Origin of the sequence: Falsiphaeobacter marinintestinus, assembly GCF_007923355.1 — a bacterium.
GTDB classification, from domain to species: Bacteria; Pseudomonadota; Alphaproteobacteria; order Rhodobacterales; family Rhodobacteraceae; genus Phaeobacter_A; species Phaeobacter_A marinintestinus.
Genome location: NZ_VOGO01000002.1, coordinates 113,017 through 168,188, shown reverse-complemented (window position 1 = coordinate 168,188; position 55,172 = coordinate 113,017). Strand labels below are relative to the sequence as shown.

General features: G+C 59.6%; 58 protein-coding genes and 1 other RNA gene (2 of these 59 only partly in view). 19 read left to right on the top strand and 40 right to left on the bottom strand.

The features are described 5' to 3' along the window. Positions 1–1,452: the 5' portion of a methylmalonyl-CoA mutase gene (gene scpA, locus FOY56_RS05085; protein ID WP_146344739.1), read on the bottom strand. Its footprint begins 678 nt before the window's first position; 1,452 of the gene's 2,130 nt are visible here — the first part of the coding sequence; the start codon lies at positions 1,450–1,452; the stop codon falls past the left edge of the window. Next, positions 1,415–2,344 carry a hypothetical protein gene (locus FOY56_RS05080; RefSeq protein ID WP_186766243.1) on the bottom strand — a complete coding sequence of 310 codons (930 nt, stop codon included), beginning with the start codon at positions 2,342–2,344 and terminating at the stop codon, positions 1,415–1,417. The genes scpA and FOY56_RS05080 overlap by 38 nt, the downstream gene beginning before the upstream one ends. A 177-nt stretch (positions 2,345–2,521) precedes the next feature. Here FOY56_RS05080 and FOY56_RS05075 point away from each other — a divergent pair, with 177 nt between their 5' ends. Next, positions 2,522–2,965 carry a DUF4174 domain-containing protein gene (locus tag FOY56_RS05075; protein ID WP_146344737.1) on the top strand — a complete coding sequence of 148 codons (444 nt, stop codon included), beginning with the start codon at positions 2,522–2,524 and terminating at the stop codon, positions 2,963–2,965. Between the two features lie 4 nt (positions 2,966–2,969). Here FOY56_RS05075 and FOY56_RS05070 read toward each other — a convergent pair whose 3' ends face one another. The 9 genes from FOY56_RS05070 to FOY56_RS05030 form a co-directional block, all read right to left on the bottom strand. Beyond that, positions 2,970–3,485 (bottom strand): hypothetical protein, encoded by a 516-nt coding sequence (locus FOY56_RS05070; protein WP_146344736.1) that lies wholly within the window; start codon positions 3,483–3,485, stop codon positions 2,970–2,972. A gap of 10 nt (positions 3,486–3,495) precedes the next feature. Then, entirely contained in the window at positions 3,496–5,541 is a 2,046-nt protein-coding gene (locus FOY56_RS05065) for an acetyl-CoA carboxylase biotin carboxylase subunit (RefSeq protein ID WP_146344735.1), read from the bottom strand. 736 nt (positions 5,542–6,277) lie between these two features. Beyond that, positions 6,278–6,625, bottom strand: a complete 348-nt coding sequence (locus FOY56_RS05055; RefSeq protein WP_146344733.1) for a hypothetical protein — start codon at positions 6,623–6,625, stop codon at positions 6,278–6,280. Between the two features lie 81 nt (positions 6,626–6,706). Next, positions 6,707–6,850, bottom strand: coding sequence for a hypothetical protein (locus FOY56_RS23480; protein WP_186766241.1), 144 nt, complete (start codon positions 6,848–6,850; stop codon positions 6,707–6,709). 214 nt (positions 6,851–7,064) lie between these two features. Next, positions 7,065–7,445: a DUF6497 family protein gene (locus tag FOY56_RS05050; protein ID WP_246139419.1), complete on the bottom strand. Its 381-nt coding sequence runs from the start codon at positions 7,443–7,445 to the stop codon at positions 7,065–7,067. A gap of 104 nt (positions 7,446–7,549) precedes the next feature. Next, the gene (locus tag FOY56_RS05045; RefSeq protein ID WP_146344731.1) at positions 7,550–7,948 is read right to left on the bottom strand and encodes a cupin domain-containing protein; all 399 of its coding nucleotides are present in this window, start codon (positions 7,946–7,948) and stop codon (positions 7,550–7,552) included. Beyond that, a complete protein-coding gene (locus tag FOY56_RS05040) occupies positions 7,945–8,295 on the bottom strand; it encodes a hypothetical protein (RefSeq protein WP_146344730.1) in 351 nt (116 codons plus the stop codon). The genes FOY56_RS05045 and FOY56_RS05040 overlap by 4 nt, the downstream gene beginning before the upstream one ends. Continuing rightward, a complete protein-coding gene (locus FOY56_RS05035) occupies positions 8,292–8,690 on the bottom strand; it encodes a RidA family protein (protein WP_222434960.1) in 399 nt (132 codons plus the stop codon). The genes FOY56_RS05040 and FOY56_RS05035 overlap by 4 nt, the downstream gene beginning before the upstream one ends. A 39-nt stretch (positions 8,691–8,729) precedes the next feature. Next, positions 8,730–10,262: an acyl-CoA carboxylase subunit beta gene (locus FOY56_RS05030; protein WP_146344729.1), complete on the bottom strand. Its 1,533-nt coding sequence runs from the start codon at positions 10,260–10,262 to the stop codon at positions 8,730–8,732. 193 nt (positions 10,263–10,455) lie between these two features. Between FOY56_RS05030 and FOY56_RS05025 the strand changes: the two genes are divergently transcribed. Together FOY56_RS05025 and FOY56_RS05020 are read left to right on the top strand one after the other, a co-directional pair. After that, positions 10,456–11,670, top strand: coding sequence for a multidrug effflux MFS transporter (locus tag FOY56_RS05025; protein ID WP_146344728.1), 1,215 nt, complete (start codon positions 10,456–10,458; stop codon positions 11,668–11,670). A 63-nt stretch (positions 11,671–11,733) separates the two neighbouring features. Beyond that, positions 11,734–13,134 carry a helix-turn-helix domain-containing protein gene (locus FOY56_RS05020; RefSeq protein ID WP_146344727.1) on the top strand — a complete coding sequence of 467 codons (1,401 nt, stop codon included), beginning with the start codon at positions 11,734–11,736 and terminating at the stop codon, positions 13,132–13,134. A 54-nt stretch (positions 13,135–13,188) separates the two neighbouring features. Here FOY56_RS05020 and FOY56_RS05015 read toward each other — a convergent pair whose 3' ends face one another. The 7 genes from FOY56_RS05015 to FOY56_RS04985 all read right to left on the bottom strand — a co-directional run bounded on the left by FOY56_RS05015 (position 13,189) and on the right by FOY56_RS04985 (position 20,062). Beyond that, positions 13,189–13,428: an HP1242/YdcH family protein gene (locus tag FOY56_RS05015; RefSeq protein ID WP_146344726.1), complete on the bottom strand. Its 240-nt coding sequence runs from the start codon at positions 13,426–13,428 to the stop codon at positions 13,189–13,191. 133 nt (positions 13,429–13,561) lie between these two features. Then, on the bottom strand, positions 13,562–15,220 hold the full coding sequence (gene betA / locus FOY56_RS05010; protein WP_146345140.1) for a choline dehydrogenase: 1,659 nt from the start codon (positions 15,218–15,220) through the stop codon (positions 13,562–13,564). Between the two features lie 70 nt (positions 15,221–15,290). Then, a complete protein-coding gene (gene betC / locus FOY56_RS05005; protein ID WP_146344725.1) occupies positions 15,291–16,799 on the bottom strand; it encodes a choline-sulfatase in 1,509 nt (502 codons plus the stop codon). Continuing rightward, positions 16,796–17,368 (bottom strand): choline-binding transcriptional repressor BetI, encoded by a 573-nt coding sequence (gene betI, locus FOY56_RS05000; RefSeq protein WP_146344724.1) that lies wholly within the window; start codon positions 17,366–17,368, stop codon positions 16,796–16,798. The genes betC and betI overlap by 4 nt, the downstream gene beginning before the upstream one ends. A gap of 64 nt (positions 17,369–17,432) precedes the next feature. Next, a complete protein-coding gene (locus tag FOY56_RS04995) occupies positions 17,433–18,449 on the bottom strand; it encodes a DUF1036 domain-containing protein (protein WP_246139418.1) in 1,017 nt (338 codons plus the stop codon). A 62-nt stretch (positions 18,450–18,511) separates the two neighbouring features. After that, positions 18,512–19,423, bottom strand: a complete 912-nt coding sequence (locus FOY56_RS04990; RefSeq protein WP_246139417.1) for a DMT family transporter — start codon at positions 19,421–19,423, stop codon at positions 18,512–18,514. 39 nt (positions 19,424–19,462) lie between these two features. Further along, positions 19,463–20,062 carry a LysE/ArgO family amino acid transporter gene (locus tag FOY56_RS04985; protein ID WP_146344723.1) on the bottom strand — a complete coding sequence of 200 codons (600 nt, stop codon included), beginning with the start codon at positions 20,060–20,062 and terminating at the stop codon, positions 19,463–19,465. 91 nt (positions 20,063–20,153) lie between these two features. Between FOY56_RS04985 and FOY56_RS04980 the strand changes: the two genes are divergently transcribed. Beyond that, positions 20,154–21,041, top strand: coding sequence for a LysR family transcriptional regulator ArgP (locus FOY56_RS04980; protein ID WP_146344722.1), 888 nt, complete (start codon positions 20,154–20,156; stop codon positions 21,039–21,041). 26 nt (positions 21,042–21,067) lie between these two features. Here FOY56_RS04980 and FOY56_RS04975 read toward each other — a convergent pair whose 3' ends face one another. Then, positions 21,068–21,808, bottom strand: coding sequence for a YebC/PmpR family DNA-binding transcriptional regulator (locus tag FOY56_RS04975; RefSeq protein WP_146344721.1), 741 nt, complete (start codon positions 21,806–21,808; stop codon positions 21,068–21,070). A gap of 106 nt (positions 21,809–21,914) precedes the next feature. Between FOY56_RS04975 and FOY56_RS04970 the strand changes: the two genes are divergently transcribed. From FOY56_RS04970 to FOY56_RS04955, 4 genes are all read left to right on the top strand, one after another. Beyond that, positions 21,915–23,687, top strand: a complete 1,773-nt coding sequence (locus FOY56_RS04970; RefSeq protein WP_146344720.1) for an SLC13 family permease — start codon at positions 21,915–21,917, stop codon at positions 23,685–23,687. 118 nt (positions 23,688–23,805) lie between these two features. Beyond that, positions 23,806–24,540: a glutamine amidotransferase gene (locus tag FOY56_RS04965; protein WP_146344719.1), complete on the top strand. Its 735-nt coding sequence runs from the start codon at positions 23,806–23,808 to the stop codon at positions 24,538–24,540. A 90-nt stretch (positions 24,541–24,630) separates the two neighbouring features. Beyond that, the gene (locus FOY56_RS04960; RefSeq protein WP_146344718.1) at positions 24,631–25,515 is read left to right on the top strand and encodes a bile acid:sodium symporter family protein; all 885 of its coding nucleotides are present in this window, start codon (positions 24,631–24,633) and stop codon (positions 25,513–25,515) included. Next, positions 25,512–27,167: an FAD-binding dehydrogenase gene (locus FOY56_RS04955; protein ID WP_146344717.1), complete on the top strand. Its 1,656-nt coding sequence runs from the start codon at positions 25,512–25,514 to the stop codon at positions 27,165–27,167. Before FOY56_RS04960 ends, FOY56_RS04955 begins: the two co-directional genes overlap by 4 nt. A gap of 24 nt (positions 27,168–27,191) precedes the next feature. Here FOY56_RS04955 and FOY56_RS04950 read toward each other — a convergent pair whose 3' ends face one another. The 4 genes from FOY56_RS04950 to FOY56_RS04935 all read right to left on the bottom strand — a co-directional run bounded on the left by FOY56_RS04950 (position 27,192) and on the right by FOY56_RS04935 (position 31,554). After that, the gene (locus tag FOY56_RS04950) at positions 27,192–27,908 is read right to left on the bottom strand and encodes a YbaY family lipoprotein (RefSeq protein ID WP_146344716.1); all 717 of its coding nucleotides are present in this window, start codon (positions 27,906–27,908) and stop codon (positions 27,192–27,194) included. A gap of 104 nt (positions 27,909–28,012) precedes the next feature. Further along, positions 28,013–29,794, bottom strand: coding sequence for an SLC13 family permease (locus FOY56_RS04945; protein ID WP_146344715.1), 1,782 nt, complete (start codon positions 29,792–29,794; stop codon positions 28,013–28,015). 45 nt (positions 29,795–29,839) lie between these two features. Further along, complete coding sequence (locus FOY56_RS04940) at positions 29,840–30,745, bottom strand: DMT family transporter (protein WP_146344714.1); 906 nt, start codon at positions 30,743–30,745, stop codon at positions 29,840–29,842. Then, positions 30,742–31,554: a TIGR00282 family metallophosphoesterase gene (locus FOY56_RS04935; protein WP_146344713.1), complete on the bottom strand. Its 813-nt coding sequence runs from the start codon at positions 31,552–31,554 to the stop codon at positions 30,742–30,744. Before FOY56_RS04935 ends, FOY56_RS04940 begins: the two co-directional genes overlap by 4 nt. 232 nt (positions 31,555–31,786) lie before the next feature. Here FOY56_RS04935 and FOY56_RS04930 point away from each other — a divergent pair, with 232 nt between their 5' ends. Continuing rightward, positions 31,787–32,626, top strand: a complete 840-nt coding sequence (locus tag FOY56_RS04930; protein WP_146344712.1) for a 2OG-Fe(II) oxygenase — start codon at positions 31,787–31,789, stop codon at positions 32,624–32,626. A gap of 11 nt (positions 32,627–32,637) precedes the next feature. Here the strand turns inward: FOY56_RS04930 and FOY56_RS04925 are convergent, their stop codons facing one another. After that, entirely contained in the window at positions 32,638–33,198 is a 561-nt protein-coding gene (locus FOY56_RS04925) for a 5-formyltetrahydrofolate cyclo-ligase (protein WP_146344711.1), read from the bottom strand. Continuing rightward, the gene (gene mgtE, locus FOY56_RS04920; protein WP_146344710.1) at positions 33,195–34,589 is read right to left on the bottom strand and encodes a magnesium transporter; all 1,395 of its coding nucleotides are present in this window, start codon (positions 34,587–34,589) and stop codon (positions 33,195–33,197) included. The genes FOY56_RS04925 and mgtE overlap by 4 nt, the downstream gene beginning before the upstream one ends. Before the next feature lie 135 nt (positions 34,590–34,724). Here mgtE and guaD point away from each other — a divergent pair, with 135 nt between their 5' ends. Continuing rightward, positions 34,725–36,014, top strand: coding sequence for a guanine deaminase (gene guaD, locus FOY56_RS04915; RefSeq protein WP_146344709.1), 1,290 nt, complete (start codon positions 34,725–34,727; stop codon positions 36,012–36,014). A 69-nt stretch (positions 36,015–36,083) separates the two neighbouring features. Then, on the top strand, positions 36,084–37,274 hold the full coding sequence (locus FOY56_RS04910) for a hypothetical protein (RefSeq protein ID WP_146344708.1): 1,191 nt from the start codon (positions 36,084–36,086) through the stop codon (positions 37,272–37,274). Between the two features lie 6 nt (positions 37,275–37,280). Here FOY56_RS04910 and FOY56_RS04905 read toward each other — a convergent pair whose 3' ends face one another. From FOY56_RS04905 to FOY56_RS04895, 3 genes are all read right to left on the bottom strand, one after another. After that, positions 37,281–38,618, bottom strand: a complete 1,338-nt coding sequence (locus FOY56_RS04905) for an 8-oxoguanine deaminase (protein WP_146344707.1) — start codon at positions 38,616–38,618, stop codon at positions 37,281–37,283. A 112-nt stretch (positions 38,619–38,730) separates the two neighbouring features. Continuing rightward, a complete protein-coding gene (gene hisN / locus FOY56_RS04900; protein WP_146344706.1) occupies positions 38,731–39,525 on the bottom strand; it encodes a histidinol-phosphatase in 795 nt (264 codons plus the stop codon). 52 nt (positions 39,526–39,577) lie between these two features. Further along, positions 39,578–39,949: a helix-turn-helix domain-containing protein gene (locus FOY56_RS04895; RefSeq protein ID WP_146344705.1), complete on the bottom strand. Its 372-nt coding sequence runs from the start codon at positions 39,947–39,949 to the stop codon at positions 39,578–39,580. Between the two features lie 326 nt (positions 39,950–40,275). Between FOY56_RS04895 and FOY56_RS04890 the strand changes: the two genes are divergently transcribed. Further along, positions 40,276–41,232, top strand: coding sequence for an NADPH:quinone oxidoreductase family protein (locus FOY56_RS04890; protein WP_146344704.1), 957 nt, complete (start codon positions 40,276–40,278; stop codon positions 41,230–41,232). A gap of 1 nt (position 41,233) precedes the next feature. Here FOY56_RS04890 and FOY56_RS04885 read toward each other — a convergent pair whose 3' ends face one another. After that, entirely contained in the window at positions 41,234–42,106 is an 873-nt protein-coding gene (locus FOY56_RS04885) for a LysR family transcriptional regulator (protein WP_186766240.1), read from the bottom strand. Between the two features lie 127 nt (positions 42,107–42,233). Between FOY56_RS04885 and FOY56_RS04880 the strand changes: the two genes are divergently transcribed. Next, the gene (locus tag FOY56_RS04880; RefSeq protein WP_146344703.1) at positions 42,234–42,446 is read left to right on the top strand and encodes a YjiS-like domain-containing protein; all 213 of its coding nucleotides are present in this window, start codon (positions 42,234–42,236) and stop codon (positions 42,444–42,446) included. 188 nt (positions 42,447–42,634) lie between these two features. Then, complete coding sequence (locus FOY56_RS04875) at positions 42,635–43,411, top strand: Bax inhibitor-1/YccA family protein (protein ID WP_146344702.1); 777 nt, start codon at positions 42,635–42,637, stop codon at positions 43,409–43,411. A gap of 76 nt (positions 43,412–43,487) precedes the next feature. Here the strand turns inward: FOY56_RS04875 and FOY56_RS04870 are convergent, their stop codons facing one another. The 9 genes from FOY56_RS04870 to FOY56_RS04830 form a co-directional block, all read right to left on the bottom strand. Further along, positions 43,488–43,997 (bottom strand): hypothetical protein, encoded by a 510-nt coding sequence (locus tag FOY56_RS04870; RefSeq protein ID WP_146344701.1) that lies wholly within the window; start codon positions 43,995–43,997, stop codon positions 43,488–43,490. Positions 43,998–44,129: 132 nt separating this feature from the next. Then, positions 44,130–44,297, bottom strand: coding sequence for a 50S ribosomal protein L33 (gene rpmG / locus FOY56_RS04865; protein ID WP_012179442.1), 168 nt, complete (start codon positions 44,295–44,297; stop codon positions 44,130–44,132). A 199-nt stretch (positions 44,298–44,496) separates the two neighbouring features. Then, complete coding sequence (locus FOY56_RS04860; protein ID WP_146344700.1) at positions 44,497–45,210, bottom strand: DUF533 domain-containing protein; 714 nt, start codon at positions 45,208–45,210, stop codon at positions 44,497–44,499. A 78-nt stretch (positions 45,211–45,288) separates the two neighbouring features. Beyond that, positions 45,289–45,686, bottom strand: an RNA gene (gene rnpB, locus FOY56_RS04855) — RNase P RNA component class A. Between the two features lie 142 nt (positions 45,687–45,828). Further along, on the bottom strand, positions 45,829–46,494 hold the full coding sequence (locus FOY56_RS04850; protein WP_146344699.1) for an N-acetylmuramoyl-L-alanine amidase: 666 nt from the start codon (positions 46,492–46,494) through the stop codon (positions 45,829–45,831). Between the two features lie 5 nt (positions 46,495–46,499). Beyond that, positions 46,500–47,303, bottom strand: coding sequence for a RodZ family helix-turn-helix domain-containing protein (locus tag FOY56_RS04845; protein ID WP_146344698.1), 804 nt, complete (start codon positions 47,301–47,303; stop codon positions 46,500–46,502). 40 nt (positions 47,304–47,343) lie between these two features. Further along, positions 47,344–48,831 carry an Asp-tRNA(Asn)/Glu-tRNA(Gln) amidotransferase subunit GatA gene (gene gatA / locus FOY56_RS04840; protein ID WP_146344697.1) on the bottom strand — a complete coding sequence of 496 codons (1,488 nt, stop codon included), beginning with the start codon at positions 48,829–48,831 and terminating at the stop codon, positions 47,344–47,346. Beyond that, positions 48,831–49,118, bottom strand: coding sequence for an Asp-tRNA(Asn)/Glu-tRNA(Gln) amidotransferase subunit GatC (gene gatC, locus FOY56_RS04835; protein WP_146344696.1), 288 nt, complete (start codon positions 49,116–49,118; stop codon positions 48,831–48,833). The genes gatA and gatC overlap by 1 nt, the downstream gene beginning before the upstream one ends. A 107-nt stretch (positions 49,119–49,225) precedes the next feature. After that, entirely contained in the window at positions 49,226–49,750 is a 525-nt protein-coding gene (locus FOY56_RS04830) for a hypothetical protein (protein WP_146344695.1), read from the bottom strand. 174 nt (positions 49,751–49,924) lie between these two features. On the opposite strand from FOY56_RS04830, the gene FOY56_RS04825 reads away from it, so the two are divergent. After that, the gene (locus FOY56_RS04825; protein ID WP_146344694.1) at positions 49,925–50,329 is read left to right on the top strand and encodes a VOC family protein; all 405 of its coding nucleotides are present in this window, start codon (positions 49,925–49,927) and stop codon (positions 50,327–50,329) included. A gap of 15 nt (positions 50,330–50,344) precedes the next feature. On the opposite strand, the gene FOY56_RS04820 is transcribed toward FOY56_RS04825, so the two are convergent. Both FOY56_RS04820 and FOY56_RS04815 read right to left on the bottom strand, forming a co-directional pair. Beyond that, positions 50,345–51,520, bottom strand: coding sequence for an MFS transporter (locus FOY56_RS04820; RefSeq protein WP_146344693.1), 1,176 nt, complete (start codon positions 51,518–51,520; stop codon positions 50,345–50,347). Positions 51,521–51,574: 54 nt separating this feature from the next. Continuing rightward, a complete protein-coding gene (locus tag FOY56_RS04815; protein ID WP_146344692.1) occupies positions 51,575–52,222 on the bottom strand; it encodes a ceramidase domain-containing protein in 648 nt (215 codons plus the stop codon). A gap of 53 nt (positions 52,223–52,275) precedes the next feature. Here FOY56_RS04815 and FOY56_RS04810 point away from each other — a divergent pair, with 53 nt between their 5' ends. The 4 genes from FOY56_RS04810 to FOY56_RS04795 all read left to right on the top strand — a co-directional run. Next, positions 52,276–52,968: a metal-dependent hydrolase gene (locus tag FOY56_RS04810; RefSeq protein WP_146344691.1), complete on the top strand. Its 693-nt coding sequence runs from the start codon at positions 52,276–52,278 to the stop codon at positions 52,966–52,968. Positions 52,969–53,142: 174 nt separating this feature from the next. After that, on the top strand, positions 53,143–54,210 hold the full coding sequence (locus FOY56_RS04805) for an AI-2E family transporter (protein WP_146344690.1): 1,068 nt from the start codon (positions 53,143–53,145) through the stop codon (positions 54,208–54,210). Between the two features lies 1 nt (position 54,211). Continuing rightward, positions 54,212–54,880 (top strand): P-loop NTPase family protein, encoded by a 669-nt coding sequence (locus tag FOY56_RS04800; RefSeq protein WP_146344689.1) that lies wholly within the window; start codon positions 54,212–54,214, stop codon positions 54,878–54,880. 87 nt (positions 54,881–54,967) lie between these two features. Then, a protein-coding gene (locus tag FOY56_RS04795) for a Ppx/GppA family phosphatase (RefSeq protein ID WP_146344688.1) crosses the window boundary here: on the top strand, positions 54,968–55,172 show its start. It continues 1,340 nt past the right edge of the window; the window shows 205 of its 1,545 coding nt (coding positions 1–205); its start codon is at positions 54,968–54,970; the stop codon falls past the right edge of the window.

The following is a 55,172-nucleotide window of genomic DNA, read 5'->3' as shown; positions in this document are numbered from 1 at the left end:
AAGACGCGCGATCTGGCTTTCCCGGACGGCGACATTGTCGACGTCCAGAATGTCGATCGGGTCTTCCTTGTCCTTGCGGTACTTGTTGACGCCGACGATGACTTCCTGACCGCGGTCGATCATCGCCTGACGGCGGGCAGCAGATTCCTCGATCCGCAGTTTTGGCATGCCGCTGGCAACAGCCTTGGTCATGCCACCCATCTCTTCGACCTCTTCGATCAGCGCCCAGGCCTGGTCGATCAGGTCGTTGGTCAGGCTTTCGACATAGTAGGATCCCGCCAGCGGATCGACCACATTGGTCACGCCGGTTTCTTCCTGCAGCACCAGCTGCGTGTTGCGCGCAATCCGGGCCGAAAATTCGGTGGGCAGCGCGATGGCTTCGTCCAGCGCGTTGGTGTGCAACGACTGGGTACCACCCAGAACCGCGCTCATCGCCTCATACGCGGTGCGGACCACGTTGTTATACGGGTCTTGTTCCTGCAGCGATACGCCCGAAGTCTGGCAATGCGTGCGCAGCATTTTTGAGCGTTCGGATTTGGCCCCGAACTCGGTCATGATGCGATGCCACAGGGTCCGCGCGGCGCGCAGCTTGGCGATTTCCATGAAAAAGTTCATGCCGATTGCAAAGAAGAACGACAGACGGCCGGCGAATTTATCGACATCCATCCCTGCGTCCATGGCGGCGCGCACGTATTCGCGGCCATCGGCCAGGGTATAGGCAAGCTCTTGCACAAGGTTCGCGCCAGCCTCTTGCATGTGATAGCCCGAAATCGAGATCGAGTTGAATTTCGGCATCTCGTTGCTGGTGTATTCGATAATGTCCGCAATGATGCGCATCGACGGTTCAGGCGGATAGATATAGGTGTTGCGGACCATGAATTCTTTCAGAATGTCGTTCTGAATGGTGCCCGCCAGAAGACTTTTGTCATGGCCCTGCTCTTCGCCTGCGACGATGAAATTGGCAAGGATCGGGATCACCGCGCCGTTCATGGTCATCGAGACCGACACTTTGTCGAGCGGGATGCCGTCAAACAGCACTTTCATGTCTTCGACGCTGTCAATGGCCACGCCGGCCTTGCCAACATCTCCGACTACGCGCGGATGGTCGCTGTCGTAGCCCCGGTGCGTGGCCAGATCAAAGGCCACCGACACGCCCTGCTGACCGGCGGCAAGGTTGCGGCGATAGAAGGCGTTGGATTCCTCAGCCGTCGAAAACCCGGCATATTGCCGGATGGTCCACGGGCGGCCTGCATACATCGTTGCCTTTACGCCGCGCGTAAACGGGCCGAAACCGGGCATCGTATCCATATGCGGTAAGTCTGCGGTGTCGTCGGCGGTGTACAGCGGCTTGACCTCGATCCCTTCCAGCGTCTGCCAGTTGAGATCGTCCAGTGGCTTGCCGCGCAGCTCTTTTTCAGCCAGCGCCCGCCAGTCGTCGTTGTTCTGCGTCATAGCGTCTTCCTCTTGTCATATTTTGGAACGGCAGGGTTGGCCCCGCCTGTTTCTTGTCGGGATCAGTGGCCAGTTGCGCCAGGCCATCGGCCCCCGCGGTCAGCCACATCAAATCGTCTTCATACGCCTCGCGCAGGGTCGCCGCCTCGGACCTGTCAAACGGCAGCCAACGGCCATCGCCCATCGGCAGGTCCGAGGTATCGCCCAGCCACGCGCGCATCTCTGGCAGGCGTGGCGCGGCGTTCAGCCATTCGCGCGCGTGCTCTTTTGGGCCGGGTTGGCCAGTCATGGCGAACAACTGCGCCTCGGGCCGCCCGGCGAATGTTTCAAAAGGCAGGACCTGAAGCCGCACACCCGGTGCCGCGCAGGCGACATCAGTAATCACATCCCGCCAACTTCGGGCGCGGCTTACGATCCGGGCAATGGCCAGCCGGTTGGGCAGGCCCGCCCTGCGTGTCACGCTATAGGCCAGCGCCGAGGCCCAATACATCTCCAGCGACCGGATATTCAGCGTCACGCTACTCAGATACCCATCAAAAGCGGCCGCAAAGCGCGCGACACGTTCACCGACCCCGCAATACAGATCGCACAGGCGCAGGTTTTCGCGGACCGAGCCCATCATGTTTTCGTCCGTCACAATCAGGCGCGGAACACCGGCTTGTGCACTGCGGGCAAGGTTCATCTGTACCCGCCCCGTGGCCCGTCGCTGAGGATTGCGCCCGGTCGCGGCCCGTGGGCCGGGCGTCAATCCGCTGAACAGGCCCGCTCGGGTGCGACGTGGGCCCCAGAACCCGAGTCCGGTTGTCGTCAGGCGCTCGCCGTTCATGCGCAGATAGTGCTGAAAAGTCGTCGTCGCACAGCGATGCGCGCCGATATGCAGGGTTACGTCCATGGCTTTGCCCGTCCTTGGGGTTAGGGCCGCCCCAACCGGCCGGTATGCGGGGAATGGACTGACAGTCATGCCAAACCCCTCACAAAGCGCTTAACGTTAGAATTTTCGTGCCCCCACACCGATTGTTCATTCGCAATCGTCTGGTACATGCCTATATTCATGCAGACAGGAGACCGCATGACCCGCATCCTAGCCCTTGTTCTGACTGCATTTCTTCCGGTAACGGCACTGGCCACCGGATTGTCCGAAACATCGCCAGATCCGCTGATCCGCCCGGCGGGTGACAGCGATTTGAGCGAATTTTTATGGATAAATCGCCCGGTGGTCATCTTCGCGGACTCGCCCGCAGACCCCAGATTCAAACAACAGATCCAGTTTTTGATGGATGGCAAAGACATGCTTCTGGATCGTGATGTGGTCGTGCTGACCGACACGGACCCGGCCGCGCAATCGCCAATTCGCCAGAAACTGCGCCCCCGTGGGTTCATGATGGTGCTGATTGGCAAGGATGGCGGTGTGAAGTTGCGCAAACCGCTGCCGTGGACCGTGCGCGAAATTTCACGCAGCATCGACAAGATGCCAATGCGGTTGCAAGAGGTCGAAGACCGGCGCGTCCCGTAGGCCATCACACATCGCCCCGCGCAAAAAACACCTGCCCCTGCTGCACGTCCAGAACGGCCAGTGCATTGGTGGACGGCGCATAGATCATGATTGAATTGTCTGACGTCAAAGCCGTCAGATAGGCCCGCTGAACCGTGTCGCTCATACAGTTTTTGCCGGATATACCCGACGATACAAGGCCCAGACCGTTGGGCAGATCCGCACTCATCACCTGCTGCGAGATCGCGTTGGGGCTTTGCGCTGGCAGATCGAACCCGACCGTTTCACCAGCACTGATCAACCGCAGACCGTCCGGCAGGGTCCGGACCATGCTCACCGATGCCCGCGCTGTTGTGCTGCGGGTTTTGAACAGTGCCGCCGTACAGTCCATGCGCGATTCAAAATAGACGGTTTCGCCCAGATTGACCCACGCCCCCAGCTGGGTGCGGACCTTGGCTTCGCTGTCCATGGCGCATCCGGCCAGCGTGGCGATGGCTGCAATAGCCAAGGCCACGCGCGGCATGCAATGGGGATGCGCCACGGGCATTGTCTTATTCGAACTCCATGATCACTTCGTCGACCGCAAGGCTGTCGCCCGGGCCGGCGTTGATCTTGGCCACCACGCCCTTTTTCTCGGCGCGAAGGATGTTTTCCATCTTCATCGCCTCGACCGAGCACAGCGCCTGACCGTCCTGGATTTCATCCCCGACTTCGACATTGATCTTCACGATCAGGCCGGGCATCGGGCAAAGCAGCAGCTTGGAGGTATCGGGCGGCAGTTTTTCCGGCATCAGCTTGGCCAGTTCAGCCTGACGCTGGCTGCGCACATGCACTTTCAGATCTGCGCCGCGTGTCCGCATGCGGAACCCGCCCGAGATTTTACCAACCTTCAGGACCAGCGGGCTGCCGTCGACATCCAGCTTGGCCAGTTGGTCGCCTGGGGTCCAGTCGGACGCCACGCGCATTTTGGGGCCATCGCTGAACGTAACGGTTGATCCGTCATGATCCGCATCAATATGCACATTGTAGTCGGTACCCTGCACCGACACGACCCAATCAGTGCCCACGCGACGTTCATGATTGTCCATCCGGCCCGACACACGAGTGCGGCGGATTTCGGCGACCCGATGCATGGCAGACGCAGCGGCCGCAACGCGCCGCAGATCGCCTTCGCCAAGTTCGACGCCTTCGAAGCCATCCGGGTACTGCTCTTCGATGAAAGCGGTGGTCATGTCGCCCGCGATGAAGATCGGGTGATCCATTACAGCGCTCAGGAACGGCAAGTTGTGGCCGATACCTTCGACCTCGAAGCTGTCCAGCGCCACGCGCATCGCCTCAATCGCCGCCTCGCGGGTCGGGGCCCATGTGCACAGCTTGGCGATCATCGGGTCGTAGTACATGCTGATCTCGCCGCCCTCATAGACGCCGGTATCATTGCGCACAGCGGCCTCGCCAGACGGCGCATCACCCTGCCACTTGTCGTTGACCAACAGCGGGCCAGCGGCCACCTCGGCCGGGGGGCGATATGTGGTCAGGCGGCCAATCGACGGCAGAAACCCACGATACGGATCTTCTGCGTAAAGCCGATTTTCAATCGCCCAGCCCGTCAGCGTGACGTCGTCCTGCGTGATGCTCAGCGGTTCGCCCGCCGCAACGCGGATCATCTGCTCAACCAGATCGACACCGGTGATCAATTCGGTCACCGGGTGTTCAACCTGCAGACGGGTGTTCATTTCGAGGAAATAGAAGTTCTTGTCGCCATCGACGATGAATTCCACGGTCCCCGCACTGGCATAGCCAACAGCCTTGGCCAACGCGACAGCCTGTTCGCCCATCGCCTTGCGGGTCGCTTCGTCCAGGAAGGGCGACGGCGCTTCTTCGACGACCTTTTGGTTACGGCGCTGGATCGAACATTCACGTTCGCCCAGATAGATGCCGTTGCCATGGGTGTCGCACAGCACCTGAATTTCGATATGACGCGGTTGCGTCACAAACTTTTCGATAAAGATCCGGTCATCGCCAAACGAGTTCGCCGCTTCGTTCTTGGATGACTCAAACCCTTCGCGGGCTTCCTGGTCGTTCCAGGCAATTCGCATGCCCTTGCCGCCGCCGCCCGCGCTGGCCTTGATCATCACCGGATAACCAACCTCGTTCGAGATTTTAACAGCGTCTTCAGCATCTTCGATCAGGCCCATATAGCCGGGCACGGTCGACACTTTGGCTTCTTGGGCGATCTTCTTGGACGTAATCTTGTCGCCCATGCTTTCAATTGCGCCCACAGGAGGGCCAACAAATGCGACGCCTTCGGCGGCCAGCGCCTCGGCAAATTTGGAATTCTCGGACAAGAAACCATACCCGGGATGCACCGCCTGAGCGCCTGTCTGGCGGATTGCGTCCATCACCTTGTCGATGACGATATAGGACTGGTTCGCGGGCGGCGGGCCGATGTGAACAGCCTCATCCGCCATTTTCACGTGCAGGGCCTGCTTGTCTGCGTCCGAATAAATCGCGACGGTCGGAATCCCCATCTTGCGGGCCGTCTTGATGACACGGCAGGCGATCTCGCCCCGGTTGGCGATCAGGATCTTGTTGAACATCTGTTGTCCTTCGTCTTGGGTTGTGTCGAACGCAAAACACCGCCCCGGGCAGACTGGCCCGACGCGGTGTTTTGCATGTCTGAAGTGAGCCCGGATATAACCCGGGTCGTCGAATTTCTGTGTGCGGCCGACCCCGCAGCGTGCAGACGGCGCCGGTCAACCGGCCCCGTCCTGACTGGACTGCTTAGCTGATCAGCACCGTTCCGGGAACTGCTGGCAAAAAAGCACATTTCCCGCTGCGCCAGCCGCAACCCCCAAGAGCGGGTTGGCATTGACCGCCAGCGCAGTGACGGCGCCTGCACCGCTGCCGATAAGCGCTTGCTCACCGATCGTGTCGCCACAGGCTGCAAGCCCTGAACACACTGCAATAACTGCAAAAACCCGTAGTTTAAGCATCCTGCATCTCCCTTTTTCTGCTCTTCTTTTTGTGCGGCCACAAAAGCTGCAGGCCGTTCCAAGAGCAAGAAAAAAGCCAGAAACACCATGCAATGGGCGAAACCGCGCCGAATCGGTTCGGCGCGAAAAAATACGGGCAGGGTCGCATTAGGGATGCGCGCCTGCCCGCCTGAGGAAGGGGTACGGAATAGATGCGTCGGCACAGTGGCAGGGTGTGTCACGATGCCGACAAGAGGGACGTTGCCGCCATTTCCGACCAGCGCCAAGCCCGTAGGAAACCCGCCCGCCAATTGGGCCGGAACCTGCCGGTTTCGCGCTAGGATATGCGAAATCCCGCCGATCATCTGTCGACCTCATCCGGGAAAGAAACACGCGCCGCCGTCAGATCAAGGACCAGCAAGGCTTCATAGCTGGCAGGATCAAAGGGATCTTCTGCGGGCAACACTTCGCGCCCGAAAAGCCAGCTCAGCCGACCGGCATCCAGATTGCCACGTTCAAAGGGCTGGTCGCCAAAGTTTTCCCACAATGCCCGAAAAAAGGCGGCGTCCGCGCGCCGATCAGCCGGCTTGCGGTCGGCAAATCGTTCGCGCCGCGTGATCGGCGTGACACCGCGCGGATTGGCGCGGCGTAGGGTGAACTGGAAGTCGGTGCCGGGAAGACGGCCAGGGAAACCGCGATGCTTCAGCATGAGCACACCTCCGGCTGAGGGCGCCATGAAGCAGATGGGGGCGCAGACGGGACCGACCGCAAGGCCGGTCCCGCGCTGATCTTACTTGTACTTGCCGGTGTACGTCGGCTCAGTCGAGATCGGTTCGGGTGTGACCACGACAAACTCTTCTTTCGGAGAGTTGTCACAGGCTGCAACAGCGCCGACAAAGGCGACCATTGCGATGAATTTGATGCTCTTCGACATCTGTTTCTCCAGTATGATTTCATGAAACCAACAGGGCCCAAAAGCCCTGCCTGCCTCAACCTCAAGGTATCGGCCACGCGTACGTAGCCGCTGTGCACCATAGCGGAAAACAGGTCGCAAATATATCCGGATCGGGTCAAGACGATGGCCTGTGACTCCAAAGCCTCAAAAGCTGAGCGGTGTGAGCTTTGCGCCGCAAGATATTGTAGCATCGTTAAAATTCCTCCCAGATACAGCGGGCGTCTTCTGGCCGATAAGCTTCGAAAAACTGGGTGACTGCGGGATCGGACACGCCAAATTCGATCTTCTCGTCAGACAGCGAAATCACCACCCGCACCGCGTCCAGCCCATGCCGGGCAAGGTATGGCAGGGCAAAGGCTTCGCATAAATGATCCATGTCAGGGGCGCTGACGTCATATCCGATATCGCCCGCATTGCGCCCGATCTGCGGCGCCAGAAACCGGAACCTGATCCAGGTTTCCCCCAGCGCGTCATCAACCAGAACTTCGGTAAATTGGATCTTCTGGCCGGACGGCACATCCACCAGATTGCTATCCGCAGACGCTATGGCCCCGTGGCCCAGCGTCAGAGACAAGAAAAGGCCGCAACCCCGACCCCGCCATTTCTGGTGAGCTCCTCCTGTCGGGGTTGCGGGCGCGACGCCAGCGGCGTGCGCTGTTCTTGTTCGGATCGCGCGGATCATGGGACCGATTCGTCCTGTGTGTCAAACTTTGCCGGAGAAATGATCTCAATTAGTTCCATATCGTCCGAATGCCGGACCTCGCGGTGCTTGATGCCCGGAGGTTGCAGCACGCAGGACCCGGCGCGCAAAAGCTGTTCGCCCTGTCCTTCGTAATCGAACACCACCCAGCCTTTAGTCACGTAAACCATCTGGAACTCCAGATCGTGGCTATGCCAGCTTCCGGGGCTTTCCATGCCCGGCACGGCACGAATGACGTGCGCCCCGAATTTGCCTTTCGTGCCATCCTGAATACCCAGATCGCGGTACTCAAAAAACGCCCGCAACCCCTGCCCGACAAACGGACTGTCATCGGCATGGCTGATGCTGAACGCCTGATCGTTCCAAAACTGTGTCATGTCTGCCCTCCCCTCAGACGTGCATGGCGCAGCCAACGGGCGCGGTTGCCGGGGTTCTCCAGTACCTCGGCGATCCCTTCGGCTGCATTTGTGGGGACGCGCCCCTCAACGCGTCCCCCTGCGGTGATTTTCACATCTTCGGCCCGTGTCTCCACCCGCACGACCGGCGAAAATCCCCGCATGTTCTGGAGTGCCCGCCACATATCCTGCCGGATCTGATGCGCCAGCCTTAGCGGATCGGCCTTGGCCAGAACTGTCTCAGCCTGCACGTCAAAGCGCGGCGGCAGGTGCCGGGCCAACGTCAGCCCGTCCGTTTCCTGCAAGATATGCCAGCCACGCTGTGTCATGGCCGTCGCGCCAGACAGTCCACTTCGACCAAAGCCCCAACCGCCAAAGCTGTCACTCCGATCGTTGTGCGCGCAGGGCGGCGATCAGCCGGGAAATAGCTTTGGTACGTGGTGTTGAAGGTCGCATAATCTCGTTCGAACTCGGTCAGATAGCAACGACACTGCAGGACATGACTATAGTCTAACCCAACGCCCCGCAGAACAAGACCAAGATTGTCCATGACCCGGCGGGTCTGCGCCTCGATCCCGTCGGGCAGCGGCGCATCCGGCGCGGCGGGATCAGTTGGCATCTGCCCAGTCAGCATGACCCAGCCATCCGTCTCGACCGCGTGCGAAAACGGGGCAACCGGGCGGGGGCCGCCCGAAATCATGTGAAAGATGGGATCACAAGCCATGTCTTGCTCCTGAGGGGAGGGGCTTACCGCCCCTCGCCGTCACAACGGAATGTTGTCGTGCTTTTTCCACGGGTTTTGCAGCTTCTTGTTACGAAGCGAGGCAAAGGCCCGGGCCACCCGTTTGCGGGTTGATTTCGGCTGGATCACCTCATCAATAAAACCACGCTCGGCGGCCACGAAGGGGTTAGCAAAGCGATCTTCGTAATCGGCGGCATGGGCCGCGATCTTGTCGGCATCGCCCAGATCGGCGCGATGGATAATCTCGGTCGCGCCTTTGGCACCCATCACCGCGATTTCGGCGGTCGGCCACGCATAGTTGAAATCACCGCGCAGATGCTTGGACGCCATCACGTCATAGGCCCCACCATAGGCTTTGCGGGTAATTACGGTGACCTTAGGCACGGTGGCTTCGCCATAAGCAAACAGCAGCTTCGCACCATGCTTGATAACGCCGCCATATTCTTGACTGGTGCCTGGCAGGAAGCCGGGCACGTCGACCAACGTCAGGATCGGGATTTCGAAAGCGTCGCAGAACCGCACAAACCGGGCCGCCTTGCGCGAGCTGTCGATATCCAGACATCCTGCCAGCACCATCGGTTGGTTGGCGACGACGCCAACGGTCTGCCCCTCCATCCGGATGAAACCCGTGATGATGTTGGCTGCAAAATCGGCCTGAATTTCGTAAAAATCTCCTTCATCCGCGACCTTCACGATCAGCTCTTTCATGTCATAGGGCTGGTTCGGGTTTTCGGGGATCAGCGTATCAAGCGAGCTTTCGACCCGACCCGGTTCATCAAAGAACGGGCGCACGGGCGGCTTTTCGCGGTTGTTGAGCGGCAGGAAGTCGACCAGACGGCGCACTTCGGCCATCGCTTCGACGTCGTTTTCAAACGCACCATCCGCAACCGAGGATTTCTTGGTGTGGGTCGATGCCCCGCCCAGCTCTTCGGCCGTCACCACTTCGTTGGTCACGGTCTTGACCACGTCAGGGCCGGTCACGAACATGTAAGAGGTGTCTTTGACCATGAAGATAAAGTCGGTCATCGCGGGCGAATACACCGCACCACCGGCGCACGGGCCCATGATCACGCTGATCTGCGGCACCACGCCGCTGGCCATGATGTTGCGCTGGAACACGTCCGCATAGCCCGCAAGCGATGCCACGCCTTCCTGGATTCGCGCCCCGCCCGAGTCGTTCAGGCCGATGACAGGGGCACCATTCTGCACCGCCATATCCATGATCTTGCAGATCTTCTGGGCGTGTGTTTCTGAAAGGGAGCCGCCGAACACGGTGAAATCCTGACTGAACACATAGACCATCCGGCCATTGACCGTGCCCCAGCCCGTAACCACGCCATCACCGGCAGGCCTTTGTTCTTCCATGCCAAAATCGGTGCAGCGATGCGCGACGAACATGTCGAACTCTTCAAAGCTGTCCTCGTCGAGCAGCAGTTCAATCCGCTCGCGTGCCGTCAGCTTGCCACGCGCATGCTGCGCGTCGATCCGGCGCTGACCGCCGCCCAAACGTGCTTCGTTACGGCGGTCGCTGAGCTCGGAAAGAATATCCTTCATGGTGCGTATCCCCTCTTGAATTTCGGCGAACCATATAGGCACTGCTATCCCGGCTAAAGCAAAATTCGGCAAATTTGCAAATTGTCGTGAAACGATGACTAGCTAAATGCAAATTTGCTAACCACCTCATAATCCCCTCTGCGGAATTCTTTTCCGATGGACACTGGCGCGGCACGGGAATACCAGATTGGGCATGAGTGCTTCCCCATCTGCCGGATCTTCGGACCACCGCAGCCCCCCTCATATCGCCACGCTGATCCTGCTTTCCGGACTGTCGGCTTTGGCAATGAATATCTTCCTGCCCAGCCTGCCCCGCATGGCTGAGTATTTTCAGGCAGACTATTCGGTGCTGCAATTGTCGGTGTCACTGTATCTTGGCGTGAACGCTTTTACCCAGATCCTGATCGGCCCGATTTCAGACAAGGTTGGGCGCCGCCCTGTGATCTTGTGGGGGCTGGTTGTATTTGCGCTCGCCACATTGGGCTGCATCTTTGCACAATCCGCCTGGGTCTTCCTTGTCTTTCGCATGGCGCAATCTGCCGTGGTTGTGGCGATGGTCATCAGCCGCGCCTCCGTGCGCGACCGATATGACGCAGATCAGGCCGCCAGCATGATCGGCTATGTCACCATGGGCATGGCTGTCGTTCCGATGATCGGCCCCGCGGTCGGCGGTGTTCTGGACGAATTGTTTGGGTGGACGGCGAACTTTTGGTTGCTGTTCGTCACCGCGCTGATGGCGGCTGCCCTTGCGTATTACGACTTCGGCGAAACCAAGATGAAAAGCGGTCTGACCCTGGGCCAGCAATTCCGGGAATACCCCGAACTTTTGCGATCGCCACGCTTCTGGGGCTACGCTTTGGCCTGTGGCCTGACATCTGGCTCGTTCTTTTCCTATCTGGGCGGCGCGCCCTTTGTCGGCACCGTGATTTTCGGCATGACGCCTGCCACGTTGGGCTTTTACTTTGGGGCACCGGCCATCGGTTATGTCATCGGCAACTTTCTGTCGGGGCGCTATTCAATGCGATACGGCATCAACCGGATGGTGTTCTGGGGCTGCCTTGTCTGTTTGGCCGGAGTCCTGCCCAATGTCCTGATCATGGCGCTTGGGTATGGCACACCGAATACCTTCTTTGGCCTGATGGTACTGATCGGGCTGGGCAATGGCATGGCGATCCCCAACGCAACCTCGGGCGCGCTGTCGGTGCGCCCTCATCTGGCCGCCACTGCCTCGGGCTTGAGTGGCGCGATCATGCTGGGGCTGGGCGCCGTATTAAGCGCGCTGGCCGGCAGCCTTCTGACTCCGGAAACCGGGGCAGAACCGCTTTTGTGGCTGATGATCATCACATCGACGTTGTCGGTCGGCGCGATCATTCTGGTTATCCTGCGCGAGCGCCAACTGGGCTTGTAACCCCTTGCTCACAGGACTTTGCAAACATACCTTGCCAAAAAGGTAAATCTGCAAAGGACGCCCATGCCGACTCAAAAACTGTATGCCGGTGCCAAACTGCGCGAAATCCGGAACCGTCTTGGGCTGACCCAAAAAGATTTCGCCGCCAAACTTGGCGTGTCGCTGCCCTATCTGAACCAGATGGAGAACAACAACCGCCCTGTGTCGACCACGGTGGTGCTGGCTTTGGCACAGGAATTCGGGCTGGACGTCACCGAACTGTCCACCGGCGACAGCGAGCGGTTGGTCAGCGACATGCGCGAGGCGCTGGCCGATCCGGTGTTTGCGGACACCGTTCCTCCGCTGGCGGATTTGCGACTGACCGCGTCAAATGCCCCTGCCCTGGCGCGTGCCTTTATCGCCCTGCACCGCAGTTACCGGCAGACCCACGAACGGCTGGCGTCCCTTGACGAGGCTTTGGGGCGCGAGGACGCGCGGATACAAGCCAGCCCCTGGGAAGAGGTGCGCGATTTCTTCCACTACTGTGACAACTATATAGACGCGGTGGATCGCTCGGCCGAAACCTTTGCCCGGCAGGGCGGTGAACCGGGGCAGATCCGCGCAACAGCGCAAAAGGCGCTGAATGATCTGGGCGTGCGGATCGAGATCAGCGATACCGCAACACTGCGTCGCTACGACCCCCAAACACGAACTTTACAGTTGTCTTCGCGGGCTTCGCCGCAGACCCAAGTGTTTCAGTTGTTGCTGCAACTGGCGCTGCTGAAACAAGATCAACTGCTGGAGGCCACGCTGGATTTCGCCCGGTTCCACAACGATGAAGCCCGCGCCATTGCCAAGATCGGACTGGCGAACTATTTCGCCGGGGCCGCATTGATGCCTTATGGCGTGTTTCTTGAGGCGGCGCAGGCGTGTCGGCACGATCTGGAACTGCTGAGTGCCCGGTTTGGCGCATCCATTGAGCAGGTGGCGCACCGGCTGTCGACCATGCAGCGCCCCGGTGCCAAGGGCATTCCGTTTTTCTTCGTCCGCGTCGATCAGGCGGGAACGATCACCAAGCGCCACAGCGCCACGCGACTGCAATTTGCCCGGTTCGGTGGGGCCTGCCCGTTGTGGAATGTGCACCGCGCGTTTGAAACGCCCGGCCGGTTCCTGCGCCAGCTAGCCGAAACGCCAGACGGCGTGCGCTATATCTCACTGGCCCGCGATGTGTCCAAACCCGGTGGATCTTACGGTGCGCCAGTGCGCCGCTATGCGATTGCCTTGGGGTGCGAAGTGCGTCACGCGGGGTCGCTGGTGTATGCGGACAATCTGGATGTCAACAATGCCAGCGCGTTCGAACCTATCGGCATCTCGTGCCGAATCTGCGAACGTCAGACCTGCCACCAACGCTCTGTGCCACCGCTTGAACGGCGACTTACAATTGATGCGAATGAACGGGGGGTTCTGCCCTATCAGGTCAATTGACCAAAGCGCGGCCCGGCTGCCTTCTCAAGGCAGCCGGGTCACGTGTTTTTTGCATTAGTGTTTGGACAGGATCGCCCAGATCTCATCCTTCAGAGCGGCGCGTTTCTTGCGCATGTCAACTTCGGCCAGCTCTTCGACCGGCTCGACATTGGTTTCAGCACGGTGCACGGCGCGGTTGATCTCGTGGTATTCGTCAAACAGCCGCGCAAAATGCGCGTCATCCTGCTTGAGCGTGCTCATCACCTGCACCTTGTCGGGGAATTCTTCGGCCAGTTCGTGCGGCGTATGGGACATCTGTTCGCTCCTTCTTTTTTGATTTCGGTTCAGATTAGTGCGCGGTCCGTAGCCTCAACTTTGACCCGGATCAATAAGTCGTCTGAAATGCGCGCTTTTTCGTACGTTTTTCCAGGCTTTTCAGATCCTCACGTCAACGCTGCGAGGTTTCCCAATCCGGATGCACCCAAGGGACATCATTTGCCGCCGGAAGCGGGTCGTGCCCCAGAATGTGATCGGCCATTTTCTCGCCCACCAGAATCGACGGCCCGTTCAGGTTGCCATTGGTAATCCGCGGGAAGACCGAGCTGTCGGCAACACGCAGCCCATCGACCCCGATCACCCGACCTTGCGGATCGACCACCGCGTTGGGATCGTCCACGCGACCCATCCGGCAGGTCCCGCAAGGATGGTACGCGCTTTCGGCATGTTCGGCGATAAACGCATCCAGTTCGGCGTCGCTTTGCACTGCGTCGCCCGGCTGAATCTCGTGGCCGGCAAATGGCGCAAATGCCTCTTGCGCAAAAATCTCACGGGTGAGGCGGATGCAGGTGCGGAATTCTTCCCAGTCTTGCGGGTGAGACATATAGTTGAAACGGATAATCGGTGCTTCGTCCGGGTTGTTTGACCCCAGCGTGACGCTGCCCCGACTTTGCGACCGCATCGGGCCAACATGGGCCTGAAACCCATGCCCTTCGGCTGCCACCTTGCCATCATATCGCACGGCGATAGGTAGAAAATGATATTGGATATCCGGGTATGGCACGCCTGCGCGTGAGCGGATGAAAGCCGCACTTTCAAACTGGTTCGAGGCCCCGAGCCCTGTGCCGGTAAACAGCCATTGCGCCCCGATCATGGCTTTGCCCAACAGGTTCCAGTGTTTGAACAGCGTGATGGGCTGGATCGCCGCCATCTGGATGTAAAGCTCCAGATGATCCTGCAGGTTTTGCCCGACGCCGGGCCGGTCAGCGACGATGTCGACCCCATGCGAGGCAATATGAGCCGCCGGACCAATCCCTGACAGCATCAGCAGCTTGGGCGAATTGATCGCCGAAGCCGCCACGATCACCTCGCGGCGGGCTTTCAGAATTTCGGTATTGGCACCCCGTTTGATTTCGACACCTGCGGCACGGCCGTCTTCAATCACGATTTTTTGCGCCAACCCGCGCACGATGCTGCAATTTGCCCGCTTCAAGGCCGGTTTCAGATAGGCATTTGCCGCCGACCAGCGCTGGCCTTTCCAGACCGTCTGGTCCATCGGACCAAAGCCTTCCTGCTTTTGTCCGTTGTAATCATCCGTGGCCTCATAGCCCGCTTGCTTGCCCGCCTCTACAAAAGCCGAAAACAGCGGGTTGTCGCGGGGGCCGCGCATCACGTGTAACGGGCCGTCTTTGCCGCGCCAGTCAGCATCACCGCCGTGGCCGCTGTCATGCCAGTTCTCCATGCGCCGGAAATAGGGCAGCACATCGGCGTAGGCCCAGCCATCGGCACCACTTTCGGCCCAGTGATCATAATCCATCGCATGTCCGCGCACATAGACCATACCGTTGATCGAGCTTGAGCCCCCGATCACCTTGCCGCGTGGACAAGCCAGACGACGGTTGTTCAGATGCGGTTCGGGTTCAGACTGATAGCCCCAGTCATAGCGCGACATGTTCATTGGATAGCTGAGCGCGGCGGGCATCTGGATCAACGGCCCGGCATCTGTTCCGCCGTATTCAATGACCAGAACCGAGGCCCCGGATGCGGACAGCCGATAGGCCATGGCGCAGCCGGCGCTGCCTGCGCCGATGATGATGAAATCCGCTTCCATGGTCATGATCTGTCACCGTCGTTCTGCATGGTGGTCGTTGCTTTTGGGTATTTGGAACAAGAAAGAAGCCTTACTCTCCGCGCGGAAAGCGTTGGTTCTCTTCCAGAGTGTTCAGATCCATATGGTTGCGCATGTAGCGTTCGGAGGCTTTCTGCAGTGGTTGGTAATCCCACGGGAAATAGCCGCCCTGACGCAAGGCTTCGTAAACGATCCAGCGGCGCGCCTGACTGGCGCGGACATTCTTGTCGAAGCTGTCGAGATCCCAGCGGGCTTCGGATTTGGCGCGCAGGGTTTGCAGGGTGCCCTGATGGTCCGGGTGGTCTGCAAGGTTGATCAACTCATGCGGGTCTTCGTCAAGATTGAAAAGCTGATCCGGATCAAGCGCGCAGCGGTTGTGTTTCCACTTGCCATAACGCAGCGATACCAGCGGTGCGTAAGAGCCTTCGGCGGCGTATTCCATCGCGACCGGGCTGGTGCGCTCGGCGCCTGTTGCCAGTGGCGTCAGGTCTTCTCCGTCAGTCCAGGGCGCAATGTCGTCCATGGGCACTCCGGCCAGCGCGCCAAGGGTCGGGGTGACGTCCAGCGTCGAAACCGGCGCGTCGATGCGTTGCGGATCAAGTCCGGGAGCCGAGATCATCAGCGGCACGCGCGCCGAGCCGTCATAGAAGTTCATCTTGAACCACAAACCGCGTTCGCCCAGCATATCGCCATGGTCTGACACGAACAGGATCACGGCCTCTTGCCGTGTGTCTTCAAGCACTTGCAGGATTTCACCAATCTTGTCGTCGAGATAAGAAATGTTGGCGAAATACGCCCGGCGCGCGCGGCGGATGTTGTCTTCGGTGATGTCGAAATTACGCCAGTCATTGGCATCAAAGATCCGCTGCGCATGGGGATCGTGGTCGTCATAGTCCATCGCCGGAACCTGCGGCAGCAGTTGGTCGCAATCTTCGTAGAGATCCCAGTATTTGCGGCGCGCCACATAGGGGTCATGCGGATGGGTAAAACTGGCCGTCAGGCACCAGGGCCGATCATCCTTGCCGCGCGACAGATCGTACAGTTTTGCCGTGGCATTGTACGCAACCTCGTCGTCATACTCCATCTGATTGGAGGTTTCGGCCACCCCGGCCCCCGTGACCGAGCCCATGTTGTGATACCACCAGTCGATCCGTTCACCCGGTTTGCGGTAATCCGGAGTCCAGCCGAAATCGGCCGGATAGATGTCGGTGGTCAGGCGGTCTTCGAACCCGTGCAACTGATCAGGGCCGACGAAATGCATCTTGCCACTGAGGCAGGTGTAATAGCCCGCGCGCCGCAGGTGATGGGCATAGGTGGGAATGTCCGAGGCGAATTCGGCGGCGTTGTCAAAAACACCCGTGCGGCTGGGCAATTGCCCCGACATAAAGCTGGCGCGCCCGGGCGCACACAGCGGCGAGGCGGTATAGGCGTTGGCAAACCGCACAGATTGCGCGGCCAATCGTTTCAGGTTGGGCGCATGCAGCCAGTCGACAGGGCCATCCGGGAACAGCGTGCCGTTCAGTTGGTCAACCATCAGGATCAGGATGTTGGGGGACGTCATGGCCGGGCCTCGCACAGTTGGTTCAACACGGACAATGCGTGCCCGGCGGCTGCATCCGGGGTTTCCACCGGGTTGAGCGCTGCGCGGATGTAGAGCCCGTCGATCAGCGCCACGATTGTATCTGCGGTTCTTTCAGGCTGGTCCGTCAGAGGGCGCAAGGCGTGGATCAGGTTTGATCGGATGCGGTTTTGATAGATATGCCATAGCCGCAGTGCCTGCGTGTTGGTCTGGGCCAGCACGTAGAAGGTCATCCAGGCGCTGATCGCTTCCCGCGAGAAACTGGAGGAGGCGAAACTGGCGCGAATGATCGCCTCGGCCCGGTGGTGCGGGGCGGCGGCGGCAAGTTCCCGACGCACCTCGGCCCCGAAATCGCTGAGGATACGGCGCATGGCCGCCAGAAAGATCTGATCTTTTCCACCAAAGTAGTGATGCGCCAAAGCGCTGGACATGCCAGCGCGGCGAGCGATCTGGCTGACCGTCACGTCCAGAGATCCGGCGGCGCCGATCTCGGCAATCGTGGCCTTGACCAGCGCATCGCGCCGGATCGGTTCCATTCCTAGCTTGGGCATCCAGCATCTCCCTCAGGTGGGGAGACGCTAGTTTTTGGTTATTGACTCGTCAATCAATAAAAACTCAATCCAGTTTGCGGTACTCCAGGACGTTGCCGCGTGGCAGGTACATCAGCTGCAGTTCAAGCGCATCAACATACCAGATCTGATAGCAATAGATGTCGCCGGTTTCCTGGTCGCGGGATGACAAATAGGGGCCATCCCCCGAAAACCGATCACACCAGTCTTGCACCGAGATCGCATCGGTACCGGAGTAATTACCGTCATAATATCCGATACGTTCGGAGCCCAATATGTTGAACTGGTCAGCCGAGTCGGTGACGGCATACCAATAGCCCTGCAACTGATCGAGCATCCGGTCGTTGTCGGTCCAGGGACGCGTGTCGACGTCGTAAAGTACCAATTCGGCTGTCGAGTCATGGATCGCAGCCAGATCCCCCGAGATCTGCATCGGAGTGCCGGGAGCAATGTCGGCCAACAGCGGAAAGGCGTATGGGTCAGAGCGTCCGTCATCTGAGACCAAAAGGCGAAATCCGTCGGCATAGAACACGCAATACCCGGGCTCGATATCGAAATCGCAATGCTGGAACGTGGCCGCGTTTGTATAGGGTTCACCATAGGTGCCGGCCTTGGGTTCGGGGGCTTTTGTTGGTGATTTGGCATCTTCGACCTTGTCACGACGTATATAGGGCGCGAGCGCGACACTGAATTCTTCAGCGGTCTTGCCGGTGTCGATCTGTCTGAACAGCCCCTTGTCATACCCGCGATCTTCACAGGATTCGTCGCCGATGATGGTGAAGGCCTCGGGCGTGGTGCAAAAGGCAATGTTGTCGTCTGCAAAGGTCCAGCCCTTGGACTTCGCGAGCATGTAGTAGTACCGGCTCTTCAGAACGCCCTTGATTGGCGTGACGCAGTCGTCGGGTTGGATGTTCCACCACCCTTCTGAAACCCAGTTCCCGTCGTCCTTATACCCGATAGCCACCGTTTTTCGGGTTTCGGTGTCATTGCAGATTTCAAGGCCAGCCATGCCCATCGACGGCAGGCCGATCAGGGTCGCCATCACTGAAGCTGTTACTTTCATCGGTCCCTCATCCCTTTTTCGCCAGCCTAAACGGTTAAGGCGTGCACGAACAAGATTGGGGTTCAGACCTTGGTGGCCGGGGTTGGTGGTGTAATGGCGCGGCGTTTCAAAACCGCTTCGCGCCATGTGATAAAGCTGATCGCTGTCAGGATCATCGTACCGCCGATCACCACCCAGATGTCGATGGCTTCGCCAAAGAACACGGCCCCGACCAGCACGGCCCAGATCAGCTGCAGAAAGGTCACCGGCTGGGTGACCGTCACTGGTGCAGCCCTGAACGCGAGCGTCATGGTGTAATGCCCGGCGGTTGCGAAACAGGCGACGGTAAACAGCATCCCCAGATCATACAGTGTCGGGGGCACCCAGACGGCCCAAGCGAAGGGCGCAAGCCCCAGTGTCACCCACCCCGAAAGCATCCCCACCACGACCAGCGGGCTGACCTCATCGGCGCAGATCTTGGCCAGCAGATAGGAGCCTCCAAAGATCAGTGCGGCGATCAACATGGCCAGATGGCCCGGGCCGACCTCGCGAAATCCGGGGCGCAGGATCACCAGAACCCCCAGCAAGGCCACGAAAATGGCCGCGATCCGGCGCAGGGCCAGTCTTTCGCCCAGAAAAATCGCGGCACCGATGGTGACATAAACCGGCGAGAGGTAGTTCATCGCCGTGACTTCGGCGATTGGGATCTGGGTCATCGCATAGAACCACAGCATTACCCCACCCGCGTGGAACAGGCCGCGCGTCGCGAACAGCCCCCACAGGCGCGGGGTGATCGTGGTGTTCAGCATGGGCCGGATCATCGGGATCAGGAATACAAGCCCCAGAAGATAGCGCAGAAATGCGGCCTCTTGTGGTGGCACGGCTGGTCCGAGGTATTTGACCAGAGCGGTCACAGCAACAAAACAAAGCCCGGTGACCAGCATCCAGAAGGAGCCTAGCACGGGATTTGAACCGGGCGAGTCGAGTTGAGCCATGCCATTGTTCAACACCCATTCCCCGGGCGATACAACCCTTCACATGGCAATTAGTTTTAGCGCGATGCCCCACATGACGATTCCGATCAGCGCATCCAGTATCCGCCAGGCCGAGGGCCGGGCAAAAAGCGGCGCCAGAAAGGCTGCGCCATAGCCAAGGGAAAAGAAGAAAACCAGGCTCGATGTCATCGCCCCCAGAGCAAACCCCAGCCGATCTTCGTATTGCGCCGAGATCGATCCGATCAGCACCACTGTGTCCAGATAGACGTGCGGGTTCAGCCATGTCAGCGCCAGCACGATCGCCAGCGTTTTGCCCAGGGGTGCAGGCGTATCACGTGTCAGATCCATCGCGGCCCCGCCCTGCCATGCGGACCAAAGGCTGCGGGCTCCGTACCAGAACAGGAACGCAGCACCGCCAAACCGCATGGCCACGCCGAACCAGGGGGCCGCCTGCGCCAGGGCCCCTGCCCCGGCCACCCCCGCAGCGATCAGAAATGCATCGGACACAGCGCAGGTCAGGCAGATCCAGAACACATGCTCTTTGCGCAAGCCCTGCCGCAGCACGAAAGCGTTCTGCGCCCCGATGGCAAGGATCAGGCTGAACCCAAGGGCGAAGCCGGGCAAAAAGGCAGAGGGCATTATGGCAATCCTTTAACAGTCGTCCGGTTTGACTAATTCCGCAAATCGCAATAGTCCAATTAAAGATGATAAGCCCAGTGAAGGATGTCTAATGCAGTTTGACCCCCATCACCTGTCCGCCCTTGCCGCTGTGCTGCGGCTGGGCAGCTTCGAGGCGGCGGCCGCCGATCTTAGCGTGACGCCCTCGGCGATCTCTCAGCGGATCAAGGCGCTTGAGGAAAAGGTCGGAGCGTCACTGATCAATCGCGGCACACCTTGCACCGGAACCCCACAGGGCGCGCGCATAGCCAAACATGCCGAGGATGTGGGCCTGCTGGAGTCCCAGCTAAGCCGCGAGCTGTCGCTGGAAACCACGCCCGGGCCGACCCGCATCCGTATCGCGGTGAACGCCGACAGTCTGGCCACGTGGTTTGTGAACGCGATGGTGATGCTGCCCGACTTGCTGTTCGATCTGGTGATCGACGATCAGGATCATAGCGCCGACTGGCTGAAACGCGGTGACGTCAGCGCCGCGATCTGTGCCGGCGACAAACCGGTTGCGGGGTGTGACATGCATCCGCTTGGGGCCTTGCGCTATGTCGCGACAGCAAGCCCCGGGTATATGCGAAAATGGTTCCCCGATGGGGTGACACCCGCCACCCTGTCCCGCGCGCCATGCATGGTCTTCAATGCCAAGGACGGCTTGCAACGCCAGTGGATCGCCGAATATGTCGGCCCACGGATCGCGCCGCCCAGTCATTATCTGCCCTCGACGCATGCCTTTGTCGATGCGGCCCGGGCCGGGATCGGCTGGGGCATGAACCCGGTCGCGCTGGTACGTGGACCGGTGCGCAATGGCAAACTGGTGCCGTTGTTGAAGAACGCGCCGCTGGATGTGCCCCTGAACTGGCAGATCAGCCGCGTTATGGCCCCGGCGCTGGAGCCTTTGACAAACGCCGTCAAAAAGGCGGCAAGCAAAGGGTTGGTGAAACCCGAATAGGCAGGGTTTCAGGCCATTCTAAAGGATCAAAGCTGTTCCATAACCTCATCAGAGGCTTCGAAATTGGTCGTCACACGCTGAACGTCGTCATCGTCCTCCAGCGCATCCACCAGCTTCATCAGCTTTTCCATGCCGTCCAGATCCATTTCGGTTGTGGTGGTCGGCTTCCAGATCAGTTTGGTCGAAGTCGACTCGCCCAACGCAGCTTCCAGCGCACCGGAAACGTCGTTCAGATCGGTGTCTTCGCACCAGATGATATGACCCTCTTCGCTTGATTCAACGTCTTCGGCGCCTGCTTCGATGGCCGCTTCGAAAACGGCATCGGCATCACCAGCGGAAGCGGGATAGCTGACTTCGCCCTTGCGATCGAACATGAAACCAACCGACCCGGTTTCACCCAGATTTCCGCCGTTCTTCGAAAAGGTCGAGCGCACGTTGGATGCGGTACGGTTGCGGTTGTCAGTCATCGCTTCGACGATCACCGCCACGCCGTTCGGGCCATAGCCTTCATAGCGGATTTCTTCGTATTCGTCGCCCTCGCCAGCAACCGACTTCTTGATGGCGCGGTCGATCACATCCTTGGGAACCGATTGCGATTTGGCTTCCTTGACGGCCAGACGCAGACGCGGGTTCTTTTCCGGGTCAGGGTCGCCCATCTTGGCGGCAACAGTGATTTCCTTGGATAGTTTCGAAAACAGCTTGGAGCGCGCAGCGTCCTGCCGTCCCTTGCGGTGCTGGATATTCGCCCATTTGGAGTGGCCGGCCATTGATCGTCCTCGTTCAGAATTCGCGGTTGTCGGTCATATAGCGCTTTGAGCGGCTCCTGTTCAAGCAGCGCCTTGTTCCCCCCGCTGCAACAGGTAATGTGCAGCCATGACATTAGATCAGACCATCCTCTTCTCGCTGTTCCTTGCCGTCTTCGGTTTACTGCTGTGGGGGCGGTTTCGGTATGACCTTGTCGCCTTTTCAGCGCTATTGGCGGGGGTGGTTCTGGGCGTCGTGCCGGTCAAGGACGCCTTTACCGGGTTCGGTCACCCCGCGACACTGGTGGTGGCCCTGGTTCTGATCGTATCGGCCGGTCTGGTCCGGTCGGGCGCGGTGTTCCTGATCACCCGCACGCTGGTCGATACATCCCGGGGCTTGGGGGCGCATATCGCCGTCATGGGCGGCATCGGCGCGGTTCTGTCGGCCTTTATGAACAACGTGGCCGCCCTGGCGCTGCTGATGCCGGTCGACATTCAGACTGCGCGCAAAGCCGGACGCAGCCCCGGGCTGACCCTTATGCCACTGGGGTTTGCAACTATTCTGGGCGGCATGGTCACCCTGATCGGGACCCCGCCCAACATCATCATCGCCTCGATCCGGGGCGAAACGCTGGGCACACCGTTCACCATGTTCGACTTTGCCCCCGTGGGCGGAATCGCCGCCCTGGCGGGCCTGATCTTCGTGGCCCTGATCGGATGGCGCCTAATCCCGACCCGCGAGAACGAACAGACCGGCATGTCGGGGCTGACCCAGTATATCGCGGAACTGACCATTCCCGACGAATCCAAGCATATTGGGAAACGGTTGGCCGAACTGGAAGAGACGGCCGAAAAGGCAGATGTTGCGATTCTGGGGCTGATCCGGGACGGCAAACGCCGCTATGGGCGGGCAACAAACACGATACTTCGCGCCAATGATGTTCTGGTTCTGGAAGCCGTCCCCGAAGCGCTGGACGAATTTCGCGCAACAACGGACCTCGCGTTTTCAGATGCAGCGCGGCAAGAGAAACTGACAGCCGCTGGTGACGGTCTGGACGTGATCGAAGTTGTCGTTCCCGAAACCTCGCGCATCGCCAGAAAAACCGCGCAGACTCTGGGGCTGGCCTGGCGACAACAGACGATTCTGATGGGCATTTCCCGTCAGGGCAAGCAAATCACAAAACAGGTGCGCAACACCATTGTCGAACCCGGCGATATCCTGTTGTTGCTGTGCCCACGCGATCATGGTCCGGATGTGACCGAATGGCTGGGATGCCTGCCGCTGGCCGAGCGCGGTCTGAGTGTGACCGCCAACGATAAAACCTGGCTGTCGATCGGTCTGTTTGCAGCGGCAGTTCTGGCGGCAAGCCTTGGGCTTATTTATCTGCCGGTTGCGCTTGGACTGGTCGTGGTGGCTTTCGTCCTGACAAAAATCCTGCCAATTGCCGAAATCTATGACCATATCGAGTGGCCGGTTGTCGTGCTTCTGGGCTCGATGATCCCGTTGGGTGCGGCGCTGGACAGTTCCGGCGGGACCGAACTGATCGCATCTTCGCTTGTGTCTCTGACCACTGGATTGCCGTCCTGGGCGATCCTGACGGTGCTGATGGTGGTAACGATGACCCTGTCTGATGTATTGAACAACACCGCCACGACCATTGTCGCGGCCCCCGTCGGCATCCAGATGGCGCAGGCGTTGAACGTGTCACCTGACCCGTTCCTGATGGCGGTCGCAATTGCGGCGTCCGCGGCGTTTCTGACCCCCATCGGACACAAGAACAACACCCTGATCCTGGGGCCCGGCGGTTATCGGTTCGGAGACTACTGGCGTATGGGCCTGCCGCTTGAAATCCTGATCGTCGCCGTTTCGATCCCGGCAATACTTGTGTTCTGGCCAATGTGACCTCTCCCAAACGACGCAACGGACGCCGCATTGCGCGAGATTTTTCGTCGAAAAATCTTGACCCACCGCGACGCTCTGGCGCTTGCGGCAGAGCACGGAGCCGGGATAGACCGCGCGCATGAAACGATTTTTGATCCTGCAGCTTCGCCCTGAAACTGATGCGGCGGATGCCGAATTTGCTTCGATCCTGAACCGATCCGGCCTGACCAAGGATCGCACGCATCGGATCCGGCTGGATTGTCAGGATCTGCCTGATGGCTTGGATGTGACCGATTACGCCGGTGTGATAGTTGGCGGCGGGCCAGGCTGCGTGAGTGATCCGGCGGACACCAAGCCCGCCGAAGAGGCCCGGATCGAACACGCGATCATGGGGCTGATGCCTCAGATCACGGAAACGGACCACCCTTACATGGGATGTTGCTATGGTCTGGGCATTCTGACGGCACATCTGGGCGGCGACGTCAGCAAGCGGCGCTTTGGAGAGCCTGTTGGCCCGTCCGACTGCGTGCTGACTGCCGAAGCAACCTCTGATCCACTAACCCAGGGTTTGCCATCAGCCTTCCAATCGTTCGTCGGCCACAAAGAGGCGGTTCAGTCCCTGCCACAGGGCTGCGTACATCTGATCAGCTCGGCCCCCTGCCCGTTTCAGATGATCCGCTGGGGTCAGAACGTCTATGCAACGCAGTTCCACCCCGAAGCCGACGCGGCGGATTTCGAACAGCGCATTCGCATTTATCGCAACCATGGATACTTCCCGCCCGAACAGGCGGACCCGCTGATCGCACAGTGTCACGCGGCGGATGTGACCGTGCCCGGCCTGATCCTGAAACGGTTTGCTGCCCGCTATGGCTAGGCCAATCCGACATGCGGCGATCCGCCCTTTGGCGCTTGCCCGCCACTCTGATTAACGTGCCGTCAAAACCAGTCTTGGGAGGGACTTGTTTTGGAAGAACTGATCGGCGTGGGCCTGCCATTGGCCCTGGCTGTGATCATGTTGTCTTTGGGCATCGGACTTGAGGTCAGCGACTTTCGACGGGTCGCGCTGAATGGCCATGCTTTTGTGATCGGCGCGCTCAGCCAGATTATCTTGCTGCCGCTGACAGCATTTTTTGTTGTTTCGGTCTTTGCGCCGCCGCCGGGTATTGCAGCCGGGGTGATGCTTTTGGCGTTTTGCCCGGGCGGCGTGACCAGCAACATCCTGTCCAAACTGGCGGGCGGAGATGTGGCGCTGTCAATTTCGCTGACGGCCATGGTCAGCCTGACGTCCATCCTGACCGTGCCGATGTTGTCGGCCTGGGCAATCCCGTACTTTCTGGGCTCAACGGCGCCTGAACTGAATGTCACCTCGCTGGCCATTGCGATGTTTCTGATCACCACGCTGCCGGTGGCAGTTGGGGTCACGATCCGGCAGTATTTTCGCGGCGCTGCCATCGTGATCGACCCCATTCTGTCACGTGTTGCGGTTGTTTTGGTCGTTCTGGTCATCGCGGCGGCGCTGGCCGACAACTGGGCCTTGTTCCTTGAGAACCTGCCCAGTCTGGGTGCCATGCTGCTGATCGTGAACCTTGTTCTGCTGGGCATCGGCTTTGGCGTTGCCCGGCTTGCCGGTCTGGGGACGGCGCAGATCAAGACCATCACGCTTGAGATCGGCATCCAGAACTCCACCCTTGGCATTACAATGGCCGGGCTGATAACCGGGGTGACGTTTGGTTTTAGCGCTCTGGCCTTGCCCTCGGCGGTTTACGGCATCACCATGTACGTCGTGGCCGTGCCCTTCATCCTCTGGATGCGCGGAGGTCGTGCGTTCGGGGGGAGGAACCATATATGAACAATGCGGATGTGATCGTCGTCGGCGGCGGCTTGGCTGGCCTTGCGGCCGCTGCCGAACTGGGCGATCGGGGCAAGTCTGTCATCATTGTTGATCAGGAACCCGAGCGGTTTCTGGGTGGTCAGGCTTTCTGGTCACTGGGTGGCCTGTTCATGGTCGACACGCCCGAACAACGCCGGATGGGCATTCGCGACAGTCACGAACTTGCCATGCGGGACTGGATGGGCAGTGCCCAATTTGACCGGGACGAAGACGCATGGCCGCGCAAATGGGCCGAAGCGTATGTGTCTTTCGCGGCTGGCGAAATGCGCCCGTGGCTGCGTGAAATGGGGCTGCGCTGGTTTCCGATCGTCGGCTGGGCCGAACGAGGCGGGTCTTACGCCACCGATCACGGCAATTCTGTCCCACGGTTTCACCTGACCTGGGGCACTGGCCCCGGCGTTGTTGAACATTTTGAACGCCGCGTTCGCGAACATGTCGCCGCTGGCCGGATCGAGCTAAAGTTTCGCCATCAGGTCAGCCATATCATCATGCAGAACGGTACCGCGCGCGGTGTGTCGGGCGAGGTTTTGGCCGATGACAGCGCCGATCGGGGCAAGAAAACCAACCGCGAAGAAATCGGCGAATTCGAATTCTATGCGCCCTCTGTCATCGTCTCGTCCGGCGGTATCGGTGGTAACTTTGAGATGGTGCGTAAGGCCTGGCCACGCGACCGGTTAGGACCGCCGCCGCGCACGATGGTCGCGGGTGTGCCGGCCCATGTCGACGGCCGCATGGTTGCGATTTCCGAAGCGGCAGGCGGGCACGTCATCAATGGCGACCGGATGTGGCATTACACTGAAGGCGTGCGCAACTGGGATCCGATCTGGCCCGATCACGGCATCCGGATCCTGCCCGGGCCATCGTCAATGTGGTTCGACGCCACCGGAAACCGTCTGCTGCCGCCCTGCCTGCCGGGCTTTGACACGCTGACGACGCTGCGCGAGATCCTGAAGACGGGCTATGACTACAGCTGGTTCGTGCTGACCCAAAAGGTCATCGAAAAGGAATTTGCCCTGTCAGGATCGGAACAAAATCCGGATCTGACGTCCAAAAGCTGGATTGAGGTCATCAAGGCCCGGTTGCTGTCTGGCGGCGGTGCCCCCAAGCCGGTCGAAGCGTTCAAAACCCATGGTGAGGATTTCGTCGTTGCCGGGTCACTGGGCGAACTGGTCGCCGGAATGAACCGGATCGGTGGCGGGCTAGTCGACGAAGCCAGGATCCGCGATCAGATCGTCGCGCGGGACTTGCAGATCGACAACCCGTTCACCAAGGATGCGCAGTTGATGGCGGTTCATGCCGCGCGCAACTATCGCGGAGATCGGCTGATCCGCACAGCCAAGCCACACAAGTTTCTGGATCAGGCCAACGGACCGTTGATCGCCGTTAAACTGAATGTGCTGACCCGCAAGACGTTGGGCGGGCTGCAGACCAACCTTGATTCACAAATGATCGGAGTTGATGGCGAACCGGTGCCGGGCCTGTTTGCAGCCGGTGAAGTCGCGGGCTTTGGCGGTGGCGGATATCACGGTTACAACGCGCTTGAAGGGACGTTCCTGGGCGGATGCATCTTTTCGGGGCGCAATGCCGGGCGGTCGCGGGCGGTGGCCTAAGCGGCACCGCCAGGACTGCGTGGTTTACCGGGACAGGCGCATGACAGTGACGCCCGCGCTGTTGACCAAAGCCATCTGATCACCGGTTACGACGTAAGTGGCCACGTCTGGCAGCACCTCGAAGAAATCGCGCTCTAGCTTATCATAAGGTGGCGGGCACGCCATTCTGGTCGCACCGATGGCTTCGCCAAAGGTCATATCGGTCTGGGTTTTTTCCACCTGGCCGAAGTAGCGGTTGCAGCCTGCCGTTCCGCCGATCTTTCCGTCCGGTCCAAATTCGAGTGTTGGCAGCCTGTCGGTGATCAATAGCCGTCCGCGCAGTTCAACCACGGTCCAGATCTCAGGCCCGGCCTTGGCCTGCTGCATACGTTCCATCATGATATCGACCTTCGCGCCTGCGCCTCGTGTCAGAACCGGATAGGCCGAGGTTGACCGGTACAGAACAACGCCATTCTGCATGACCTTCGCTGAGATCGAATAGGTCAGACGCGAGTCGATCAAACCATCATCGAAGGGCAGTTCAAAATCATAGGGCACCCGGTCCAGCGCATAGGTTTGCGTCGAAACAATCGTTGCGGCAACGTCCTGGCGCGACACATCAACAAGTGAAACGTCCAGCGTGGCATCCGGCGGCACTGCAATTCGTTCGCGATAGCTGGCCGAACCTTGGATCACACCGGCCCAAGCCGCCGTGCTTGTGATGGTAAGACACAGCACCATCAGGGTTCGCAAAACAGGCATGTGGGCTCTTTCGCTAAATGTGGACACACGCTTTAGATGCGGCGCGGGCCTGCGTCCTTCAAGCCCTGCGCTGCAAATTCTTGCCCCGCCTGCCCTGCCCGTTTCTAAGGATACAGAGGCCACAGAACCGGGATCAACGCCGACGCCAGCAATCCAACCGTCAGGTTCAGCGGGATGCCGACCCTCAGGAAGTCGGTGAACCGATATCCGCCCGGACCATAGACCATCATGTTGGTTTGATAGCTGATCGGCGTGGCGAACGTCGCGCTGGCCGCAATCATGACCGCGATCACCAGCGGCCTGGGATCCACGCCCAGCGACACCGCCAGCCCGATGGCCACAGGCGTCAGAACGACGGCAACCGCATGGTTGATAAGCTCGGACAAGACCGACGTCAGAAGGTAGATCGCCCAGACGATGAAGAACGGTGGCAATCCGGCGATCAGCGGCGCGGAATGTTCGACGATCAGGTCAATGGCGCCCGAGGTTTCCAACGCAGTTGCGACGGCAAGCATGGCAAAGATCAGCGCCAGCAAGCGACCATCGACAAACGAAAACGCCTCGTCCGAGTCGATGCAGCGGGTCAGCAGGACCACGGCCATGGCGATCACCGCAAGCATCAGGATCGGGGCCACGCCAAACGCGGCCAGCAAGACGATACTGGCCAAAGCGCCCAATGCGATCGGAGCGTGGCTGCGCCGGAATTCGCGGTCGGATGGCTTTGAGACGTCCAGCATGTTCATGTCTTTTGACAGACGATTGATGTCTTCGGGCGACCCTTCCAGAAGCAAGGTATCGCCGATCTGCACATTCAGCGCGTCCAGTTGCATGCCAATGTTCTGGTCTCGCCGATGCGCGGCCAGCACATATACACCGTAGCGGCGGCGCAGACGCATATCGCCCAGTTTGCGCCCGATCATCTTGCACCCCGGGGTAATCAGGACTTCAACGGTCGAGGTTTCAACCGCCGACACCTGATCAACGCGCTTAAGCGATTTGTCGCGCTGGAGGCTGAGCAATTCGGTCATCTGCGTGCGTAAAACCACGCGGTCCCCGACCTCAAGTTGCACGCCCTGAAGTTCACGTCTGAGGGACAGGTCACCGCGAATAACATCGATCAGCCGCACACCCGGACGTTTGAACAACTGGACACCGGTCACTTCGCGCCCGATCAGGTTGCTGTCAGGCGGGATCACCGCTTCGGTGAAGAATTTCATCGACTTCTTGTTGGACAGCATTGACGCCATGCTGGCCCGATCCGGCAACAGACGTGGCGCGATAAAGCGCAGATAAATCCCTCCCCATGCGACCAGAATGACGGCCAGCGGGGTGACTTCGAAGATTGTGAACGGTTCCAGCCCGCGCGCCTTGGCGACACCGTCGACCAGCAAGTTGGTCGAGGTCCCGATCAGTGTCATCGTACCGCCCAGGATGGCCGCATAGCTGAGCGGAATCAAAAGCTTACTGGGCGATATTCCGAGTCTGTGAGACAGTTGCACAAACACTGGGATCATTACCACGACAACCGGCGTATTGTTGACGAAGGCCGATGCGAGGACAACAAAGAGCATCAACGCGCCGATGGCCACGGCGGGACGTGAATCGGCCTGCGCCTCGGCGATCTGGGTGAACCAGTCCAACGCCCCGGTGCGCACCAGCGCGCCCATCACGATGAACATGGCCGCGATGGTCCAGGGTGCTGCGTTCGACAGAACGTGCAGCGCGTCTTTGTAAGGCAACAGACCCAGCGCCATCATGGCGGCCGCCCCGCCGATGGCCACAACCTCGGCCGGGTATTTCTCACGCACGAAAAGCGCGAACATCACTAGAACGACTGCCAGCGTCAACAACGCCTCGCCGGTTTCCGATAAAGCAAAAATATTCATAATCTGTCCGACATTAATCGCGCTTCTGCGCGCTCTATCCTGACCTCACCCGTCAACGGGTGCAACCGTTTCACTGTGTCGCGGTTGCACAAGGGCCATACCTGCCACCATCATTGCCATCGCGACCCAAAAATAGCCTGAATACTGCTCGTTCAGGATCAACATTGCCCAGAAAACTCCAAAGCCTGTCACCAGATAGGACACGAGTGAAGCAAAGACCGCTCCGGTCCGTCCGATCAACCAGACATAGCTTGTATACACAAGCGCATGGATCAGCGAACTTGCGATCAGGGCGATATCTGCAGCCCCCCAAGGCGGGCGCGGATCTATCCAATGGCCCGACCCCAGCGCCAGCGGCAAGGCAACGATGGTTCCCAGAACTGACGCCCCCAACAGCACCTGAATCGGATCAAGCCCTTGCGTGCCGAACCGGGCGACATAGTTGCCTTCGAACCCATAAAACGCCGGTGCGATCAGGGCGAGCGGGATGAACAGCGCCATGGCCGGATCCGGCAGGCTTGCCTCGGGGCCGACCAGAAGCAAAACGCCGATCATTCCGCAGATCACGCCGAAGAAGGGCCGCCAGCGGAATGTGTCATTGCCCATCAGCAGCGCGATCGGAAAGGCAAAGATAGGAACCGTGGCGATTGCGACCGACAGAACGCCCGCCGGAAGGTGGCGCGCTGCCTCATAGCTGGCGGCGTTGGGCAACAGCGTCCCGACCAGGGCGATCACGGCATACAGCCCGATGTTCCGGGGCGCGAGCGGGATGGATTTGCCCCGCGCACGGTTGATCGCAAACAAGATGACCGACGCAATCGCCATCTGCCAGAAGATCAGCCCGAAATGCCGATAGCCTTCACTCACGGCAATCTTGGACAGGGGTTGGGTCAGCCCCCAACCCGCCCCCAAAACAACAAGCAGCGCAAAGGCAATGGCGCGGTTGTTCACGGCCCGGCCTGTTCCAGTCGTCCGCCAACCCGGATCATTTTGGTGCGGGTGGCTTTACCGGTCCGGTCATCTGTCTCCAGATAGATACCCGACAGGGTCGCCTCGCCCAGCGCAGGCGTGAACCGCGATTTTGGCATGCCGGTGATAAACCGGCGCATTGGTTCGGCCTTGTCCATACCAATGACCGAATCGTAATCGCCACACATGCCTGCATCGGTCAGATACCCTGTACCCTTCGGCAAAACCTGCGCATCTGCCGTTGGGACATGCGTATGCGTGCCCACCACAAGGCTGGCCCGCCCATCACAGTAATGGCCCATCGCCATCTTTTCCGAGGTCGCTTCGCAATGCATATCCACGATGATGGCCTGTGCGCGGCCACCGGGGGGATGTGATTTCAACACCGGTTCAATGGCCGAAAATGGATCATCAAAAGGCCGTTTCATGAACACCTGCCCCAGCACCTGCGCCACAAGGATCTTGCGACCGCCCGGCGCATCGAACAACCGATACCCGCGCCCCGGCGCGCCTTTGGCGAAATTGATCGGGCGGATGATACGCTGATCCTGTTCGATCGCCTGCATCATGTCCTTCTGATCAAAAGCATGGTCGCCCAGCGTCACGCAGTCTGCACCCGCCTCAAGCAGGCCCTTGGCATGGTCGCCACTCAGCCCCATGCCATTGGTCGCGTTTTCACCGTTTACCACCACGAAATCGAGCCGCCATTCGCTGCGCAACCGTGGAAGATGGTCGGCCACGGCCTTACGGCCAGAGCGCCCCATCACATCTCCTAAGAACAAAACTTTCATTCCTTGGTCCTAGGTCGCGACGGCGTGAAGAACAAGCCTTGAGAACAGCATCGTCACGTCGCCGTTCCCGGCACAATATGGCCGGGCACTGACAATTGTGCGGTGACACGGCGGTGCGGCACGTCTCTGAGGCCGCCATCACGTAAAACTGTTGATCTTCTGCGCCGGGTTCCGGACAATCCCGGTAACCGACCCGCGCGGACGCGTCGCGGCAGTTCAGGAGACTTTGATTATGACCACGCCCGTTCTGGCCCTCGACCCGGAAACATTGCTGATATCCACCAAAGAGGCCCGCGCTGCAGCCACCCCTTTGGCAGAAACCTATCAATCGCGCGCCCCATATAACTATGGCGGCTATGACAACTTCCTGGACCCGGCAATTCTGGAGCATGTTCGGGAAGAACTGAAATCACTGCCCGCTGCCGAAACCAGCTTTGACCGCCCTCAGGAACGGCTGAAAACCAGTTATATCCCCGAACGCCTGCCTGACTATACGCGACGACTGTTTTATGCCCTGAATTCGCGACCGGTTCTGACCTTTCTGGAAGAGTTGACTGGCATCAAAGGTTTGATCCCCGACCCGTATTTTGCCGGTGGCGGCGTGCATGTCGTGTCCAATGGCGGGCATCTGGATATTCACGCCGACTTCAATCACCACGCCGCCCTGAACCTTGAGCGCCGGGTGAACCTGCTGATTTACCTGAACAAAGACTGGAAGAAGGAATATGGCGGGTCTTTTGAGGTCTGGAATGAAGGGATGACCGAACAACTGGAAAGCTATGTTCCGCTGTTCAACCGGATGTGCATCTTTTCGACCAGTTCGGAAAGCTGGCATGGCAACCCCGAGCCGGTCAATCACCCCGATGGGGAACCCCGCATGTCCATTGCGCTGTATTATTACACGGCGACCTGGGACAGCACGCGCAAGTCGCATACCACCCTGTTCAAGCCGCGCCCCGGCACTGTGGACAAGCGCGACAACGTGGTGGCGCGCCGTCAACTGCTACAGGATCTGCTGCCGCCAATCATTCACCGCAAAGTCGCGTGGCGTCTGGAAAAACTGGGGTTCTGAGGGGCCGGTTATCAGGGAAACGTCAGAACGCGACGGTCTGTAATCACCATGTCCAGCGGCTGATCGGTTGGCTCCATCGGCAGGCCTGTGGTCTCTTGTCCGTCATAAGCGAACCCGACGGCCAGCGTGGCGCGCTTTGACCGCAGCAATTCCAACGTGCGGTCATAGAACCCCCCGCCATAGCCAAGCCGCCCTCCTTTGCTATCGAATGCCACCAATGGCACGATCAGGATCTCTGGTTCGAAAAAGGCATCCCGTGCCGGGATCTGCGCGCCGAACGGGCCGTCTATCATCTCGCAATCCGGGGACCATCGGCTGAACTTCAATGGCAAGCCCGCCCCCTGGATCACCGGAACGCCAACCGGCCCCCAGGCCGCCGCCTCGGCCATGGCGGGCAGCGGATCGATCTCGGTCCGGATCGGCACGTAGCCTGACAACGGGACACCGCGATGCCCGGCCAGTACCTCACTCAGCAATCCGGCAGGCCCGGGGCCTGCCGATGCGTGCGCTGCTTTGCGTCTGGCAAACGCGGCTTTACGCGCCTGGGCCTTGCGTTCAGTCATATCAGTCATAGCAGCACCACCGTCGCCAGCCCAAGGAAGATGAAGAACCCCATCACGTCTGTGGTGGTCGTGACAAACGTACCCGAGGCCAGCGCCGGATCAACACCCAGCTTTTCAAGCACCAAAGGCACCAGCGTTCCGGCAAACCCAGCGATCACCATGTTGCAAACCAGCGCCGCCGCCATGACGAGCGCCAATTCGACAGACCCGAACCAAAACAATTCGACACCGCCCAACACCACCGCGAAACAGAGCCCGTTCAAAAGCCCGACCAGCAATTCACGCCGGATCACCCGCCAGGCGTTGGATCTGGTCAAATCCTTGGTCGCCAGCGCCCGCACCGCGACCGTCAGCGACTGCGTGCCTGCATTGCCACCCATTGAGGCCACAATCGGCATCAGGATCGCCAGCGATACCAAAGCGGAGATCGTGTCCTGAAACTGAGAGATGACCAGCGAGGCGCAGATCGCCGACACCATGTTGACGGCCAGCCACGGCAACCGCCGCTTGCTGGTCGCCAGAACCGAATCCGCCAATGAGCTTTCTTCGGCCACACCGGCAAGGCGCAGAATGTCTTCTTCGTGTTCTTCATCCAGAACCGCCATCGCATCGTCGATCGTGATCACACCGACCAACCGGTTGTCGTCGTCAACAACGGGCGCCGAAATCAGGTGATACTGGTTAAAGGCATAGGCGACTTCGCCTTCGTCCTGCTCGGCCGGAATCACCTGAAACACGTCTTCGGTGATATCTTTCAACGGCACCTCGCGGCGCGATCCCATCAGTTTGCCTAATGTGACGTTTGCTGTCGGATGCATGCGCGGGTCGATCAGAACCACGTGGTAGAACTGTTCAGGAAGCGTGTCAGACCCGCGCAGAAAATCAATGGTCTGGCCCACGTTCCAGTGCTCAGGGGCCATCACCACTTCGCGCTGCATCAGGCGCCCGGCCGAGTTTTCCGGATAGGCCAGCGCCTGTTCAACCGCGATCCGGTCAACGTCGGGCAACGCATCCAGAATCGCCTCTTGTTGCGGTTCTTCCAGATCCTCGACCAGATCGACTACATCGTCGCTTTCCAGATCGCGCACAGCTTCGGCAAGCGTCTGGGGCGACAGCATCCGAATCACGTCTTCGCGGATGCTTTCGTCAAGTTCCGACAGGATCTCGCCGTCGAATGCACGGTCATACAGCCGGATAAGACGGCCCCGGTCATAGGCGTTGATCTGTTCCAGAAGGTCGGCGATGTCGGCCGCGTGCAGCGGTTCCATCAGCTCGATCAACTTGTCGCGGTCATTGATATCAACAGCATAGAGAATCGCGGAGACCGTCTTGCGGTCCAGCGTGTAATCCGCGTCGTCCCGGGGCGTGGTGGTGTCGGCGTCGTCGGTGCCAGTGCTCATTTTTTGCCCCTTCCGCTGTTGGCTGCAAAATAGAAGAAGGTGCCACCGGAAAACAATGACAATGGCTGAATTTACCTGTCCAACTGGTGCGGCTATTCTGTTCGGCGGCATGTTTTATCTGCAAGGCGCACATCTATGGCCCAGACCACTATCCTGACCGGGCAGATTCTGTCCTTTACGCGGTCGCCATTTACCGGCGACCCAAAAGATGCCGCCCGGCTTGACGAGGCTGTTGTGATTTCTGACGGCGTGATTCTGGCAATTGGGAACGCGGCTGAATTGCGGGCAAGGCATCCGGAAGCGGCTTTGCACGATTACCGTGACAAGGTGATCCTGGCGGGGTTTATCGACCCGCATGTGCATTACCCGCAGACCGCCATGATCGCGAGCTGGGGCAAGCGGCTGATCGACTGGCTGAACACCTATACCTTCCCTGAGGAAATGAAGTTCTGTGACCCGGACTATGCTGCCCGGATCGCCGCGCGATATCTGGATCTGACCACAGCGCAGGGCACCACCACCATGTCCAGCTTCTGCACAATTCACTCCGAGAGCGTTGATGCTTTGATGCGCGAGGCCCAAGCCCGTGGGCAGCGCATCGTCGCGGGAAAGACCTGCATGGATCGAAACGCGCCTGACGGGCTGAGGGACACGGCACAGTCCGCTTATGACGACAGCAAAGCCCTGCTGCGCCGCTGGCATGGCGTTGATCGGCTAAGCTATGCCATCACGCCACGCTTTTCGCCGACATCAACGCCTGAGCAACTTGAAGCATTAGGCGCGCTTTGGGCCGAGCACCCCGATTGCCTGATGCAAACCCACCTGAGTGAACAAACTGACGAAATTGAGTGGGTCCGGTCGCTGTTTCCCGATGCGCGGGATTACCTGGATACCTATGAGGCATTTGGCCTGTTGGGCGCGAATGGCATGTACGGCCATGCCATCCATCTGGAGCCACGCGAACGCGACCGCCTGCGCGAAGTCGATGCCGCCTTGGTGCATTGCCCCACGTCCAACACCTTCATCGGGTCGGGCCTGTTCGACATGGCCGGGCTGGTGGCAGACGGTCACCGTATCGGGCTGGCCACCGATACCGGCGGCGGGTCAAGTTTTTCGATGCTGCGGACCATGGCTGCGGCTTATGAGGTCGGGCAACTGCGCGGAACGGCCCTGCATCCGGCGCAACTGATCTGGCTTGCCACCGTGGGATCGGCGCAAAGCCTGAACATGGCTGACAAGATCGGCAACATTGCCCCAGGGATGGAGGCCGATCTTGTGATCCTTGATCTTGCCTCGACCCCCGCCATCGCGCAGCGGTCGGACTGCGCGGATGATCTGTGGGACGCCATTTTCCCCACCATCATGATGGGCGACGACCGCGCCATCGACAGCGTCTGGATCGGTGGAACCCAAGTCTCAGGTTAAGCCCCCTTTCTGCGTCGCCAACGGTCCTGTAGACCGATGTCGGGCAGTTTGGGAACAATGGCGCACCACATGGATTTGATCTTACACATCGGAACAGAGAAAACCGGCTCGACCAGTTTTCAATGGTGGGGTGCTGAAAACCGCCAGGCCCTTATGGACAGCGGAATTTATTACAGCCGGTCCCTGGGCGAACGAAACCATCAGCGCATTTATGTGTGGGCGCTGGACGGGTTCGGCCCCGATGACGGGTTTGGCCACATTGGCATCACCGATCAGGCCGGATACCTGCGCTTGCAGCAAGAGGTGCCAGCCGATCTGGCCCGCGAAATTGCGGCGGCGCGGGACGCCGGTTGCCATAGCTTTGTGATCTCAAGCGAACACTGCCATTCGCGTCTTGTGCGCCCCGAACAGGTGCAGCGCCTGCGGGGCATGCTGGCACCACTGTTTGATCGGATCCAGGTTTTGTGCGCGGTGCGACCGCAGATCGACATGGGGCTGTCGTTGCTGTCGACAGCTGCGCGGGGCTGGTCACCGATCACCCCAGCGGCCCTTGACCAAATCCGCCCCCACAACCTCTATTTCAACTTCGAGGTTCTGAATGGCCGCTGGTCAGCTGCATTTGGGTCCGACAACGTGACTTTCATCGCCTATACGCGCGGGAAAAGCGTGATCGATCATGTGGTATCCCGGTTCGGGCTGGATCCGGACGGGTTTGTCAGCCCTCCCCGCACCAACTCGGCCTTTGATGCGCGCACGTTTGCCATCGTCAATACGCTGGCGCACTTGTCCGCCGATCAGCAAAAAGCAATGCGCCCGGTTTTGAACCCGATACTGGACGATCTGCCGGTCGAAACACCGCTGCGGCCAAGTCGCGCTCATGCGCAAGACATTCAGGCCCATTTCACCGAGCAAAACGCCCGCCTGATCGACCGGCGCACCGATCTTGAGCCCGGCGATCTTGACCCGGATTGGAGCCGGTATCCCGAAACCGGCAATCTCGACATTTTGGACGCCACGGCGGTTCACGACGGCCAAACCGCGCTGCTTTTGCACGACATGGCGCGACAGATGACGTTGCAGAACCTGTACCGCGCCCTGTCTGACACCGAGCGCCTTATTCTAGGGGGGCGCAACACCCAGGCAAAACGGCAGTTTCAGGGTATCGAAAGACTAAGCAAACGGTTGCAGACCTTTGGATGGACCCGCCCGGTCAAAATGAACGAACGGATTGCCCGGATGTCCAAGACCCTCGACAACTGACCGCGATCAGCCTGCAATCAACTTGCGTACCAGCCGCGACTGGTCTGACAGAACGCGTGCCATGTCGATGGTGGTGACACACCCATCCGCAACCACCTGACGTCCTTCAACAAACAGGTGCTTGACGCGGGTTGGCCCCGCCAGCAACAGCGCCGCCGGATCCCAGCTGCCGGCACTGTCGATGCCAGTCACATCCCACACGGCAATATCGGCGCGTTTGCCGGGTTCCAGCCGACCGCAATCAGGCCGCCCCAGCACATCCGCGCCGCCACGTGTGGCGATCTCAAGCGCTTCACGGGCGCTCATCGCATCGGCCCCGTTTGCGACCCGTTGCAGCAACATGGTCTGGCGCGCCTCGGCGACCAGATTTCCGGCGTCATTGCTGGCCGACCCGTCCACGCCCAATCCAACCGGAACGCCCGCATCCCGCATCGCGCGTACCGGCGCGATCCCTGACCCAAGCCGACAATTCGAACAGGGGCAATGCGCGACACCGGTGCGGGTTCGAGCGAACAGGTTGATCTCGGACGTGTCCAGCTTGACGCAATGCGCGTGCCACACATCCGGGCCCGTCCAGCCCAGATCTTCGGCATATTGCCCGGGGCGGCAGCCGAACTTGGCCTGAGAATAAGCGATGTCTTCGTCATTTTCAGCCAAGTGGGTGTGCAACATCACACCTTTGTCGCGGGCCAGAAGCGCGGCATCGCGCATCAGATCACGGCTGACCGAAAACGGTGAGCACGGCGCCAGACCCACCCGGCACATAGAGCCTTCGGACGGGTCGTGAAACGCATCGATGACCCGGATGCTGTCCTTCAGGATAGCCGCTTCGCGTTCGACCAGCGCGTCGGGTGGCAGACCGCCATCGCTTTCCCCGATGCTCATCGCGCCCCGTGTCGGGTGGAACCGCATTCCGATTGCGGCCGCGGCGGCAATGGTATCGTCCAGCCGCGCACCGTTGGGATAGAGATACAGATGGTCGGACGTCAGCGTGCAGCCTGACAAGGCCAGTTCGGCCAAACCGGTCAGGGCGGACACGTACATCTCTTCCGGTCCGAACCGCGCCCAGATCGGATAGAGCGTTTGCAGCCATCCGAACAACAGCGCATCCTGCCCGCCCGGCACGGCGCGGGTCAGGCTTTGATAGAGATGGTGATGTGTGTTCACCAAACCGGGCGTCACGACACAGCCTTTGGCGGACACCGCAGGTCCGTCGCTGACCAATCCCGGCCCAATCGCAGCAATCACGCCATCGCGGATCAGGATGTCGGCGCCGGACAGCTCCCGCCGCTCCCCATCCATGGTCAGAATGCAATCCGCGTGTTTCAGAAGAATTTCAGACATACACACACCCCATCAAACAGCCCGCTTCATGGAATGTGCTATGACCGGCGGAAAACGGGCGCAAGAACCAGTCGACACAATCTAGCAACCGCTCCGCCCCGGTTCAAGCGGCTCAGAACCCCCTGAGGATGTCCAACGCGGCTGCGTGAATGTGCGGGTTCGCTGCCGCCACGGCACGGCCGCCATTGTGGGCTGGCCCACCCTGCCAATCCGTCACGATCCCGCCTGCCGCCTGGATCACCGCGATAGGAGCCTGAATGTCGTACGCGTTCAATCCGGCCTCAATCACAAGATCCACCTGTCCTGCCGCCAACAGCGCATAAGCGTAACAATCCATGCCATAGCGCGCCAGCCGGGCCTGTGCTGCGACCGCCTGAAATCCTGCGCAATCCGCCTCGGTTCCGACCTCGGGGAACGTGGTGAAGACAACGGCCTGCGACAGTTCGAATGTTGCGCGCGTTTTGAGCGTCATGGACCCGTGCGGCCCGGACATCCGCGCGGCGCTGCCTGTGCCCCAGAACCGTTCTCCGATATAAGGTTGGTCGATCACGCCGAGTACAGGCCCGGTGTCGGTCGACAAGGCGATCAACACACCCCAGGTCGGTGTGCCGCTGATGAACCCCCGGGTGCCGTCGATTGGGTCCAACACCCAGACGCGACCAGAGGTGCCGGGTTTTTCACCAAACTCTTCACCCAGAATTCCATCCTCGGGACGCAATTGACCCAAAATGGCGCGCATAGCTTCTTCGCCGGCGCGGTCCGCTGCGGTGACCGGGTCGAACCCGCCCGCATCCTTGTTTTGGGTGTCCAGATCTGGGTGTCTGAAATACGGCAAAATGGCCAGACGCGCGGCGTCGGCCATCCTGTTGGCGATATCAAGATCGCTTAGCGCAGAGGTCATGGTCATGAGCGGTCGGTGCCACTCCACTGCGATGTTTGCAAGCCTTGTCGGTCCGGGTTCAGGCGACGTCGCTTAGAACACGGGCCAGTTCGAACAGACGGCGACGCTGGTTTTCCGGGATCGCATAGTAAGACCGAACAAGGTCAAGTGCTTCCTTGTCGCCCATAAGGTCGGTCGGAACCATGCTGCGTTCGGCTTCGTTCTTTTCGGCCTCCTCCAGGCCTTCGAAGAAAAAGCTGACCGGAACGTCCAGTGCATCGGCAATATCCCAAAGCCGAGATGCGCTGACACGGTTGGCGCCGGTTTCGTATTTCTGGATCTGTTGGAACTTGATTCCGACTTTCCCCGCCAGTTGTTGTTGGGTCATACCAATCAACCAGCGACGATGTCGGACTCGCTTGCCCACATGGACGTCGACGGGATGGGTCATGGGGTTCTCCTTGATTTTTTTACTAATTATCGCTCGGGCGCATGCAAACAGCCCTGACACATGTCCTGAATTAGTGCCGCAAAAGTCCATCTCCCACCGATGAGACCCGAACCGCGCTACGTGCTGGATAGTACGCAGTTTTGTGTCGAAAACAAGTCAGTTGATTAATAACCGCGCCTGTGACGCCTGCGGTTGTATGGTGAATTATGCTTTTCTGATAAGTATGAACACGATACGACAACGACAAACATCGCGGGCCATTCTGTATCGCTTCAAAGACGGGTGCCGCGACCCGTGCTTTGCCCTAACGGCAACTGGAAAATACAATGCGTGCATATCGAATCGCCGCAGTCGGAGAACCCGCTGCCCTGACGACTATTCCGAAACCCGCCCCCGGCCCCGGTCAGGCTTTGATAGAAATCCGGGCTTGCGGCCTGAATTTTGCCGACTTGCTGATGCAGAAGGGCACATATCAGGACACCCCGGAAACGCCCTTCACCCTTGGCCTGGAAGTGTCAGGCGTTGTTGCCAGTCTGGGAGACGGTGTAACACACTTGAGCGTCGGTGACCGCGTCGTCGTCTATTGCGGACATGGTGGGCTCGCCGAATACGGTGTGTTCGATGCGGATCGCGTTGTGCCGATCCCCGACAGCATGAGCTTTGAACAGGCCGCCGCATTTCCAATCGCCTATGGCACCTCACACATGGCGCTGGACCATCGGGCAAGGATGCAACCCGGTGAGACGCTTTTGGTAACTGGTGCTGCCGGCGGCGTCGGGCTGACGGCGGTCGAAATCGGCAAGCTGATGGGTGCTACCGTGATCGCTCATGCCCGCGGGGCCGAGAAACTGGCCGTTGCCAAGGACGCCGGGGCAGATCACTTGATCGACGATTCCGAAGATCTGCGGATGCGGGTCAAGGAGCTCGGCGGTGCCGACGTGGTCTATGACGCCATTGGCGGCGATGTCTGGAAAGCCGCGTTTCGCGCCACCAACCCCGAAGGCCGCCTTTTACCGATCGGTTTTGCCGGGGGGGATGTGCCGCAGATCCCGGCCAATCACCTGTTGGTCAAGAACCTGACAGTGATCGGATTTTACATCGGCGGCTACCTGAAATTTCGCCCCAAAGCAGTGACCGACAGCTTCAAAACCCTGCTCGGTTGGTTCGAAGAGGGCCGTCTGCACCCCCATGTCAGCAACGTATTGCCGCTGGATCGTGCTGCCGAGGGGCTGGAGCTTTTGCGCAGCCGCAAGTCCACCGGCAAGGTCGTCATCACGATCTAGGTCAACCGGCCATGCGCATGCCTTTCAGCCCTTCAAAGCCTTGCCGGATCATACCGGCCAGTTCGGACACATACTCGGCCCGGACTCTTTCAGCGCCATAAAGATTGATCTGCTGAACCGGCAGCGGTGGCAACGCGCCACCGTGATCGACCAGTTCCTGATGCGAGGGCTGTGTGCCTTCCAGCAAAACACCAACGACAAGATCAGCGCTGACGGTTGCTTCGACCGTGCGGTCAGATTCACTGTCCAGCGCCATTTCCCAAGCGATGCCCGCATCATCCAAAGCCGCGATGGAAGAGGCCCGGAAGATACAATTCCGGCAGAACCCCAACCGTAGGGGACGTTGCCGCCACGCCGAACCGTTTGGTGCACCGACCCAGCGCAACGGCATGCTGTGGATCGTGTCGCCGCCTTCGCCGGATCCGGATTCCGTTGTCAGGATCAGATCGAATGCGCCCCGGGCAAATTCGGATTTCAGTTGCCGGGTGTTGGATGTCACCAGATTGACGTTCACCCTTGGGAAGCTCGCATTAAACCGTTGCAGAACACGCGGGATCACCGGATAAACAATGTCATGCGGCACCCCCAGCAGAACTTCGCCTTCGAAAGCCTGATCAGTCAGACGTCCGATCACCTCGTCATTCAACGCCACCATGCGCCGCGCGTAGGCCAAAAGCTGTTCGCCTGACGCGGTCAACGCGATGGTCCGCCCCGACCGATCCAGCAATTCAAGCCCCAGCAATTCTTCCAGCCGTTTCAGCTGCATCGACACAGCAGATTGCGTCAAATGAAGAAATCCCGCAGCCCGGGTAACGCCGCCGCTGTCGGCCACAGCGACAAAGGACCGGAGCGTCGTGATGTCGAGGTTTCGCATGATCACATTCCTTGATGCATAAGATCAAAAACATTCGTTTTCCAAATGGATCACAATGCCTCATATAAATCAAGGAAATTGATACAACGACAACCAAACATCACAGAATGACGAAAGGACGCACGATATGACCCTTATGACTTCCTCCCGCCCCGCAGGCCGCCCCTCGGCGTTTTCTTTCACAGCGACCCTGGTTCGCCACCTGGACGTGTGGCGTCAGCGTCAGGCCCTGAAGAAACTGGATCAAGCCCGTCTGAATGATCTTGGCCTCAGCCGCAGCGAGGCAGACGCTGAAGCCCGCCGCATGATCTGGGACGCGCCTGAAACCTGGCGCTGCTAAACCATCCGGAATTATGAAGTTTTGCTGCGGGCCGTCTCTGTGAGAGAGGGCCCGTTTTGCTTTTGAAGCGATTTCAGCCGATTTCCTCGCGGAAAACCTTGAAAAAAGGCCCGGAGTCTCCGATATTTGCAGGGAACACCGCTTGGCTTGGCCCGGCGGAGTAACCTGTTTCTGAATGGAGACCATTTATGGCACAATTCGACACGATCCGGACAGCTGCCGGAACCAGCGCTGCCCAGATTGATGAAGGCCTTCGGGCCCACATGAACAAGGTCTACGGCACGATGTCCGTGGGCATGCTGATCACCTTTCTGGCAGCATGGGCCATTTCGACATTGGCCGTAACCGCCGACCCGTCCGCTGCTGCGGCGCAAATCGGGACGTCCAAGTACCTGACCTCATTCGGTGCGACGATCTACATGTCGCCTCTGAAATGGGTAATCATGTTCGCCCCATTGCTGTTCGTCTTCGGCTTTAGCGCCGCGATCAACCGTCTGTCTGCCGCTGCCGCGCAACTGGTGTTCTATGCCTTTGCGTTTATGATGGGCTTGTCGCTCAGCTCGATTTTCATCGTTTATACCTCGGCGTCGATTGCTCAGGTGTTTCTGATCACATCGATCGCCTTTGCCGGTCTGTCGCTGTACGGCTATGTGACCAAGAAAGACCTGTCTGCGATGGGCACCTTCCTGATGATGGGCCTGATCGGCCTGATCGTCGCGATGATTGTCAACATCTTCCTGGCGAGCGACGCTCTGACATTCGCCATTTCGGTGATTGGGGTGCTGATCTTTGCCGGTCTGACGGCGTATGATACGCAGAAGATTAAGAACACCTACCTGGAGCACGCCCATTCGGGTGACAGCGAATGGTTGGGCAAGGCCGCGATCATGGGTGCCCTGAACCTGTATCTGGACTTTATCAACATGTTCATGTTCCTGCTGCAGTTGTTCGGCAACCGCGAATAACGGATCAATCAGTTCAAAACGACAAAAGGCGGATCCAAGCGGATCCGCCTTTTTTCATGTCTGGTCGTTGAAAAGATCAGGAGCAGTCGAGCGGCACGGCCAGCCCCAATGGGTTCTCTGCACTCCCGCTGGCGAAAGCCTCGGATGCTGCGAGGCACCCGGTCAGCTGCGGAACGGCTGCAAGAAACGCAGGACCTGCACCACTGCCCATCCGACTCGGATTGCCTGCCGGCTGGCGCAGCACAGCAAACAGGACGCTGTTGACCTGAACGGTGCTCAGCATGTGGTCTTGCCCTGCAAGTTTTACCGGCAAGGCGTCGTTAAAGTTGCGCCCTCCGTGGCTGATGGCGGCCCCCGCAAGCTTATCCACTGATGTCCCGTCGGCCTGAAGCACAATTGACGGCAAACTCGCCAAAGCGGCAGACGAAGACGCAGCCCGGCTCACGATGCCTTGTTCTGCATCCGCTTGCGCAACCGAGCTTGGCTCTCCGTCGATGCCGGTGAAGCCGACCCCACGGTGGTACCCGAAGTCGCACGCGGCCAGAAGAACCACCGAGGCAGTCATTAGTAATGTGAGTTTGGTCATAGCGGCAGCCTTTTTTTTGCAAGGCTAGCGAGTCCTTACGGTAAAAGACAAGCTTTGAAATCAGAAACCCGCACAAAGAAAAAGGGCCGCGCACGAAGCGCGACCCTTTTCAGAATGTCCAGTCGGTCAGATCTACTTGATCTTGCCTTCTTTGTATTCGACGTGCTTGCGGGCAACCGGGTCATACTTCCGCACGACCATTTTTTCGGTCATGGTGCGAGCGTTTTTCTTGGTCACATAGAAGTGGCCGGTGTCTGCGGTCGAATTCAGACGGATTTTGATTGTCGTCGGCTTCGCCATGTTACATCTCCTGCACCAGACGCAGCGGCGTCTGTGAAATTCTCATGAAGCTGCCTTGTAACGATGGCTGGCACCGAGTCAACCGGCATTTGCGCTTCCTGTGGCAAATCCCTGCGATCATGTCGGCCGGGCCGGGCAGACACAGGTTCTGAGTGCCCGGAGCTGCCCTGCCAACGCTGCACGACATCGTAAAACAGCGTCAGCCCAGGGGCGGCAGACCCATTTGGCGATGGATCGCGTCTCTGGCTTCGTCGCTCAGCCCCAGCGCGGTTGCAAGCTGCTTCAGGTAGGCGGATTCGCCAAAGCTATCGACGCGAATCGAGGATAGTGACGTGGCATAAACCTGTTCACGCATATGGGCCGTCGTGTCTTCGGCCAACGCCTGTATGTCCAGCGGTGCCTGCATCTGTTCCTGCACAAACGCGCGTTCATCCGCACTGATATCGTCACCCAGCTGATCAAGAATTGCCGCCTGTTCGTCCTGATCGATTTCGCCATCGGCTTTGGCCGCCTGGATCATTGCCCGCAACATCAGTTTGGCCTGTGCTTCGACCATATCTTCGGCCGGCGTGCCCGCGAACAATGCGCTCATCATATCTGCCGACTGGGCGCTGCCCACTTGGGTCGCGCCGCGCATCGCATTCATCAGACCACCCAGCCCCGCTGTACCGGCAGCGGCTGCTGCCGCACCCGATCCACCCATCTGGCCCATCATGTCTTTGATCTTGTCGGCCCCGCCGGGAAACCCGAACTGTTCAGCCAGCTGACCCAGTTGATCAGCGGCAGGATTGTCGGCTGCCCCGCCCAGCATGTCTTTCATGCCAGCCATGCCACCCATCTCTTTGTACTTGTCCAGCCCCTTGGCCGCCGCAAATCCAACCGCCACCGTGGCCAGTGTTTTCATGAAACTCATCAGATGATCCTCCTCGTGAACGTCAGGCCCACTATGCCAAGATTGTGACACGGGTATCAACAGGGTTGACCAGAAGGTTTGCGCGGAGGGCCTGTAAGCCGGATTTTGTCCACGACGATCTGCACCGCCGCTGGATGACCATTCCTCTACGGTACATGTTGCCATGCACCTTTAGCTGCCAACCCGACCCCTCTCGGCTGAAGCGAGCCTAGCGGCGGTTTCCCCTTGCGGGGACCTGCCCGCGCGGGGGTCCTATTCGGCATTGCTCCCGGTGGGGCTTGCCGTGCCGCCTCTGTTGCCAGACGCGCGGTGGGCTTTTACCCCACCGTTTCACCCTTACCCCCGAACGGGGGCGGTCTGTTTTCTGTGGCGCTTTCCGTCGGGTTACCCCGCCCGGGCGTTACCCGGCACCGTTGCTTCAGGGAGTCCGGACTTTCCTCGGAACATTGCTGCCCCGCGGCCATCCAGCCCTCCGCGCAGGGCAGCAGTTATGCGGTGCGCGGGCGTGCGTCAAGGCGCTGCGCGTCTGCAGGGGCGCTGCCCCTCTTGGCCTGCGGCCAAGTCACCCCGGGATATTTTTCGCAAGAGGAAGCCAGTTTTATGGCGGGTTCCCGACCGTCAGGTCCAAAGGGCCGGATGGGTTAAAGGCGCAAAATCACGGGCAGACAGCGGACCTGTCGCCCAGGGCCGAAAGCGCAGGCGAACGGCGCTGAGCAAAGTTTGGTCATCGACGTCGGCTGAATAGCCAAGGTTCTGCGCAAGGGCCCGGAACACGTCAGGTGGCGCGTCCTGAGAGCCATGGCCAGCTCCACGGTGTCGGGCCAGCTGCGCACGTTCCAGCCGCAACCAGTCAAAATGCGGGCCGGGATCGCGTTTTCGTCCCGGTGCCATGTCGGAATGGCCAATGACGCCGGTCGCCGGAATATGCCAGCGCGCCAGAATACCAGGCAACAGGTTTTCCAGTGCAGACATTTGCGGTTCGGAAAACGGATGGTCGCCGCGATTGTCGAGTTCAATGCCGATTGAGCGGGAGTTCACGTCGCCCTGCCCTCGCCATTCGCCGGCCCCGGCGTGCCAGGCGCGCGCCGTTTCATCCACCATCTGCCAGACGGTGCCATCTGCCCCGATCAGGTAGTGGGCTGACACCTCAACACTGGGGTCGCACAGCCGGGCCAATGCGGCCTCGGCGCTGTCCATGGCCGTATAGTGGAGGACGACAAGTTCGGGGCGCAGCCCGTCGCGGCGCGGTCCGAAGTTCGGGGACGGATGCCAGATTGGCGACACGCGATTTAGTTCTGCACAGCCCGGCGGAACGGAGTCGGATCCCAGGCACAGGCATAGCCATCGCCGTCCGGGTCCAGCGCGCGCCGATCTTTCTGCGGACCGCCCGCTTCAAGAAAGGCGATCTGGGCCTGATCGGGCGATGGGAAGGTGGCGCAGTTGCGCACGGCCTTGGACTCCAGGTTCATCCCCGAACGGCTGTACACTCGCGCGCCGACCGGGTTCGACGTCGCCAGAGCGTATTGAACGATGTTGGGGGAGGATGCTCCATCACGCGTCGGCACAGCCGTCGGGGCAATCAGCTGGTACTGGGACTTGTTCTTGGCAATGCGATCCGCATCGCTTTCGATCGACTGCCTGCTCGACACGGCCGCGAAGTCGTTTTCATCCGAAATGCCCGGATTGGAATAGGATTGCGGCGCAGGGTTCGATGGGCTGGCCTGAACAGGAGCTTGACCCGAATTTGAACTCGCCAGAGCCAATGCGGCTGCGGTATCGTTCGCGATATCCTCGGCGCTGGAGGAATTGGCGGTCGTCGTATTGGGCTGCGTGGTAATCGACGAAGGCAACGGCACCGCCGTGACGGGGGCAGAATGCGGCACCACCCCGGAACTGACGGCCGCGGGTTCCAGTGTCTCGTCTGACACCGCCAGCGGCGCGGTCAGGGGTTGTATGGTGCCCGCATTCGCCAACGCCGCTTCACGGGCGCGTTGCGCGTCGATGGAATTGTTGAAACCGGCCCCGCTGTCCGGAATTTCCGGGCTACAAGCGCCCAGCACCACGAGGCCCAAAGCCACATAGATCACACGCATATCTGCCGTCCTGCCATTCTTGGTCTTGTTGGCGACCTTTTTACCACCATTTGCCCGGTTTGGCCACAAATCCGGCAGCGGTTTCCAGCGCAAATGCGGTGTTCAGCAGATCACCTTCGTCCCATGGGCGTCCGATCAACTGCAAGCCCAGCGGCAAACCCTGTGCATCCAGACCGGTGGGGACCGAAATGCCCGGCAAGCCGGCAAGGTTAACGGTGACGGTAAACACGTCATTCAGATACATCTGCACCGGATCGGCATCGGTCATTTCGCCCAGACCAAACGCCGCAGACGGGGTTGCCGGGGTCAGGATCGCGTCGATGCCAGCGGCAAAGACGTCCTCGAAATCTTTCTTGATCAGCGTGCGGACCTTGCGGGCGCGGTTATAGTACGCATCGTAAAATCCGGCCGACAAAACGTAGGTTCCGATCATGACCCGGCGCTGCACTTCGTGACCGAAGCCTTCGGCGCGGGTCTTTTCGTACATCTCGGTGATTCCATCGCCCTGTGCCAGTTGGGCGCGGTGACCATAGCGCACGCCATCATAGCGGGCGAGGTTCGAGGACGCCTCAGCCGGAGCGATCACATAATATGCCGGCAAGGCGTACTTCGTGTGCGGCAGCGAAATGTCGACAATCTCGGCCCCTGCAGCGCGCAACATGTCGGCTCCGTCACCCCAAAGCTTTTCGATCTCGGCGGGCATACCATCCATGCGGTACTCACGCGGGATGCCGATTTTCTTGCCCTTGATATCGCCGGTCAGCATCGCCTCAAAATTCGGCACGGCCATGTCGACGCTGGTCGAATCCTTGGGATCGTGGCTGCACATGGTTTCCAGCATGATCGCGGCATCGCGCACCGATTTGGTCATCGGTCCCGCCTGGTCCAGCGAAGACGCAAAGGCGACAACGCCCCAACGCGAACACCGGCCATAGGTCGGCTTGATCCCGGTGATGCCGGTGAAGGCGGCTGGCTGGCGAATTGAACCGCCAGTGTCCGTGCCAGTTGCGGCCAGACACAGATCGGCCGACACCGCTGACGCCGACCCACCAGACGATCCGCCGGGCGTAAGTTGGGCGTCATCATTGCCACGACGCCATGGGCTGACGGCATTGCCATAAACGGATGTTTCGTTGGACGATCCCATCGCAAACTCGTCCATGTTGAGCTTGCCCAGCATCACCGCACCCGCATCGAACAGGTTTTGGGTGACTGTGGATTCGTACTCTGGCTTGAACCCTTCCAGGATGCCTGACCCAGCCTGGCTGGCGACTCCCTTGGTGCAGAACAGATCCTTGATGCCCAGCGGCAGGCCACACATGGCAGGCGCATCCCCTGTCGCGATCCGCGCGTCGGCGGCTTTAGCCTGCTCCAGCGCGATCTCGGGGGTTTTGTGGACAAAAGCGTTCAGGGCACCGGCGGCTTCGATCGCCGACAGGCATGCGTTGGTCAGGTCCACGGATGTGACATCGCCTTTGCGCAGCGCATCACGCGCCTCGGCCAGGCCCAGTTTGTTCAGATCAGACATTATTCCACCACCTTCGGGACGGCAAAGAACCCTTCACGCGCATCGGGCGCATTCGACAAAACCTTGTCCTGCTGGTTGCCATCGGTCACCACATCCTGACGTCGCTTGAGTCGCAACGGCGTGACCGAAACCATCGGTTCAACGCCTTCGACATCGACTTCGTTCAGCTGTTCGATGAATCCCAGGATCGTGTTGAATTCCGAGGCCAGCGCCGGCAGCGCATCATCCTCGACCTTGATCCGGGCCAGTTTGGCCACCTTGGCGGCGGTGTTTTGGTCAATCGACATAGGAGCCCTCATTTCCGATAGAAGGCATTTACCGCCCGCGATTACCGGTCGCAAGGGGCGCGACCCCGGTTGGCAGAGAATGTCGCCTCTGCCAAGCCAGTTTGCGTCTAGAAAAGAACACCGAATGCCGCGACGCTCATAAGAACACCGCCTGTCGCAAGACCGGCGGTGGCCAGCTTGCGCCGCGCAGCCAGACGTTGGGACACTTTCATTTGCGCTTCGCGATACGCGTCGATGTCTGCTTCGTCCATGGCCTCGGCTTGTTCAAAGTAGTCGATGAATGGCAGCGGTTCGAACCCGCCCCAATTCAGCGATTTCGGGTTTTCAAGCGCTTTCAGGTTTCGCGCAAATCGCGACATGCAGGCGTTTCGGGCGTTTTCGTCCATCGCCGGGAACCGATTGGCAGGCGCGCCGCTAGAATAAATGTTCAGGCCAAAGCCTGAGTTGAGAAACAGTTGCTTGATCTGCTCATCGGCCGTTTTCAATGCCTGAGGCACTTTTGGATCCCGAAACAAGGCCACTTGCTGAGACATCTGCGAGGACACGCGAAGTTCATTGAACATGGTTTGAAAGCCTTGCTGAACGTCGTCCGGGATGATCGAGAACATATCAAAATCATAGGAAAGGGACATTGATTACTCCACATAACTATTAACTACTTTTTGTATTGTCGGATTTGAAGGCGGGAATTGGGCAACAACACGTTCAGATAGTGGAATGTCTGGATGCGGGCGGCTGGCAGACCGCAGGCTTGCACCTTGCGCCGAACCACGGGCATGGTGGCGCAAGGCCGGGAGGGGCACACCATGAAACTGAAACTGCATCATATCAATTTGTGTACCGAAAACGTCGATCGCATGGACCGGTTCTATCGCGATGTTCTTGGGTTGGATGCGGAAAGTGGCGGGTTGCCGACCCTGGAAAAGAAAAAGGGCTATGCGGGGGATGTGGCTTTTGTCACCGATGGCGACATCCAGATGCATCTGGCCCAAAAGGATGTTCACGCGGGGTTCAACACAGGCCAGATCGTCAACCCGGTCAGCCATGGGCATATTGCCTATCGCACCGACGATCTGGCGGCGTTCAAGAAACAGCTAGAGGATCAGGGCATCCCCTATTCCGATTGGGGCAATGCCGCTGTCGCGGGGTGGAGCCAGATCTTTTTCTATGACCCGGACGGCAATGTCATCGAAGTGCATCAGGTGGATTGAGGCCACAGGTCCGGATCAGGCTGCTTCGCGCCTTGGTCGTGGCAAGGTCAGGATCAGAATGAACGCCAGCGCCGCCATTGCCATCAGTGTCAGGAAAGCGATCGTGTAGGTGCCCGTCATATCGAACAGCACCCCCGCCAGGATCGGGCCAATCGACCCGCCGATTGTGCCAAAGAACACCACGACGCCGAAAATAGCCCCATGCGCGCGCATCCCAAAGTATTCGGCCACTGTGGGTGATACCACGACGAACAGCGCCCCGTGCGCGAACCCGTAGACGGCGACCATGGCAAACAGCGGCAGGTGCGCCGTCAGAAACGAGATCGGCCCCAGCGCCGCGATCAAACAGGCAAGGCTGACCAGATAGCAGTTGCGCCCGCCAATCATGTCCAGCAGACGTCCGATGACCAGCCGCCCGGCAATGCTGGACGCCCCCATGACCGAGATCAGACCGGCGGCCAAAGTCGGTGTCATTCCAAGATCCATCCCATGCGCCGGTAGGTGCAGCGGCAGGGTCATCATGGTCGGGAAGAACAGGAACTGAACCGCACATAGCGTCCAGAAGATGCGCGTGCGCTGGGCCTCGACGAACTCGACACCAGTCGCCGCAGCGGTTGGTGTGGCTCCGGTGCGCACCGGAGGCGCTTTCATCGACATGGCCGCGATCAGCAACAGGCCCGTCGCGATAATGCCCAGCGTCAAAACCGCAGGTCGCCACCCCATACCTGCGATCATGATCGCAACGATGGGCGGCACGGCCACCTGCCCGACCGCTGTTCCGACTTTGACCACGGCTGTCATCATACCTCGCCGCGCCTCGAACCAGCGCGCCACCGTCGACAATGTCACCACGTCGTGTGAGCCGAAGCCAAGCCCCAGGAACACGCCAAAAATCACGAACAATTGCCATTCAGCCGTCATTTGCGACAACAGGATATAACCAAGTCCAAAGGCCACGCCGTTGAACGCCAGCACCCGGCGCGGCCCATACCGGTCGCTCAGCCGCCCTGACACCATCGCCAGCACGCCCATCATCAACACGCCCAGCGCAGATGCCGAGGACAGGACAGTGCGCGACCAGCCGAATTCAACTTCGAAGATTTTGAAGAAAAGGCCCGATGACACAAATATGCCGATGATCGTGAACTGTGTCAGGCAAGCTCCGAAGACGACCCAAAAACGCGATCCCATGTCATCCTCCCACGATGCACTTCACATGCTAACGGAACCTCAGGTGCAGGTCCATCACGCCGCAGCGTCGCGCTGGTGACGGCAAAAGACCTCAATCATCCAACCGAGCATAATCGCGTTCAGGATGTGCCACAGGAAATGCGTTCCTGTCGGCCAGACGCCACAAATCGGATCGTCTAGCGCGCGGAACATGATCGACAGGATCAATAAGATCGCGCCGATGGCCAAACCGCGCGCCGTTCTGGCCGCGCGATTGCGCAACAGACCCGCATAAATCAGGATCAGTAAAGGCACCGGAGCGTATCCTGCAGAATCGCCCAAACCGGGAACGCGCGAGAAGACTGGCACCAGTGCAGCGGTGTAAGGAATGAACAATGCCGTCAGCCCCACAGCAGGCCACAAGGTCAGCCCCCACACATCCCGATTGATCGTGAAGATATATACAAGGATAAACATCAGAATCGGTACTGTATCCGCCGCCCCTGCCCAGCCCTGCGCATACGTGTGCCAAAGAGCGCTGCCGACCCCAATTGCGAACAGGATCACCGCCAGCACACGCCCCATCGGAACGCCATCGGCCCGCCGCCACATCAGCAAGGCTGAGAGGATGAAGGCAAGGTTGGTGACCGCATTCAGCGGCTCGGCCCAATACCCGGGGCCAAGTCGTTCGCAATAGGCATCAATTTCGGCAAACCAGTCCATGGAAATTTACATAGCCGGTGTTAGGCTTGGACCAAACGTAAATGGAGGACACCATGAAGATTATCTGGCTTGGCCACGGCTCTTTCCGAATTGAAACCGGGGATGCGGTGCTATTGCTTGACCCATGGCTGACCGGCAACCCGGTCTTGCCCGAGAAAAGCCATGACACTGCAACTGCTGGCGCGACCCATATCCTGATGACCCATGCGCATTTTGATCATTCAGCGGATGCGATTCCGCTCGCGAACAAGCTGAACGTGCCGGTTGTGGGTCAGTATGATGTCATGGGGCTGTGGGCCGAAACCGAAGGCATCGAAACCATCGGGTTCAACAAAGGCGGCACGGTCGATCTGAACGGCGTCAAAGTGTCGATGGTCAAGGCCGAGCATTCATCGACCTTCCGCACTCCTGACGGCCTGGCACCGGGTGGCACGGAAACCGGCTTCATGATCCGCGCCGAAGGCAAAACACTGTATTGCAGCGGTGACACCGACATCATGGCTGATATGGACTGGATGGGCGATTATTATAAACCCGACATCGGCATCCTCAGCGCCGGCGGCCACTTCACGATGGACATGGCCGGGGCCGCCTATGCGGCCAAACGATACTTCAATTTCAAGACCGTGATCCCTGCCCACTACAAGACCTTCCCGATCCTCGAACAGTCTGCCCAGGTATTGATCGACGGCTTGCCCGGCGTCGATGTCATCGAACCCGTGCTGATGCAGGCGATCGAGGTTTGATCTGCTTCGGTCCGGGCCATCCCAGCATGGCCCGGACCATTGCCGCCCATTCGCGCGACTTGCTGCCTATGACGGGCTGATATCCGAGACCGCGGCGCCCAATACACGCGAAACGGCCCTTGAACCCACCCGGTGAACCGGCAATGTAGGGGCATTCTTACCAGCGGGCAGATCATGGCACTTCCGGCAAAAGACCAGCTTAGATACTGGGGCCTCGCTTTGGCCGGACTCGTAGTGGTGTTATGGTTCCTGGGCGATGTGCTGATGCCCTTTGTTTTGGGGGCAGCGATTGCGTATTTTATCGACCCAGTGGCCGATAAGCTGGAAGACTGGGGGCTGACCAGGGCTGCGGCCACCGCACTGATCACGGTCGTTGCCATCCTGCTGTTTGTGCTGATGATGCTTCTGGTGGTGCCGGCCCTGATCAATCAGTTGATCGATTTGCTCGACGTCCTTCCACAACTTTTCAAAGATCTGCGTGCCTTTGTAGATCAGCGGTTCCCGTCTTTGATGGAACGCGATTCAAGTGCTCATCAGACCTTGCTGACCATCATCGATACACTGAAAAGCCGCGCGGTCGAAGTGTTGCAGACCGTTCTGGGGTCGGCCCTGTCCGCCTTGAATATCGTGATCCTTCTGGTCATCGTACCCGTTGTGTCGGTTTATCTGCTGCTGGACTGGGACCGCATGATCGCCAAGATCGATGGCCTGTTGCCACGTGACCACGCCCCGGTCATCCGCAAACTGGCGTCCGAGATCGACCAGACGCTGGCGTCGTTCATCCGTGGGATGGGCACGGTGTGCCTGATTCTCGGAACCTATTATGCCGTTGCGCTGATGCTGGCCGGGCTGCAATTCGGGCTGATCGTCGGGTTCATTGCCGGTTTGGTGACGTTCATTCCCTATCTTGGTGCCCTGATCGGTGGCGCGCTGGCCATCGGGCTGGCGCTGTTTCAGTTCTGGGGCGATTGGGCTCAGATCGGGTTGATCGCCGGCATTTTTGCCGTGGGTCAGGTCATCGAAGGCAATTTCCTGACACCGAAACTGGTTGGCAGCTCGGTCGGGCTGCACCCCGTTTGGTTGCTGTTGGCTCTGTCGGTTTTTGGCGCCCTGTTCGGCTTTGTCGGGATGCTGGTGGCCGTTCCGGTGGCTGCGGCCATGGGGGTCGTTGCGCGGTTTGGGGTTGATCAGTATCTGAGCAGCCAATTGTATCAGGGTGTGTCCCACAAGGACGCTGAATAACATGCATGAACAGCTGAGTTTTGAGCTCCCGGCGAGAACGGCGCTGGGACGGGAAGATTTTTTTGTCGCCCCGTCCAATGCTATGGCGGTCGCTTTGCTGGACATCTGGCAAAACTGGCCAGGCGGCAAGCTGATGATTTCGGGACCAGTCGGCTCGGGGAAAACCCATCTGGCCCATGTCTGGGCCGGGGCAACCGGTGCAAGGATCATCGCCGCAACTGCCCTGAACGAGGCATTGGTTCCAGAACTGGTTACCGGCCCGCTGGTGGTCGAAGACGTCCACCAGATCGCAGAGGATGCCGAGGCGCAAAACGCGTTGTTTCATCTGCACAACCTGATCCTTGCCGAACGCCAGCCCTTGTTGCTGACCGGGCAAGGCACTCCTGCGCATCAGCCGTTTTCGCTGCCGGATCTGCAAAGCCGGCTGCAGGGCACGCAGACTGCGCTGCTGGACCCGCCTGACGATGCCTTGCTAAGCGTAATCTTGGCAAAGCTGTTCACCGATCGCGGCATCGTGCCGAAACCCGATGTCATTCCTTACATGGTCGCGCATATGGACCGGTCTTTTGCCGAGGCAACGTTGCTGGTCGAACGGCTGGACCGGACCGCGCTGACCGAAAAGAAGAACCTGTCACGCCAATTCGTCGCCCGGGTTCTGAACCCGAAATGAGCCACCCTGCGCCACGGCGACACAGCCAGCCAAGATTGACCGGACGCCCGGTATCGCTCATCTTGGGGCCAGCTATCGGGGGATAAGATGACTCTGCCGCAAAACACCGAGACCCCCGACTGGGGCATTTTTGGCCGCCCCTTGTTTGATGACCCTTCGGCCCGTGCCCTATCACGGGTCGGCGTGATTGACGTCGGATCGAACTCGGTCCGGCTGGTGGTGTTTGATGGCGCGGCACGCTCGCCTGCCTATTTCTACAACGAAAAAATCATGTGCGCCCTGGGGGCCGGCC

Excerpts from the sequence above, each read along its gene's own strand:
- FOY56_RS05080 (WP_186766243.1), bottom strand. The coding sequence starts at position 2,344 with ATGGACGTAACCCTGCATATCGGCGCGCATCGCTGTGCGACGACGACT.
- FOY56_RS05075 (WP_146344737.1), top strand. The coding sequence starts at position 2,522 with ATGACCCGCATCCTAGCCCTTGTTCTGACTGCATTTCTTCCGGTAACG.
- FOY56_RS05065 (WP_146344735.1), bottom strand. The coding sequence starts at position 5,541 with ATGTTCAACAAGATCCTGATCGCCAACCGGGGCGAGATCGCCTGCCGT.
- FOY56_RS05055 (WP_146344733.1), bottom strand. The coding sequence starts at position 6,625 with ATGCTGAAGCATCGCGGTTTCCCTGGCCGTCTTCCCGGCACCGACTTC.
- FOY56_RS23480 (WP_186766241.1), bottom strand. The coding sequence starts at position 6,850 with ATGTCGAAGAGCATCAAATTCATCGCAATGGTCGCCTTTGTCGGCGCT.
- FOY56_RS05045 (WP_146344731.1), bottom strand. The coding sequence starts at position 7,948 with ATGACACAGTTTTGGAACGATCAGGCGTTCAGCATCAGCCATGCCGAT.
- FOY56_RS05040 (WP_146344730.1), bottom strand. The coding sequence starts at position 8,295 with ATGACACAGCGTGGCTGGCATATCTTGCAGGAAACGGACGGGCTGACG.
- FOY56_RS05035 (WP_222434960.1), bottom strand. The coding sequence starts at position 8,690 with ATGGCTTGTGATCCCATCTTTCACATGATTTCGGGCGGCCCCCGCCCG.
- FOY56_RS05030 (WP_146344729.1), bottom strand. The coding sequence starts at position 10,262 with ATGAAGGATATTCTTTCCGAGCTCAGCGACCGCCGTAACGAAGCACGT.
- FOY56_RS05025 (WP_146344728.1), top strand. The coding sequence starts at position 10,456 with ATGAGTGCTTCCCCATCTGCCGGATCTTCGGACCACCGCAGCCCCCCT.
- FOY56_RS05020 (WP_146344727.1), top strand. The coding sequence starts at position 11,734 with ATGCCGACTCAAAAACTGTATGCCGGTGCCAAACTGCGCGAAATCCGG.
- FOY56_RS05015 (WP_146344726.1), bottom strand. The coding sequence starts at position 13,428 with ATGTCCCATACGCCGCACGAACTGGCCGAAGAATTCCCCGACAAGGTG.
- betA (WP_146345140.1), bottom strand. The coding sequence starts at position 15,220 with ATGGAAGCGGATTTCATCATCATCGGCGCAGGCAGCGCCGGCTGCGCC.
- betC (WP_146344725.1), bottom strand. The coding sequence starts at position 16,799 with ATGACGTCCCCCAACATCCTGATCCTGATGGTTGACCAACTGAACGGC.
- betI (WP_146344724.1), bottom strand. The coding sequence starts at position 17,368 with ATGCCCAAGCTAGGAATGGAACCGATCCGGCGCGATGCGCTGGTCAAG.
- FOY56_RS04995 (WP_246139418.1), bottom strand. The coding sequence starts at position 18,449 with ATGAAAGTAACAGCTTCAGTGATGGCGACCCTGATCGGCCTGCCGTCG.
- FOY56_RS04990 (WP_246139417.1), bottom strand. The coding sequence starts at position 19,423 with ATGGCTCAACTCGACTCGCCCGGTTCAAATCCCGTGCTAGGCTCCTTC.
- FOY56_RS04985 (WP_146344723.1), bottom strand. The coding sequence starts at position 20,062 with ATGCCCTCTGCCTTTTTGCCCGGCTTCGCCCTTGGGTTCAGCCTGATC.
- FOY56_RS04980 (WP_146344722.1), top strand. The coding sequence starts at position 20,154 with ATGCAGTTTGACCCCCATCACCTGTCCGCCCTTGCCGCTGTGCTGCGG.
- FOY56_RS04975 (WP_146344721.1), bottom strand. The coding sequence starts at position 21,808 with ATGGCCGGCCACTCCAAATGGGCGAATATCCAGCACCGCAAGGGACGG.
- FOY56_RS04970 (WP_146344720.1), top strand. The coding sequence starts at position 21,915 with ATGACATTAGATCAGACCATCCTCTTCTCGCTGTTCCTTGCCGTCTTC.
- FOY56_RS04965 (WP_146344719.1), top strand. The coding sequence starts at position 23,806 with ATGAAACGATTTTTGATCCTGCAGCTTCGCCCTGAAACTGATGCGGCG.
- FOY56_RS04955 (WP_146344717.1), top strand. The coding sequence starts at position 25,512 with ATGAACAATGCGGATGTGATCGTCGTCGGCGGCGGCTTGGCTGGCCTT.
- FOY56_RS04950 (WP_146344716.1), bottom strand. The coding sequence starts at position 27,908 with ATGCCTGTTTTGCGAACCCTGATGGTGCTGTGTCTTACCATCACAAGC.
- FOY56_RS04945 (WP_146344715.1), bottom strand. The coding sequence starts at position 29,794 with ATGAATATTTTTGCTTTATCGGAAACCGGCGAGGCGTTGTTGACGCTG.
- FOY56_RS04935 (WP_146344713.1), bottom strand. The coding sequence starts at position 31,554 with ATGAAAGTTTTGTTCTTAGGAGATGTGATGGGGCGCTCTGGCCGTAAG.
- FOY56_RS04930 (WP_146344712.1), top strand. The coding sequence starts at position 31,787 with ATGACCACGCCCGTTCTGGCCCTCGACCCGGAAACATTGCTGATATCC.
- FOY56_RS04925 (WP_146344711.1), bottom strand. The coding sequence starts at position 33,198 with ATGACTGATATGACTGAACGCAAGGCCCAGGCGCGTAAAGCCGCGTTT.
- mgtE (WP_146344710.1), bottom strand. The coding sequence starts at position 34,589 with ATGAGCACTGGCACCGACGACGCCGACACCACCACGCCCCGGGACGAC.
- guaD (WP_146344709.1), top strand. The coding sequence starts at position 34,725 with ATGGCCCAGACCACTATCCTGACCGGGCAGATTCTGTCCTTTACGCGG.
- FOY56_RS04910 (WP_146344708.1), top strand. The coding sequence starts at position 36,084 with ATGGATTTGATCTTACACATCGGAACAGAGAAAACCGGCTCGACCAGT.
- FOY56_RS04905 (WP_146344707.1), bottom strand. The coding sequence starts at position 38,618 with ATGTCTGAAATTCTTCTGAAACACGCGGATTGCATTCTGACCATGGAT.
- hisN (WP_146344706.1), bottom strand. The coding sequence starts at position 39,525 with ATGACCATGACCTCTGCGCTAAGCGATCTTGATATCGCCAACAGGATG.
- FOY56_RS04895 (WP_146344705.1), bottom strand. The coding sequence starts at position 39,949 with ATGACCCATCCCGTCGACGTCCATGTGGGCAAGCGAGTCCGACATCGT.
- FOY56_RS04890 (WP_146344704.1), top strand. The coding sequence starts at position 40,276 with ATGCGTGCATATCGAATCGCCGCAGTCGGAGAACCCGCTGCCCTGACG.
- FOY56_RS04885 (WP_186766240.1), bottom strand. The coding sequence starts at position 42,106 with ATGCGAAACCTCGACATCACGACGCTCCGGTCCTTTGTCGCTGTGGCC.
- FOY56_RS04880 (WP_146344703.1), top strand. The coding sequence starts at position 42,234 with ATGACCCTTATGACTTCCTCCCGCCCCGCAGGCCGCCCCTCGGCGTTT.
- FOY56_RS04875 (WP_146344702.1), top strand. The coding sequence starts at position 42,635 with ATGGCACAATTCGACACGATCCGGACAGCTGCCGGAACCAGCGCTGCC.
- FOY56_RS04870 (WP_146344701.1), bottom strand. The coding sequence starts at position 43,997 with ATGACCAAACTCACATTACTAATGACTGCCTCGGTGGTTCTTCTGGCC.
- rpmG (WP_012179442.1), bottom strand. The coding sequence starts at position 44,297 with ATGGCGAAGCCGACGACAATCAAAATCCGTCTGAATTCGACCGCAGAC.
- FOY56_RS04860 (WP_146344700.1), bottom strand. The coding sequence starts at position 45,210 with ATGAGTTTCATGAAAACACTGGCCACGGTGGCGGTTGGATTTGCGGCG.
- FOY56_RS04845 (WP_146344698.1), bottom strand. The coding sequence starts at position 47,303 with ATGCGTGTGATCTATGTGGCTTTGGGCCTCGTGGTGCTGGGCGCTTGT.
- gatA (WP_146344697.1), bottom strand. The coding sequence starts at position 48,831 with ATGTCTGATCTGAACAAACTGGGCCTGGCCGAGGCGCGTGATGCGCTG.
- gatC (WP_146344696.1), bottom strand. The coding sequence starts at position 49,118 with ATGTCGATTGACCAAAACACCGCCGCCAAGGTGGCCAAACTGGCCCGG.
- FOY56_RS04830 (WP_146344695.1), bottom strand. The coding sequence starts at position 49,750 with ATGTCCCTTTCCTATGATTTTGATATGTTCTCGATCATCCCGGACGAC.
- FOY56_RS04825 (WP_146344694.1), top strand. The coding sequence starts at position 49,925 with ATGAAACTGAAACTGCATCATATCAATTTGTGTACCGAAAACGTCGAT.
- FOY56_RS04820 (WP_146344693.1), bottom strand. The coding sequence starts at position 51,520 with ATGGGATCGCGTTTTTGGGTCGTCTTCGGAGCTTGCCTGACACAGTTC.
- FOY56_RS04815 (WP_146344692.1), bottom strand. The coding sequence starts at position 52,222 with ATGGACTGGTTTGCCGAAATTGATGCCTATTGCGAACGACTTGGCCCC.
- FOY56_RS04810 (WP_146344691.1), top strand. The coding sequence starts at position 52,276 with ATGAAGATTATCTGGCTTGGCCACGGCTCTTTCCGAATTGAAACCGGG.
- FOY56_RS04805 (WP_146344690.1), top strand. The coding sequence starts at position 53,143 with ATGGCACTTCCGGCAAAAGACCAGCTTAGATACTGGGGCCTCGCTTTG.
- FOY56_RS04800 (WP_146344689.1), top strand. The coding sequence starts at position 54,212 with ATGCATGAACAGCTGAGTTTTGAGCTCCCGGCGAGAACGGCGCTGGGA.